Here is a 57,671-nt window from a genome sequence, read left to right as displayed (position 1 = left end):
CCGCTCAAAGGTCTGATCGTCTATGGCAGTATCCATGCTGGTGCGCAGCAGGCCGGCTTTCTGCAACAGTATCAGTTCCATGTCTCTGGCAGTATCGGGTAGTACACCAGTAAGCATGCGCTGGTAACAGGCGGTGGCAGAATCGGCTTCTTTATTATTCAGGTAGCGGTTGCCCAGCAGATAGTTGTATAGCGCGCGTGAGCGGTAATCGCGTACGTGAGGTGCCAGCTGTTGTAGTTGTCTTTTCAGCGAATCGGTGGTGTAGCGGGCCTCTATATCCACCAGGCGGGAAAGTGCGTTTTCTGTTTCGTTCACCACCGGGGTAACGGCGGCAGCGGCAGCGGGTTGCCTTTTTTCCTCCCGGCAGGCCATCCACAAAATAGTGCAGAGCAGAAAGGCTGTTACAGCCCACAGATGTTTTATCATGTAGCGCAGTTAATATATCAGAATGTTTTACGCAACTGGCCGGTCAGCAGCTGCATCACATAGTCTTTACGGCGGGTAGATACGGGTATTTCTGTACCGTTTCTCAAAATAATATAGCCATCCTTATGCAGCCGTTCAATGCCTTGCAGGTTTACCAGATAACTCTGGTGGGTGCGTACAAACAAATGTTCCGGCAGTAACTCTTCATATTCTTTCATAGGGCGCGAAACGGTTACCTTCCGGTTATCGGTTAAATAAAAGGTGGTGTAACTTCCTTCGCCCTGGCAATAGCTGATCTCCTCAAAAGTAACCACCTGCAGGTACTGTTGCGAGCGTAGTACAATGCGGTTGTTTACCGTAGAGGGTTTCAGGTGTTCCCTGGCTACTACGTGCTGCTCCGTCTGCATCTGCGGGTATTGTTTTACGCGGTTGAGCGTGGCGGCAAACTCCTCTTCTTCCAGCGGCTTCAGCAGGTAATCAAACGCACCGTATTTAATGGCTTTGATGGCATAATGATTATAGGCGGTAATGAACACTACACGGAAGTTGCGATCAGGAAAGGCATCGAGCAAATCAAAGCCGGAACCATCGCTTAGTTCAATGTCCAGCAACAGCAGATCGGGCTGTGTATTGGCTATTAACACACCTGCTTCGGCAAGGGTGCCACAGCTGCCGGTGAGGAAGAAACCCTCCCTGTTTTCCATCAGGCGGCCGGTGTCTCTCCGTATAGCAGGTTCATCGTCTATAATCAGTGTACGTATCATGTTCAGGTTATCAGCGTTGAATGTTTCCCAGGCAATTCATTCTCAACAACAAAAATTGCGCCTGTAGAGTTTTTGACGTAGCCGGTTTTTAGGTATCTACAAGCTTGTGATGCAATTTAGGTGCACAAAAATTGCTCTATATGAAACAAAATCAATGCCGTTATGCGGCAACGCTAATGCTATTCAAAAAACCAATGTTGCTGCTGGCGCTGCCTGCGCTAACCCTGTTCAGCTGCCGCAAGAGCGCTGAAGCCAGTGGCCAGTTACCGCTAACCGGTGAAAAATCAGCTACCGATGTAAGCATCGCTGCTATCTATGCCAACCAGACCATTAACTGGGAAAACCTTACCAACATGACCACCTACACCGCTGCCCAGGCGGCGGCCGACTTTGGTAACGTAAGCGGCTGGAACGATTCGCGGGCCTACATCTCTAACGGTAACGGCGGGGGTAAAAGCGCCCGTGCCACCCTGCTGCCCAATGCACTGAGCGGTGCGGGTGGGCTGATTGCCAATGTGGACATTTCTGACGGTTCGGCGTATGAACTGGATTATGATGTGAAGTTTCACAGCCAGTTTAACTGGGGCCGTGGCGGTAAGGTAGGCTTTGGCTTTACAGTGGGCGATGGCAATACCGGCGGCGACCCGGGATGGGATGGTAACGGTGGCAGTCTGCGCCTGATGTGGTACTCCCCCAACAGCAATCCTGGCCGTGTGTACTTTCAGCCCTATCTGTACCACAGAGATCAGGCCGGTAACTATGGCGACAGCTATGGCAAAAGCTTCCCCAGCTCCGGCGCACTGGTTAAAGGCCAGTGGTATCATGTACACCTGTACATTAAAAGCAATACCGGAAGTAACACCGATGGCCATGTGCAGATTGCGATAGACGGTACCATTGTGCTGGACCGTGCTATGCGGTGGACCACCAACGATGCTAAACGTTTAATTAAAACCATGACCTTCCACACCTTCCGTGGTGGCAGTAGCCTTGCAGACTGGGGTGTATCTACACAGGATTATATCTATTACGACAATCTGGTGCTGCATAAAATCAGCTAAGGATCAGGACAGTAAAACATTTGATGGCCTGCCGTGCAGGCGGGCCATCACTACTTTCACATTGGCTTAAACACCCCTATACATTGTCTTTTTTGCACAGTGCTTACCGGGTATGATATGGTTATGTTTGTGTTCTTAAAAAACGTACTATATGACATCGAAAAGAATTACGGTAGCACAATGGATTATCACCACCATATTCGCCCTGTTTATGCTGATGGATGGCATTGGTGGGCTGATGCACGCGCAGGCGGGTGTGGATGCGTTTAAGCAGCTGGGCTATCCGGAGTATGTGCTTACCATTGTAGGCATTGCCAAGGTGCTGGGTGTAATTGCCGTTATACAGCCTAAATACCGCACTATAAAGGAGTGGGCTTACGCCGGCTTCACCTGTAACTTTATTGCGGCTTCTCTGTCGTGGTATTTTACAGACGGCCTGGGTGGGGAAGCCTTTTTTCCGTTGATAGTACTGGCGGTGATGTTGCTTTCTTATTTTCTCTGGAAAAGAAAGGCGGCTTTACAGGTTGCCTGAGTTTTCGCTTTCTGTAAGGTAGGCGTTTATTTCACCTGTAGCTGTATGCACCTCTGCCTGTAGCTGCTCCACCAGCGCAGGTATTTCTACGGCATCCCACGCTGTGATATGCTCCAGCTTTTGAGAAAGATGGCCCAATGCAGGCAATCCGGCGGTAAGGGCGGTTCCGTATAGTTTATGTGCTTCGGCAGTAACCAGGGGCAGGTTTTGCGCTGCGGTGTGGTACTGAACAGCGGCAATGGCACGTTGCAGTTCTACCACTACCATTTCCAGTACAGCTGCTACAAATTCACTGCTATCGCCCAGCAGAGCGGGTACGGCGTTTTTATCAAAATGCAGCAGTTGTTCCGGCGTTGACATAATAAAGGGTTATGATCGTGTCTGGGGCTAAATATACAGGATTATTATAATTTCTTCCCGAAAACAGGCTGCTTTAGGTTACCCTGGTAGCATCTACGCCGATGGGTGGAAGGATGTACGGAGGATGGATGAAGGAGCGCCGGGGTTGACACGGACCTGATATGGACCAGACATGGAGTTGACATGGACTTTTCCACATTTCGAAGGCCGGTTATGGCCCTAAAAAAGAAGGTTGCCTGAAAAGGCAACCCGATATCATCACTTAAAAACTAAACAGCCCCCGGCCGCTCCAGGCAGTGGAGGCTGTTCCTTACATGAGAATAAAAACTAACGGCTATTTATCTTTCGCCTGTATAGGTAAAAGTCTCTTTAATGGTCAGCCTTATTTTACCGCTCTGGATCATGTAATAGCTTACCTCCAGTTTGTCGGGCTTTCCTTCACTGTCAAACGTCATTTTGTTTATGCCGGAGGGGTCTAACGCCGCCGAGCGCAGGTTAGAGTTGGTACCCTGGCCGTAGTAGTTAGTTACGCTGGTAACATTGCCATTATCATCAAAATGAAAAATGGGTGCAAAGTTGCCGTAGTAGCTGGCTCCTCCGTTATTGTAAAAAGTGTAGCGGTACGAAGCGGCGTCTGCATCGTAATATCCCGCTCCCCTTGCGCCATCGGTAATCAGGTTAATGTGTTTGGGGTACTCTGCTGTGGCAACGGTACCCAATGTAGAATCGTAAAAAGTACCGGTAACGGTAAAAGCACCATCGTAGCTGTTACGTGCCGAGAAAGCGTATATGGCCTGCCCGAAAGCACTGCTGATGCCCGCCCCACCGGCGGAGGTTATTTTTACGGGAATGGCATAACTGGCATCGTAGTTAAAAGCAGCGGTTCTTTTTACCGGCACTTTTATTTGTACCTCGTTAGCGCCTTTGTGTATTACGGCCTGTGCAGGCAGCGTATATACATCTGCCGGGGGCATGCTGTAGCTGGTACCTGCTGCTTTGTTAAATGCGGTAAGATCGGCTTCGTTTACCGATAGTGACACCACTACATCATTGGGTGCGCCGGAAGCACTTACATAAGCTATGTTGATATTGAAAGTGGAAGAATCGCCTTCCTTCAAAGCCCCTACATCCGATTTAAACAGCGGAAAAGTATCTATGGTGGGGGTACCAGTATTGGAAAACTCCACCACCGCCGGTGAGTCTGTGGCATCAAAAACAGAATCGCGTTTAAGGCAGGAGCTAATGCTTACCGCCAGCAGCAGGGCTATGCATATATGGTTAACAGGTTTCATGATATATGTTTTAAGCTGTTATGGTATGGCCCAGAAAATACTGGAAGTAAAAGGACTGATATTCTTTGGCACATGCTGCGGATTGTAATTGGTTTCAGACGTGGGATATAAAATGCGGGAAGGCAGTTTATCCGTTCTGCTGCTTACACTCTGTATAGAAGCAAAGGTTGCCGTAGCATCGGTACTACCCGCTGTAATAGTGGGGTAATGCGTTCTGCGGTAATCGTTCCAGGCTTCCTGTGCGTTAATAAAGTTGAGTGCTATGTACTTCTGGGTAATAATGGCTTCCAGCTTCTGTGCATCGGTAGTGGCCAGTGCAAAATTTGCCAGGTAGTTGCCTTCATTCGTTTCCTTGTAATACTGGTAGTCGCCGGAGGGTGATACCCAGTCAGGATCGGCAGAATAAGTACCATTGGGCAACTGGTACAGGTACTCAAAAGAGGCCAGTATACCCGCATCAAACAACGTGGCGGGTGTACCGGTAATAATACCTTTTAACGCCGCTTCTGCCTGTAGAAAATAACTTTCTGCGGCCAGCATTACCGGAAAGCCTGCGTCAGGCCCCTTGAGCACACCAATGCTGTTACCGCCTGAGGTGGAAGTGGAATTGGCATCGCTGTTTACATACGCAAACCAGGCGCTGCCGGAAGGGCTGGAAGCTACATTGCTGTTCTCGTACCCCAGCTGGTTGGTGGGTGTGGAAGGGAAACTGCGGTATACCACATACCCACGGGGATCATCCAGTTTGCTGCCATCGTAAAAGCTGAGCGCCCAGGTGGTGGGCATCCAGGAGCGGGTAGCGGCACCACCGGTATAGGTATAGGCCCAGTTGTTCCACTGCGGGTTTTGCTTACCATTGTCCCTTGTGTAGCCGGGGTTAATTTTAGCATCTGTTTCCAGAAAGCCGGCAGCATCAAACGTCTTGTTATCAAACGTAGCTTTATCCCCTGCTTTTACCAGCAAACGCAGCTTGAGGGTGTTGGCATATTGCTTCCATAATTCACCATCGCCACCAAACAGAATATCCACACTGCCCATGTGTTTAATTTCACCGGAAGCGGTATCGGTACGGTTAATGATGGCAATGGCGGTATCCAGCTGGCGGGCCAGATCTGCATATATATCCTTTGCCGCGGCATAATCGGGTGTAAGGTTTCCCTCGCCTTGCAGGGCATCGGTATAAGGCACATCGTTATACGCATCTACCAGCAACTGAAAATCCATAGCGCGCATAATACGGGCGGCGGCATTGTAATAGCCGTACTCCGGTATCTGACTGTTGGTTTGGTTGATGATGGTCTGGTAGTCTTCCAGATTATCATATGTACCCGACCAGAGGTTGTTATAATCTGCACTGGAAAAATTATAGGTAACGGCAGAACCAAAGCCGCCATACCCGCCGGCATTGGCCATATAGCCCACCAGCTGCGAGCCATAGTTGTTATAGCTGTTTAACACACCTGCTGTAGCGGCCAGCGCCTGCGGTATAATGTTTTCTGCTGAGGCTGAGGTAGCTGCGTTGGGGTTATTGTTAATATCCAGATATTTTTTACAGGCCGTACCTGATAGTAACATACATAAGGATGCTATTTTAAAAGCTGTTCGTTTCATCTCATTTCTGTTTAAAGCAGTGAACTAAAAATTGAAAGACACGGTACCGCCGAAGTAACGGCTGGGAGGCGTTTGGCCCAGACCATTTAAGCCAATACCATTGCTGTCGCTACCGGCATCGCTGTATTCAGGATCGGTGTACAGGTTGTCTTTCGCCAGCCACAGAAACAGGTTTCTTCCCTGTACGCTAATACTGGCACCTTTAATAAACTTAGTTTTACCAAGTATGCTGGCAGGTACGTTATAGGTAATAGACGCCTCTCTCAGCTTCCAGAAGGCACCTGAGGTAACATAGTTAGAAGTGATGCCCATGTTCAGATCATCATCTGTCCAGAAGCCGGAGTTTCCATTACCATCGGGCACCTGTATGTTGGTGTTTTTGATATAGGTGCCCGGCTTGTTAGGATCTTCATACACCGAGTTGGGAAATACAAAGCGTTTGCGGTTGTACGCCACGGTTCTGATGCCGGTGCCTGACCAGTCCAGCGTTGAACCGATGGCGTTGAATACTTTGTAACCACCCCGGTATTCAAACAGCAGCGAGAAACGGAACTGCTTCCAGGTAACAACGGCATCCAGTCCCAACCTGTGTTTAGGTGTGGCATTACCCAGTATTTTGATGTTGTCATCCTTCATGGGGTTACCGGTAGTGCGGTCTATAATTACATGCCCTTCGGGATCACGCTGATAGTCGTAACCCATAATTACCGGAAACGCCTGCCCTTCTACTGCATACGAACCTGCGTTATCGGAATAGTATGCCAGTGGCAGGTTAGGCAGTGAGGCGTTGATACTGTTTACATTGTTTTTAAGATAGGTATAGTTACCCCCTACGGTTACATCCAGATTGCGCGTTTTAACCGGTGTTACATGCACCGTAGCTTCCAGGCCACTGCTGCTGGTTTTACCGGAGTTGAGCAGTAAACGGGAATAACCGGTAGTGTTAGAGATATAGGTGTTTACGGTTTGATCGGTGGTATGGGTGCTGTAGTAGGTAATGGTAGATACTACACGGTCTTTCCACAGGTTCAGATCAAAACCCACTTCGTACCCTTTGGTTATTTCAGGGCGCAGACCGCTTGCTACCAGACTATTGCCAACGGTATACCCCGCCTGGTTACCGTACGGATAGCCGTTAGCCTGTGAGTAAGTGGGCAGCAGATAATACGCACCAAAATCGCCGGAGTTGCCCAGGTTCACCTGCCCTACCTTAGACCAGCCCGCACGCAGCTTTAAGTAGCTGATGGTTTTGCTGGTGCGGATAGCATCAATAGCATCGCTCGCCACAAACGAAAGGTCTACTGCAGGATAGAAGAAAGATCTGTTAGCGGCTTCGAGAATGGAAACCCAGTCGTTACGGCCGGTAGCATGCAGAAACAGATAGCCTTTATAGCCTAACCGGATATCACCATACGCCCCCATCTGACGCGCCAGGAAGTTGGCCTCCGAAGCGCCCGGTGTACCTACACCTGCATTTACGTTGTAGTAATCAGGTATTACCAGACCGGAGGCTGATACGTTTACCTGCTTGGCCTGATCCTGCCGCCACTGCATACCGCCAATAGCATTGAGGTCAAAATCGGTACTTAACTTTTTATGGTATTGTGCAAAGGCATCGCTCAACAACTCTGAGGTGTAACTGCTACCATCACTTACCGATGCTGCAATGTCTGATTTAGAGCCGCCGCTCTGGTCTTCTGCATAGGTGGTATAGTCAAAAGCGCCGGTAGTGTTCTTGTTGCTGTAGTTACGTGTGGCTATGCCTTGCCGGGCTACCAGGTCTAACCCATCAAACGGTGTAAACTTCACTTCCACGTTGGCAGTGAGGTAATCGTTCCGTTGCTTGCTTCTGTTATTATCAATGGTAAAATACGGGTTCTGATACCAGGGGTTATAAAAGCCATTGGGGTTGGCAAACTTATCGGTACGCCAGTTTTTGAAACGGGTAATTGGTATCCACGAAGGCATGTTGAGCAGGTTGTTGTACATAGAGGAAGTCTGTGTAGTAATATCATACCTGTTCTGTGTATATGCAGTGGAGTACGTTACGTTAATGCGGTTGCCTATTTTACGGGTACCGTTTACGCGTACGTTGGCCCTGTTATATTTATCGCCGGGTGTGGTACCGGTGGCAGTGGCATACTGGCCGGATACGTAGAAGGTAGACACCGCATCACCACTGGTTACAGAAAAGTCTGTCTGGTTGGTAACACCGGTGTTCCAGAATTCTTTACGGGAGTTGTTACTGGCATATACCGCATACAGCTGACTGCCATCTTCCAACGGATCGCCCAGTGCTTTGGTGCTGCCATCGTAACGGGGGCCGTAGCTCTGGTTTTCAATACCGGCAAATATGCCATCACCGTTTTCATCATAGCCATAGGCACTGCCGCCGCTGCCAAACTGGCTTTGTAATTTAGGAAAGAAGGCCACCTGTTCCGCGGTAACCGTGTTGGATACTCTTACATTGGTAAACCCGTTCCGCCCCTTGCGGGTAGTAACAATCATAGCCCCGTTAGAAGCCTGCGAACCGTATAACGCAGCCGCACCAGCTCCGTTTAATACCGTTACATTCTCCACATCTTCGGGGTTAAGGTTACCTAATACAGAGGTAGGCACAATCACATTATCCAGTACCACCAGGGCCTGGTTGTTACCGGTTAAAGAGCGCTGTCCGCGCAGTACCAGCCGATAACCCGGGTTTACACCGCCCCCGGTACCGCTGATCTGCAAACCGGCTACCTTACCCTGCAATCCGCCTGCAATGGTTGTAGATTTACCGGTGGTAAGCACATCGCCTTTAATTACGGTAGTAGCGGTACCAACTTCCTTTCGTTTGGTTTTAATACCGCCTGCTGTTACAATCACCTCTTCCATCAGGCTCACGGCATCGTCCAGCGTAACCAGCAAAGGGGTTACTTCGCTACGTACTTTCACTTCTGTGTCTTTAAAGTTTACAGCCGTAACTACCAGTACATCGCCCGGTGCAGCCTGCACCGCAAAGCGGCCGCCTTCATCCGCACCGGCGCCGCCCTGCTTACCTTTTACATGAACAGCAGCCCCCGCCACAGGTGTGCCATTCTTATCCACTACTTTTCCTTTTATTGAAACGTTCTGCGCAAATGCAGTTACAGATACCAAAGCACATATTAGTAACAGAAGGAAATTCCTTCTCTTTTTTACATGTCTCATGTACAGTTTAAGTTTTAGTATATACAATAGGGGCAATAGCATACCCTTCTGCAGGTTGGCTTAGTTAGGGCCATGCAGTTACAATACCCTTTTACAGGGCTATTGCTATCCGTTGGGCAATAAGCTGCCAGGGCTACCCGTGCAGGCAAATGCCAATGGGTAACCTGTTTGCGTAAGGCAACGGTAATGCAAGCTGATTATCAGCCGCTCAATGGCGGTGAATGTGAAGTTTGGTTTTGACTCATGTGCATTATGTTTAAGAACCGGAAAAACGGTAACTGACCATTGTGCGGATGGTACTGACCTGATACATTGTCTAAGTAGTTTTAATGAGATGTAAGCTGGCGGATTAACTTATCTCATCGGGTGTTGGGTAATTTCTCATACCGTGTAGCAAACTTAGCGCCAAAAGCGCAAGTGTTCCTTTGTTAGGTGCATAACTAACACGTTTTAGCTGACACATAACGAAGATAACTAATCTTACAATTCCGTTGCCCTGTTCAACAAAAAAAAACGGCAAATCGGGCATAGTATTGTAACCTGGCAGACGAACAGCCATCTGTTACCGACATTTGATATTTCCCATACCTTTACTGCAAAGTATGTTCTATGGAGTTACCCCAAAAGCTGATGAACCGTAAAGAGGAAATAACTGCTCAGTTTTTTCAGCTGGCAGAGGAGCATATTGATGATTTATTAAAAGGCCAGATAACCCACCGCTATGCAGCAGCAGACTTTGCCAAACTGATGTTTATCCATTCGCGTCACCTTACCAATACCATTAAGCTTACCACCGGCAGATCGCCCTGCGATATTATGGAAGAGCGGCTGATGCAGGAGGCTACGCGTTTGCTTACCACCACAGATATATCTATAGCGGACCTGAGCGTACTGTTTGGCTATAACGATCCTGCTAACTTTATACGCTTTTTCAAAGGCATGTGCGGCATTACACCACTTCAGTACCGCAAACAAAACGCTACCACCGCATAAGAATCTGAAGTCTGCACCATTTTTGAGCCATACCCCCCCTCTACTTTTGTGTAACAAAACACAATTACAAAAAACAAATCAGATATGGCACAAACAGCAATTGCCCTGGTTACCGGCGGCAGCCGCGGACTGGGCAGAGAGATGGCGTTAAGCCTGGCGAAAAAAGGCGTTGGTATTATACTTACTTACCTGAGTAAAAAAGAGGAAGCGGAAACAGTGGTGAAAGAGATAACCCAACTGGGTGTATCCGCAGCAGCTTTGCAGTTAAACGTGGCAGAAAGCAAAACCTTTGATGCCTTTGTAGCAGCGGTGGGCAACACGCTGAAGCAGACGTTTAACACAGAACGCTTTAACTACCTGGTAAATAATGCCGGCATAGGTATACACGCTTCTTTTACAGAAACCACCGAAGAGCAATTTGATACACTGGTGAACATTCACCTGAAAGCCCCTTTCTTTCTTACGCAGAAACTGCTTCCGCTGATGCAGGATGGCGGTGGTATTGTAAACGTAAGTACTGGTCTGGCACGATTTAGCCTGCCTGGTTATGCGGCTTATGCAGCAATGAAAGGTGGTATTGAAACCCTTACCCGTTATCAGGCTAAGGAACTGGGTGCGCGCGGCATACGTTCTAACGTAATAGCCCCAGGCGCTATTGAAACAGATTTTGGTGGTGGTGTAGTACGCGATAATGCACAGCTGAATCAGGTAATTGCCGGGCAAACGGCTTTAGGACGTGTAGGTAAGCCAGATGATATTGGTACGGTGGTAGCCTTCCTGTGTTCTGAAGATGCAAAATGGGTAAATGCACAGCGGTTGGAAGCTTCTGGCGGCATGTTTTTGTAAACGCTGCCTTTGCATGGATACCACACCAGAGAGATTACAATTAAAAAAGCCGTCTTATAAATCAATAAGGCGGCTTTTGGTAACCTGGTCAAAACAGAACACTAAGTGCATCAAAACCGAACAGTTGCCGCAACAACCAATTACCTAATCAGCTGTTTTTGAAACATATAGCATTCTGGCATTTTGTTCGGAGTAAAGTCGGCGAAACCGATCTTTATGTCCAACACTCAACTCAAAACTGTACCCGCATTTACAAAAAACAAACTGGTAAAAGGCCTTGCCTTTACCGGAACGCTATTTCTGCTGTTTCAGTTTCAACCGTTTTCCAGTCAACAGGCTGCACAGGCAACACCCTGTCAGGCTACCTGTATATACGCCAGTACACCTGTAACCTTAACGCCTCAGCCATCCTGCGCCAGCCCGGAGCAATACAAAATATGCCGCCCTACCACCCTGGAAACTGCGCCTGCCACTAAAACCGATGACAGTGCCGATCTGCATCTGTTCAGTTTTCCGGTACTTCATTCCGATATGTTTTCTGCATCTGTGGAAGAGCAGCCTACCGCTGTGCGCGAGCAGTATGCCTTTTTGCCTGCCATTGTAAAGGCTGCCCGTAACCTGTTTGGCGCTAAAACGCGTATTTGTAATTAAAAGGAATTATTTGCCTGTATCCGGTATAATCTGAAATGCCGGGTCCAGCGCCAGCTTTGCTTCTGTTTCACCTTCCATGCCTGGTAGCAGTAAGCCCTTTATCTTGCCTGTTTTGCCCTTGTTTACCAGTTCGGCAACCTGTTTATCGGTCAGCTTTTTACCAAATATTTCAAACGGCACTTTAAAACCGCACTCGCGGAAGTTGGCACAGCCGTAGGCCGTGTTACCCTTCTTCAACGGGTTATTTTTACATTTGGGGCAATTCAGCTCTTCTACCGCTACCGCCTTCTTAGGCTCTTTGGGTTTAGCTTCCTTCGGCTTCGCTTCTTTGGGTTTGCTTTCTTTTTTGGCTTTTTCTTCCTTCTCCGGTAAGGCTTCTGCTACAGATATCACCTTATGCACGCTGTATTTTACTTCGCGGGTAAGGTCTACCACCATCTGAATCAGCTCCTGCTTAAAGGTTTGCAGGGTGTACTCCCCTTTCTCAATCAGGCGCAGCTTACGCTCCCACTGGCCCGTTAGTTCGGGGCTTTTCAGCAGTTCTGTTTGTATGGTATCTATCAGGTCCATACCTGTTTGGGTGGCAAACAGATTTTTCTTGCGTTTTTCAATGTATTTGCGGCGAAACAGGGTTTCAATAATGTTGGCGCGGGTGGAGGGGCGGCCAATACCGTTATCCTTCAGTAATTCGCGCATTTCATCGTCATCCACCTGTTTTCCGGCTGTTTCCATAGCCCTTAATAAAGAGGCTTCTGTATAGGGCTTGGGGGGACTGGTTTTGCCGTGGTGTATACGCGGTGTGTGCGGGCCACTTTCGCCCACCACAAACACGGGCAGCAGTTTTTCCTCTTCTTCACCTTCCTTTTTAGGTGGGGTATCGTTGGCGTACACTTCTTTCCAGCCCGGTTCTAATATCTGCTTACCGGTGGCTTTAAACTCCACCTGGCCTACCTTACCCAGTACGGTGGTATTGGCAATTTTACATTCGGGGTAAAACACGGCTATAAAACGGCGGGCTATTAAATCGTACACACGTTTCTCTTCCGTGCCCAATCCGTTGGGGTATACGCCGGTGGGTATAATAGCATGGTGATCGGTTACTTTGCTATCATCAAACACCGCTTTCAGCTTAGGTATGGGGTTAGCCAGCAGCGGTTGTATCAAGGCTGCATATGGCTTCATATCCTGCAATATGCCCGGTATTTTTGGGTACATATCATCCGGCAGGTAGGTGGTATCTACCCTTGGGTAGGTTACCAGCTTTTTCTCGTACAGGCTTTGAATATACTTGAGTGTATCATCTGCGGTGTAACCGAACTTTTTGTTGGCTTCTACCTGCAGGCCGGTAAGATCAAACAGTTTTGGGTTGCCCTCCTTGCCTTCTTTTCTTTCAAAAGAGGTGATAACAAAAGGATGCTCTTTCAGATACGCCAGGCCCTTCTCTGCCTTTTCAATATTACGCAGGCGTTCTATAGTGGCGGTAAATTCTGTTTCGCGGTAAAGGGTTTTTAATTCCCAGTATTCTTCCGATACAAAGGCGTTTATCTCCTTTTGCCTTTGTACAATCATAGCCAGCGTGGGCGTTTGTACGCGGCCTATAGACAGTACTATCTTCTTGCCGGCAGCAAACTTGCGGGTAAACAGGCGGGTGGCATTCATACCCAGCAACCAATCGCCAATGGCACGGCCGCTGGCAGCGGCGTACAGGTTATTGTACTGGTCGGCATCTTTCAGTTTCTGAAAGCCATCTTTAATAGCCTGTTCGGTAAGGGAAGATATCCATAAACGTTTTACCGGTTTGGCGCACCGGGCCTTTTGTAACACCCAGCGCTGAATCAGTTCTCCCTCCTGGCCGGCATCCCCGCAGTTGATTACTTCGTCGCATTGCTGTACCAGTTGCTCTATTACCTTAAACTGCTTTTGTACACCATCGTTTTCTATCAGTTTAATCCCAAAGGTATTGGGTATCATGGGCAGGTCTTCCAGGCGCCAGAACTTCCATTGGTCGTGGTAATCGTGTGGTTCTTTCAGGGTGCAGAAATGCCCGAAAGTCCAGGTAACCTGGTAGTCATTGCCTTCATAGTATCCATCCCTGCGCTGTTTAGCGCCGAGTACTTCAGCAATATCCCTTGCCACACTGGGTTTTTCAGCAATGCACACCTTCATATTTTACGAATATAGGGCGGCAAATGTAAAAGAGTTAATCATAAATCCAAAGCAATACCGGCTTTGCAGATTTATCCAGCTTGCGGGCCAGTTTGGTAAGGAACACGGGAGATACTGTTGGGCAGCCATCGCTCTGGCAAATTTCGTTGGGGGCTACTTCATTTACGGGCACACATTCATGCGAGTGCAGCACTACAAAACGGTTATAGGCGTTGTTGTTAGAGGTATCCAGCCCATAGAGCTTATAGGCCAGGCCAAACCTGCCGGAATAAGGGTTGCCTATTTTATACCTGCCCAGCGAGGTGCATCCACAGCCCACTACATTGCCGTACTTCCGGCCTTCCAGCCAGTTTTCATTGCACCGGCCATGCGCTACCAGTCCGTCTGTTTCCAAAGAGTCTTTCTGCAGGTTGTATACAAAAAAGCGGTTGGCACCCGAAGGGCGGCTCATATCAATAAGAAAACAAAAGGTGGTATTGAACTGATGCTGCCGGGCGTATACTGCAGCCGCCGCCGCGTAACTATGCAACTTTGCACGCTCTTTATCTGTAAGGTTATTACTGGTAGCTTCCTTATATACTTTATGGTGGTTAACCTCTGCTTTGGAGTCGCAGCCGGTAAAGCCTGGCATTAATAAGGCACCTGAAAAGGCAGCAAAAAGTACAGCGCGCATACCTGTGTTTTATAACAGGATGCAGGGCGGCTGATTTTCCATACGCCTGTGCCGGAATATTTTCTATGGGGTTAATCCCACCACATCAGTATCCTGCCCTTATCTTCTTTTAGCGCATAAGCATAGGCAGCCACATCTTCCGGCTCTTCTTCCAAAGGGCATATTTTCAGCGTTTCCAGTGCATAATCTTCCCAGTTGGCAATTTCTACCCTGGGCCTTACTATTACCCAGTCCGCGCCTGCGGCTATTAAGTCAAAAGCATACTTCTGGTCCAGCTGGCGCAGGCGTGCAATCAGGCTGTCAGTAGCTATTACACTGGTACCGCTGGCCGTTTCCTGCATGCGTATAATATCATATTTGTCGGTGGCGTGAATAACAGAAACCACACGTTTGCGGTCTTCCCGGTAAGCATCATCTGAAATAAAAGCCATACACTCCTTTTGGGCCAGTATATGGTTTAAGCTATCTACCATACGTTCACAGCTATCGCCATTTACCAGAAAGGAAATGCCCGGCAGTTCTACCGTTTTACCCTTCACCTGATGTTGTGGTAACTGCTGTACGCTATCGCCGGCAATACATACGTTGCGGTACCAGCGTTTAAAGCGCATAGCATTGGTGTGTGTTAATTGCTCGGCTTTGTGTATTACCGCTAACTCAATACCTGTTTTTTCAGATAGCTCCTGTTTCTTATTCAGTAGTTTGTTTTCAGGTTTATTGCAGGCTGTCAGGAGCAGGCAGCTTGCGAAGAACCATTTCAGAGCAGTCAATGGGTTGAAGTTTTTGTACCCTGAAATTACCTCATTTGCAGGTTCGCCGTTTGCCTTTACAGGAAATTAATACCTACAATTATTTCATGCTCCCATCTTTTAGCGTATTACTCCAGATAACCAAACAGGTGTTAGCAAAGAAAAGACTTATTATTTTTTTTCAAACAGCATACGTATTCTTTGCAACCGCCGTCTCTAAGCAGAAAGACGGACTTTGACCAACCCCTTAAAGAGTACACAGATTCACTGTAGGAGAAATTACCCCTTATAAAAAGGGCATCCCCCCGGATACAACGGGTAATTTCGCCTTCTTTTGCTACCACACACACAATATTGCCTGCCTTATTCCAGGCATATCTCTTTAAACAAAAACGTTATTAATACACCTGCCCGCTACGCCAGCAGATCTGTTTTTAATTGTTTCTTCTTTAACCAGGCCAGCAGCTTTGTGCGTACGGTTTCTTTTTCTTTACCGGTAAAAGGTTGCTCAAATGGCTTTATCCAGTACTTGATTTCTTCAAACACCAGCAGCATATTGCATTGCCCGCTTTCGTCTTTTTTAAAATCAATCTCCAGCACTTTGCCATTTTCAATGTAGTAGATGGTGCCACCATCACCAAAGGGTTTGAGATGAAAACCGTTTTCACCCAGCAGGTCGTACAGGTTATCCCGGTCGTGCTGTACTTTCTTCCAGCGCTCTTTAATAACGCGTGCTATCTGAAACGTATGTATGTTATCGGCTACTTTAATAATGGTCCAGCCTTTGGGTGCATATAAACCGGTTTCTGATTTAATGCGTTCTATCTGGCGGCGGCAATGATCTGTACGTGCAGGCTGGTTAATTTTATTAGCACACAGCGCCAGGTTTAACCAGAAGTCTTCTGAAAAGTAATGCCCACTTTCCTCTGCCAGTTGTACCAGGCTGTTCAAAGCCAGCTCCCAGTTCTGATTGATTAAAAAGCTGCTGGCAGCGCTGAAATGCGTGCTTGTTTTGTACAGCTCAGGAGTATATTCCAATACCTCTGATAAAATTACATCCGGACCAGATTCTTCCCGTGATCTTCTGTTACCTGCTCTGAATAAAGTACTCATGCTTCCGTGAACCGCAGTGGGTTGTCTGCTTTTTTAAGGGATATATAACTAGGCTACAAACAGGTGCAAAATAAATAAACAATAAAAAAGGGTAGTTTACCTTTTTATCAACAATTTATTACACCTCCCTTAAACCAGGCATTTGGACATTGTTTACGTAGGGCGTACATGGCTAGTGGCCAAAGAACTTTTCAAACAACAGGTTCAGTACCTCTACCAGAATCAATAGCAGAATAGCCCACTCCAGCTGGGTACTGTTGCGGTATTGCAACAAGTCTTTAAACAAATCCAGATTCTCCTTAACAATCTCTATTCCTTCTGATATCGTACGGAAACGATCCTGTAAATCGAAGGTGCGCTTTAATCCCAGATCCAGCTTATTCAGGTTTTCATCTTCCCAGGTTTCATCGGGGGAGTCAAATATGTATAGGTTGCCTGAAATACGACTTTTGATATTAAGGGTGCGGCCGATATACTTTTTGAGGTTAATGCCAGAGAGTCCCATACGTCCTTTCTGTTCCAGAATACGGGTATGGTAATTGGTTTCTTCCAGCAGAATATTGGTAAGCTGCGAGTAGTAATCCAACGCAACAGACTGAGATACGTTCAGCATAATCAGGCGTAGCACATTAGAGTCAGCCCCCGGCACTTCTATTTTGTTATAGCCAAACTTAATACGCGGTGCATCGGTTTCTATTTCTATTTCCTCACTCAAACGGTTATCCAGCTTGTTTTTGCAGTAGCTACTGATTACTTCAATAAAAGCAGCTATCTGTAATTCGTTGTAGTTATAAAAGCTTACAATACCGAATTTGAAGATGTAGATATAGGCTTCGGAGTTGGTTTTATAGAAGAGTTCGTCAGAATCGCTATACAGCAGCTCGGCCGTAAAAACAGATCTGAACGATTTTATATCAATACTGTCTGCAATCTGAAACGATACAACTTTTAGCATATAGGGGGCGCTGTGGTCCGCCTGTAATTTAGCAATAAAAGGGCAATTCCCGTATCACCTTCCCTGTAAAGCCCGGGAACGCTTTGCAGGGAAGGTGATACGGTTTTATTTTACCCTCTGCTTACAGAACCACCGATTTGCGTAACCATGCTGGTGGTAGTAAATGAACCGCCCACTGTTCCCCTGGTATAGGTGCCGCTGGTGTATAAGCCGTTAAAGCTGGATCCGCCTGCTACTACGCCGCCTTTGTATAAGGTATAAGCTGTGCCTGCTTTCAGTTTTGAACCGGCAAACAGCAGGGTGCTATAGGCAACCGGTGCCTCAAACGTAAGTGCTTCGGTACCATCGGCAGCTTCTATATGTACAATCTGCCCGGCCGTTCCGCTACCCGCAATAACCGAACGAATGGTGGAAGCGGTAGCGCCGGGTGCACTGGTTGCACCGCCTATACCCACCAGCATACCGCCTGTTATTTTAAGGGTTCTTGCATCGCAGTCAATACCCGCTTCAGGCGCACCTGCCCCTATGGCAATCACCTGCCCCCCGGTAATGGTAAATATGCCGTTTGAATCCATAGCGTCGTTGCCCGTACTGCGGGAATAAAGATAACCACCATTGATGTAAATAGCTGTTCCGGCATTTAATCCATCATCTGCCGTTACAGTAGAGATATTGCCTGCATTAATGGTCAACACGCTTTTGCTTTCAATGCCCTCTCCGGCAGATGATTTTACCGTAATAGTACCACCATTAATAGTAACATAAGGAGTAATAGATGTATCTGTATCTTCATAGGAGGCGGCAATGCCATCATCTACTGTATTCAACGTAAACACGCCGTCGTTAATAATTACATATCCTTCTTCGCAATCAATGCCATCGCTTGCTGCAGTTACCGTAAGGTTGCCACCATCTGCAATAAACGCATCGTTGGTATGAATGCCATCTTTTACCGCACCAGCTATAGTAATGTTGCCCGATCGTATGCGTACATAATCATCACTGGCTATACCGTGTTTGTAATTGCCTTTTATGGTAAGCGCGCCACTGCCACTGAACACCAGCTGTCCTTCACTAAAAAATGTACCTTTCATATCCTCATCGCCTGCTGCTGTATAATTGGCTGCATCGGTTAAAGTATTGGTAGTACCATCCGCCAGTACTACAAACGCCCGCTTAGACGACTGAATATTGATAGCCGGGCCATCGTTATTGGTAATGGAAACGCCATTCAGGGTAAGTTTACACTTATTATCACTGTATATTTTAACAGAGCCGCTGGTAGTAGCACCTGCCAGTACATATTCCACCGCTTTTGCTGTAGAAGTAACTATTACATCACCGCCGCTTTCTGCTACCGTTACTCCGGCGGCTGACAATGGGTTGCTGATAGTTATGGTACTTCCGAATGTAATGGTTACGGTGCTGGAAAAGGTAGAGTTTTCTATCAGGTCGTCAGCATCATATCCCCTCTCAGCAGCACCTTCGGCAGTGCCGGTAGTATAAGTACTGTCAATTACACTCATGCCACCGGTGGCGCTATCAGCAATTAAATCACTTTTAGAGCAGGACTGTAAACCGGCAACAATGCCTAGCGCAAGAATTATCTTATGGGTTGCAACGAAGGGAATACGCTTCATATCTCTGGATTTTCGTGAACAGAATTATACGAGGTATGATACGGTACTGAAACCGTGTGCTGCCCCGGAAGTACCAGGTATAGATGAAACGCGTATATGTGCCGATGAAAAAAGCCTCCCGTTAGGAAGGCCTGTCTTTCGTATTTCTTATAAGGCCAATACCGGAGAAGAAAAAGATGGCTCCGAGTATGCCGTACATGACGATGGATTTGATGTTTTTCATCCCTCCGGCTGACGGGCTCATAAAGTGAACGGCAGCCAGGATTAGCCCTACTACCCCCAACAGGGAGAGTACTATGCCTAATACGCGTTTTTCCATGGTTATCTTTTACAACAGAAAATACAAATAGTGTGCCTGCAAAAATTGTGGATAACGTGCTGATTACCCGTAAATAGAGGGTAGGTATATTTTGTTTTTTGTGTAATCTTGCCACAGAAACAACCCTTGTTACCCAAACAACCTGTTTATGGATGAATTGTATGGTATTGACATAGAAACTGCTCATGAGCGGGCAAAAACGCTGATACCTGAAGATTTTTTCTGGAGCTGTGCAGATGAGTTGTCGCCCTTTGGTTCTGATGAGGGCGATTGTGCCCTGGCCGAGTGGCGCGACTGGCGGAAAAGCAACCCCACCACTCCTTCCATCGAATGTCTGAAATGGACCATTGAAAGCGTGGGCGAAATGCTCTGGAACCAATACAACACCGCTCTGCTGGATAAAGAGTTGCTGTTTAACCAGATAGCAGATGGCAATTTTGATGATAACCAATACATCTACACTCTTGATATTTCTGTAATTGCTACGGGCTTTGGGCAACTGGTAGATGAGGGTATGATTGATCCGGCCAACAAACCGTTGATTCAGCTGGCTATTGACCGGCAGATACTCTGGAGTCAGCTACAGCCGGGGTGGCAACATGCGGGCGATTATATTAACCATATGAACATATTGACAAGAGCGCTGGCAGAGGCATAGTCATTATACCAAATAATATAAAAGCTACACCATAAATAGAAAATGCCGCTGATCGTATTACACTTTCAGCGGCATTATTATGTACATGATCCGGGAAGAAGTAGAGTATCAGCAATCAAGGACCTTTACATAACACAACCCGATTCCAATTCCTATCTCACCTCCTCCAAAGGCGGTCTGCTATCCGCTGCTACACCCCATTTTTTATTCGGCTTCTCTCCCATGGTAAATACCAGCGTGCCACCATTTACAATATCGCTATGGGTAATATAGGTTTTGTTATAAGGTTTGCCATTTAAGGTTACGCGTTGTATGTAACAGTTCTTACCTCCGGCCCCTTCAGCTACTACGGTAAAGTTTTTACCATTCAGCCCCTTTATTACCGCTTTGGATAATTGCGGCGAGCCCAGCGCGTAAATGCCATTGGCCGGGTTAACCGGATAAAAGCCCATGGCGCTGAAAATATACCAGGCACTCATCTGGCCACAATCTTCATTACCGGAGTAACCGGATGATTTACCGTTGTATTGCTGCTGCATTACCTGCGCTGCATACTGCTGGGCTTTCCAGGGTTCGCCGGCGTAGTTGTACAGATAGATAACGTGGTGGCTGGGCTCGTTGCCATGTGCATACTGGCCTATAAAGCCGGAGGCATTACCGTTTACATCTTCCGGTTTGGCGTTGTGGGTAAAAAAGGTATCCAGTTTGTTTACAAAGGCTTTATCGCCACCTACCAGTTTAATCAGGTCAGGCACATCCTGTGGTACATACCAGAAGTATTGCCAGCCGTTGCCTTCTGTAAAAGGTGAGCCACCGTTACCACCATAGGTAAGCGGGTTAAAAGGCAGCCATTCGCCCTGGCTGTTTTTGCCTCTGAAAAAGCCGGTCTGCTGGTCGTACAGGTTGCGGTAATATGTACTGCGGTTGAGGAAGAACTGGTAGTCTTCTTTTTTACCCATCTGCAGGGCCATCTGTGCCACACACCAGTCGTCATACGCAATTTCCAGTGTCAGCGATACAGATTGCGATTGCTTGTCTTCCGGAAAGTATTTATACTGTTCTAACAAGTGGAAAGGCGATCCGGGATGGTTGCGTAAAGAAGAGGCTTTTGCCGCTTCATACGCTTTGGCGTAATCTATTCCTGCAATGCCTTTCCGGAAAGCATCTGCTATTACGGGTATGGCGTGGTTGCCAATCATACAATACGTTTCATCGCCCCACAGCTGCCATACCGGTAAGTAGCCATAGGTTTCGTACTGGCGAATCATGGAGTTAATAAAACCTGCGGTGCGGCCTTGCTGTACCAGGGTGTACAAAGGGTGCGCGGCGCGGTAGGTATCCCATAAACTAAAGGTGCTGTAGTGTGCGCCATCCACCGCTTTGCGCACGGTGTAGTCAGTACCCGCATAAGAACTGTCTGCATCTGCCAGGTTATTGGGCTGGGTAAATAAATGGTATAAACCGGTATACAATATGGTTTTCTGCTCATCAGTTCCTTCTGCATCCATTACACCCAGCTCTTTTGACCAGCTGTTGGCCGCAGCCTGTGCGGTGGCATCAAAATCAAAGTCCTTTACCTCAGCAGCCAGGTTGCTGCGCGCGCCTTCGGCACTTACAGCAGATATACCCACTTTTACCAGCAGCGGAGCGTTGGAGGGCGCAAAGCTGAATACAGCTTTTACCGAGCGGCCGTTGGCTACTTCACCATTGTTTATCACCTGTCCGCCTTCACGCAGCTGGCGGGCAGCAAACGGTTTGGAAAATACGGCTCTGAAATATACTTTACGCAAACGGCTCCAGCCGGTAATTACCCGGTAGCCTTCTATGGTATGGTCGTTTACCACTTCCAGATGGGCGCTGATGACCTTACACTCCCAGTACGGGCGCTTTTTATCCAGCGAGTGGTCCAGATCTACCATTACACGGCCCTGCTCCTGTTGCGGAAAGGTATAGCGGTGTACCCCGCAATGGGCGGTAGCCGTTAATTCTGCCAGTGTTTTATGCGCCAGTAACTGCACACTATAATAACCGGGTACAGCCTTTTCCTGTTCGTGTGTAAAAGCAGAACGGAAACCTTTGTGGCCATTTTCCGGTGTGGCATTCCAGGTAATATCACCGGTGTAGGGCATAAACAGAAAATCGAACAGGTCTGCTACGCCGGTACCGCTTAAATGGGTATGGCTAAAGCCAACAATAGTAGTATCGTTATAATCGTATCCGCTGGCGGGGTCGTTGGGGTTATCGCGGGTATCCGGCCCCAGCTGCACCAGGCCAAAGGGCGTACAGGCACCGGGAAAGTTACTGCCCGACAGGCTGTTTTTATCTACTGCGCCGGTACCTATAAAAGGATTTACATAACGGTTATATCCGGTGGTTTGTGGCGGGCGTTGCGCCATGCCTGTGGTGCAGGCAGCCATAAACGCCATTACAGCTAAACGTCTTCGCATCATATATCTTTTACAATTCCGAATGTAAACGTTTAGCCAACGGGCACCTGTTAATACAATTCAAACGGGGCTATTCCTCCTCTTCCTGCTCCGCTTCTGCTTCAGGCTCCTCGTCCGGCTGCGGCAGTTTATTCAGCACTTCGTCTTCTGTAATGGAATCTTTGTCGTGCACTTTAAAGGAAACTGTACTGCCACTGCGACCTACCAGAAATCCAATCAGTGCAGTAATCAAAGCACTCGCCCCGGCAATAGCAGGTTTTAACCATACCGCATTGGCAACGTCACCGGGTAACGTCATAGATTTCAGGCCAAACAGGGCGCCTACAAATAATCCGGCCGCTACTACTGCACAAACAGCCACAATAATACCCAGTTTCAGGTTCTTTTGTGCTTTGGTTTGTTGCTGCAGCCAGTGGTAAGGCTTGCCGCTGGTAGCCTTTTGCATTACGCGGCAATACAGCGGAATATGCGCTTCGGGCTCTTCATCTTTCTCCCGCAACCACGCTTCAAAAGAGTACAACCATACACTCTTTTCATTATAAAACATGCCCTCTTCCTTATGGGCCTGCATGTGTTTAATAAACTGTTTGGCTATTTCCGGAAAACGGCTCAGATCTGCTTTGGGCCCACCTGCTTTAGCTGGTTTGGCTTTCGGGGCCTCTTCTTCAGCTGCAGTGGAAGCAGCAGCTGCCGGTTTGGGCGCCGGAGCCTGTTGTGGCTGCTGTGTTTGCTGCGGCACATTTACCCGTTCTACCGAAAAGCGCCAGGCACGGGTATCGTTGCCGGCACTTATAATATCCAGGCCGGTAAACTCCCGGCTCATGGGTGCAAATATTTCGCGCACTACATCGGTATCCGCTTTAATGGGCAGGTAATCACCCGTACGCTGTATCGGATCTTCAAACACCACACTATCGCTCCAGACCGATCTTTTATCGGCATGCTTTTCAAAAGTATACGCCATAGCTGCTTCGCTCAGCCCGAAAGTAATTACTTCCCTGCCGGCAGAAACTTCCTTATTAATATCCCGGTTATTGAATATGGCATCTATGTGAAAAATGGCAATTCCCTGGCCGGAAGCGTAAAAATGCAGGTAGTCTTCATCGCGGTATCCCTCCATAGCATCGGAAAGGGTAACTTCCCTTCTGTTACTGAGAATATAGCCTGCTGCACGCGAAAAATCGTGCAGAATATGATCTGGATTGCCTTTTATAAGATAGCCGGATAGGTTGTAGCCCATAGATTTCGTTTTTAAGGGTCTACAATTTTACAAAATTTAACTACACATTAGTGAAAAAAGATATAGGCAATGAAAATTGCGGCTATTACACCTATCAATTCTGCCAGTAATCCCATGGAAATGGCATAGCGTACTTTCTTAATGCCTACGCTGCCAAAATACACGGCTACAATGTAAAAAGTACTATCTGCCGAGCCATGAAACACGCAGGCCAGCTGCCCTACAAACGAATCTGCTCCATGCACTTTCATGGTATCCAGCATCAGCCCTCTGGCTCCGCCACCGCTAAAAGGTTTCATAATGGCGGTGGGCAGCGCCGGTACAAAATCTGTATTTACACCGGTATAACCTATTACTACGCTTAGTACGTTGGTAATATAATCCAGCGCCCCGCATTCTCTGAATACGCGTATGGCCACCAGCATGGCTACCAGGTAAGGAATAATTTTCAGCACCACTTCAAAGCCGCCTTTGGCGCCTTCAATAAAAGCGTCAAACACATTTACCTTTTTCCACACACCACCAGCAATAATTATCACTATCAGCACCAGCAATATCAGGTTACCGGCTACTTTACTAAAAACGCTTTTGTTTTCACCGCTCATCAGGCCCACGGTGGTAGCCAGTATAGCCACCATACCGGCAATACCCAGCATCCAGGCAAACAGTACCCAATCCCACTTCAGCCGCTGGCGCAGGCTTATTACCAGTATGGCTGCCAGGGTGGTACATACCGTACCCAGTACGCAGGGTATAAATACGCTGGCCGGGTTGGCAGAACCTGCCGCCAGGCGGTAGGATATAATAGAAAGGGGTATCAACACCAGACCGCTGGTATGCAGTATCACAAACATAATCTGCGCATTACTGGCGGTATCTTTTTCTTTATTCAGCTCCTGCAGGCTTTCCATGGCTTTCAGGCCAAAGGGCGTAGCCGCATTGTCCAGCCCCAGCATATTGGCGCTGAAATTCAATATCATCTGTCCCATGGCCGGGTGGTTATCAGGCACTTCGGGAAAAAGGCGGGTCATAAACGGGTTCAGCAAACGGGCCAGCCAGTTTACGGCGCCGGCTTTTTCGGCAATATTCATCAGGCCCAGAAAAAACACCATGGTACCTACCAGTGGCAGCGCTACATCCATTACCGATATTCTGGCGCTGTCAAACACGCCATCCACCAGCTTTTTAAACACTTCCACATCCTGTAAAAAAAGGTATTTGTATAAGCCGATAGCCAGTGCTATGAAGAAAAACGACATCCACACCACCCCCAGCGCGCCGTTTTTGTTGCGAACCGCTGTTCTTACCAATGCTATGCCGCCCAGAATGGCCAGTACACTAAAAAGAATTTTACTAAAGTCTAACCAGCCCATGCGCCAATTTTGGTTTAAAAGAACTAAAAATAATTGATTATCTCCTGTTAACAATCAAACCGTACTTTTGCAGCCGAAATTTTGAATCATCATGGCTTTACAAGTAGGCATAGTAGGTTTACCCAACGTAGGAAAATCCACCCTGTTCAACGCTGTCAGCATCAGCGCCAAGGCACAGGCCAGTAATTACCGCTTTTGTACTATTGATCCTAACGTAGGATTGGTAGATGTACCGGACGAGCGTATGAAAAAGCTGTCTGAGCTGGTAAACCCCAACCGCGTGGTTCCTACCCAGCTGGAGATAGTAGATATTGCCGGTCTGGTAAAAGGCGCCAGCAAAGGTGAAGGCCTGGGTAACAAGTTTTTGGGCAATATACGCGAGGTAGATGCCATTATACACGTAATACGTTGTTTTGAAGATGAGAACGTACTGCGTGAAGAGGGCGCTATTAACCCCGTTAGCGATAAAGAAATTATTGATACCGAACTGCAGCTGAAAGATCTGGAGAGTGTGGAAAAGAAAATGCAGAAGGTGGAAAAGCAGGCGCGCGTAGGTACCGATGCCAAAGCAAAAGCGGAGTTTGAAGTACTCAGCCGCTGTAAAGCGCACCTGGAACAAGGCAAAAGCATCCGTGGCCTGGGCCTGGATAAAGAAGAGCGGGTAGCTATTGCAGACCTGTTTTTGCTTACTGAAAAGCCTGTACTGTACGTTGCCAACGTAGATGAGGCTTCTATGCATACCGGCAATAAATACTCCGAAGCACTGAAAGCAGGTGTTAAGGATGAGGGTGCAGAGGTAATTGTGATGAACAATACCATTGAAGCCCAGATTGCAGAAATGGAGAATGAAGAAGACAAGGCGATGTTTATGGATGAGTATAAAATGACTGAACCTGCCTTACACCGTTTGATCCGCTCTGCTTACGCTTTACTGAACCTGGATACCTACTTCACCGCTGGTGTACAGGAAGTACGTGCCTGGACCATTCACAAAGGCTGGAAAGCCCCTCAGGCTGCCGGTGTTATCCATACCGACTTTGAGAAAGGCTTTATTAAAGCTGAGGTGATTGCTTATGCTGATTTTGTGCAGTATGGTAGCGAAGCTGCCTGCCGCGACAATGGTAAGCTGCGCATTGAAGGCAAAGAATATATTGTAAAGGATGGTGATGTAATGCACTTCCGTTTTAACGTATAATAAGCGCTTTTTGCAATAGAAAAGGCTGTGCCCGGTGGGTTACAGCCTTTTTTATTTACAAAGCCTTCCTGCAATTACACAGCGCGGTAAATCAGGTGGCTCTATAACCCTATAAAAACCGGGGCGATTCCAGATCTAAATTCCCCGTAGCCGGCCACTCCCCTTCGGGCACCGCCAGTTTCCGGTGTGGCCACTCTTTCCATTCCGGTTTTAAACAGGCAGCTATTATCAGGTTCTCCAGCACCACTTCCATATCCTCCATCCTCCATACATCGTCATTTTCATCCTCTTCCTTGCCTGCCGAGGCAGCAATGGCTTCCTGCGCCACGCGCGATACCAGCAGGCTGCTGCAAGGCGGGCTCCAGCACCCCAGGCCGGAAAATACATTCAGTAACCGTGCCACCAGCTCTGCACCACCTACAGAGTCCATAGAGGCACCACAGGCAACAGGTTTGCCGGAAAAAGCAGGCGAATGCTCAAAAGCCGTTACTACCTCAATAAACCGCTGCAAGGGCGATCCCCAGCTGTGCCAATACACGCCGGTAAGTACAAGAAAAGCATCCTGTTCCGTTAACAGCCGGTATACTTCTTCCACCGCCGGTAAGGGCTCTGAAAGGGTAAGCACTGTGGAAGTAACGCCCGGCCGGTTTTGCAGGCTGTTATAAGCCCACTGTGCCATTTTAGCGGTGTTGCCCATGCTGCCGCGCACAGAGCCGTTAATAATAAGAATGTTGCATTTGCCTGTTTTCATACCCCCATGTATTACGTACAACGCAATAATATTGAACTTGCTGCATAGCCGCTTTGTGTAAAGCTTTTATTTTACCCCTGTTACAGAGTATTTTTGCATTTCGTTTTCCCGTTACGCATGCTACAAACGCAACATACCAGGTTAATTAAAGAATGGACACAGCAGCTGGGCTTCAGTTACTGCGGTATAGCGCGTGCGCGTATGCTGGATGAGGATGCGCGAAGACTGGAAAGCTGGCTTAACAAGGGTATGCATGGCAACATGCATTACATGGAAAAGAACTTTGACCTGCGGGTAGACCCTACCAAACTGGTACCCGGCGCCAAATCAGTTATTACCCTGCTCATGAATTATTACCCCGGCCAGCAACAGCAGGAAGAAACACCCCGCATTTCCAAATACGCCTGGGGCGAGGATTATCATGAAGTAATACGCCCCAAACTAAACGAATTGCTTTTACGCATACGCGAACAGATAGGCGCAGTAGAAGGCCGTGGATTTGTAGATAGCGCTCCGGTACTGGAACGCAGCTGGGCTACCTTGTCCGGTGCGGGCTGGATAGGCAAAAACGGCAACCTCATTTCCAAACAAAGCGGTTCGTTCTTCTTTATTGCCACGCTGATTGTTGATCTGGAACTAGACTATGATGATCCTTTTGCAAAAGATTTCTGTGGCACCTGCACCAAATGTATTGATGCCTGTCCTACCGATGCCATATTGCCCGATAAAACCATTAATGGCAGTAAGTGTATCAGCTATTTTACCATTGAGCTGAAGGATATGCTGATACCCGATGAAATGAAAGGAAAGTTTGCAGATTGGATGTTTGGTTGCGATACCTGCCAGGATGTATGCCCCTGGAACCGGTTCAGCAAAGCAGGTAACGAGCCTGCATTCTCGCCCCTGCCTGAAATACTGAACCTTAAAACACACGAATGGGAAGCCCTCACAGAGGAGGGCTTCCGTAAAATATTCAAAAAATCACCACTCAAACGTAGTAAGTTCGGTGGTATACAGCGCAACATCCGGTTTTTACAGTATCCATCAGAAACGATAACTAACACCGATATCTAAGCGGCGGAAAACATAATCCAGCTTTCTGCTTTCGGTAACCGTACGTGTTCCGTTCCAGATGGTTTCATCATACAACTCTGTTACGCCTTTGGCGCTATAGCCCAGTGTTAGTGCCACACCTGTATCATCCTTGCGGTACACATAACATCCCAAACCAGCCGCAGCATATTTGCCGTTGTTAAATACAGAGTTAGTGCCCCAGAAAACATAAGGTTTGGTATGCTGGTGTTCCAGTGCCCAGGCTACATTATAGCCAGCCCTGGCATATACAAAAGGAGCTGCTTTTAACTTGCTTTCAAAACGTAACTCGGCCAGCAACGGAATAGATCTTACTTTATAATAATCAATACCTGCACCTACACCTAAATACCATTGTTTGTAATGCACACCGGTAACAGCCGTAATAGCCGCACTGGTGTATTTATCGCCATTTAACAGGGTAACACCAGGCTGTGTAAACCAGGCAACCGTGTCTTTCTGTGCATATAACACCTTACGGGTAGCCATTGAAAATATACATAACAGCAGCAATGCTCTCATACAACTTATTTGGTAATAGATAACTGAGAAAGAATAACGGGGTTAGCAGCGTTTGTATAATCCACAAAATAAAACGCATCCTTTGCACTCAGCAATGCCACGCCGTTCAGCGGAATAATATCATACGCAAATATGTCTTTTAAAGTACCCAGCGGCTTAATGTCTTCCGGCTTAGCGGCGTCATAAATTTTAAGGCCCGCTGCCCCATCGCAAATAAACAGCAGTCCACCTTCTTTGGCCAGTCCATGCGGGTTGCTCATTAAATAGGTCTTTATCAGTGAAGGGCTGGTTACAGAAGTAACGTCCAGCACATCCAGCTGATTGGTATTACCGGCACAAACAGTTCCGCTGCGCAGGGTTACATAAGCGTGTGTATCATCGGCTACTACCGGGTCGCAGCTTCTGGCATGGGTAAAGGTTCCTTTCAGCGCAGGGTTGTCTTTACTGTCAATATTGTAAATAAACATACCGGTTTGCGAACCTATAAACAGGTTGTTTTTGAAAGGGAATATGGTTTCTATACCTGTACCAACCTGTGCTGTTTTTACATAAAAAGGCGCAGCAGGGTCTACGGTATTAAACACTTTCAGGTCACTCAAACCTACTGCATACATTCTGTCATCTACCAGCGCAAAGCGGGCCATAGAACCGCCTTTACTATTGGTTACCCCACCGCCCGATCCGGCGGAATTGGAGGAATAAGCAACCATATCATTGTACACTATTACCCGGCCATCCTGTGTTTTATCAAACGATTCTGAAAACCTGCGGGATATGGTAGTATCCACCTTTTCCCATTTAATAATCACTTTGCCGGTATCAGAAGCCAGGCCCGAAAAACGATCAGGAAAAACACGGTTTACAAAATTCTGCAGCTTAACGCTTTCAGGCGTTGTAATATCTATCACGGCTAAAGCGGTATAACAATCAGCATATAAATAATTGCCTCTTACTGCAACGTCCGCATTGCCAGGTACCGCCACAAAAGCAATGTTTTTGGGCGTGCGCGGGTTACTATAGTCTATAATGTGTACACCCTTACCTAATTCAGTTAAATACAAATAATGCCCTTTAATAGCCAGCTTTCCCGGGTTAGTAACGGGTTGGGGTGCTGCGCTTTTAATGCCGTTTCTGGCTGCGTCTGAGGTTTCAAATACCGGCCTGTAAAAGGTATATGTTTCGGTAACGGTGTCTTTGGTGCAACTGAAAAAGGCAGCTGCGGCCAGGGCTAAACCGCAGGCAATGGCAGTGATCGGTTTCATACTTGTTTTTATTATATGATGTACGGTGGCAACAAAACGTTGCACTAATCATTAGGTATTTGCCACACTGCCTGCACGCCCGCCTGTAGCATACGTTTATCCTGCAAAGCACCGGTAATATTGCTTTTCAGGCCGTATTGCACATAGGGGCTCAGCTTCCATACCTGCTCTTTTCTTCCGGGTAATAATATATCCAGCGAAAGTAACGCCGATGGTACCCATGTACGCATAGCATTGTTAATACTTTCGTTACCCTGCCTGCCAGAAAGTTTAATATTATTCATTATCCCTGCCGATGTAGCCAGCTTGTTGGAGAAACGGTATTGCACCTGTAAAGGAATAGCCATATACTGCAACCGGTAAGCAAAATCGTAGATAACCTTATTAGTGCCCGATACATTAGAGTTGAAACTGGTAAGCGTTTGGGTAGTAATTACAGATTTATATGAAATATACTGGTACTGCAGGCCTGTAAGAATACGCCAGTGACTGGCAGCAGCATATTCCACCTCCATACCCAGCCTGAATGCAAGCCTGGCATAGGTATTACGCATATTAAGATAAGAGGTAAGGGAACCTGACCCGCCGCCAGGGTATTGCCCAACTCCCGTTCCGGGGTAATAGCTCTGATAATCAGTTCTGTCAGCTGGTACTACCATATCGGCTAAACCATACGAAAGGCTGCCACCATAACCATGCGTGGTATTTACCCCTCCTATATTGGCTGCTGCACCTATTGCCACCAATGGGTAAGCATTCCAGCGGCTTTTTTGTTTCTGAGGTACTATCACCAGCGTGGTAACAGCTGCTGCGGGGGTAAAAGCATTTTTGTCTGTAGCAAGGGTAGCTTCCTGCTCATATACAACAACATTCATGTCCATGGCTGGCAACAACGTACCTGAAGCGCTATTAACTGTTACAGTTGCTGCAGATAGTGCAGGCGTGGGGGCTGCCACCGGTATCTGCGCTGCTGTAACAACAGGTAAGGCAGCACCCGCTGCCTGTAACTGCGCTGGCATATCAGTTCCGGTTACTGCCTGGTCCATAACTGGTTGTAGCTTCCCGGCAATACTTTGTTGGCGATGTGAATCCGTTTTTTTTGCATGCCCGGAAGTTGTTGCTCCATTCGCATTAACGCTATCAGCTGCCCCGGCAGCCACAACAGTTGCGTCTGATGCGTGTGCCTGTGAAACAGCCACATCCGCCCTTGCCGATGCCTGTGCCTCCGCAAATGTTTGTGCAGATGCAGCCCCCTGCGCTGCTGCCGGCGCCTGCCCGTGCTGTGGCAGTGCCGCTGCCGGTACCTGAGCCTGTTGCGGCAACGCCGCAGCCGGTTGTGTTGTATGGTGCTGTGTAGCCACCGGTTGAGCTGACTTGCGGGTATTGTAACCATGCCATAATATCCCCCCGGACAGGCAAAGCAATAATATGCCCCCAGTCAGCCACCACCAGGCCGCTATTCTTTTTTTCTTTTTAGGATTAATTTCTTCCTCTATATTCTTCCACACTGCAGCATCCGGCTCAAATTCAAGCCCGCTCATTAGTTGCTGCAACTGTTTTTCTAATGAACTATCCTGCATAATTTATTTTTTTTAAGGCCGGCTTCTTCAGCCATTCTATCAGTATTTTACGCGCCCGCATATACTGTGTGCGTGATGTGCTTTCGGTAATGCCCAGCATCTGCGCTATTTCTACATGCGGGTAACCTTCTACCGCATGCAGGTTAAAAATGGTCTGGTAGCCTGCCGGTAATTGCCTTATCAGTTGTGCCACTTCTTTAGCCCCCAACTGAATAACCGGGTCATCGTCTGTTACCAGGTGTAAATGTTCTTCGGTAAGCAACGTGTCAAACTGGTATCTTTTCTTTTTCTTCAGGTAGTTCAGCGCGGCGTTTACCATTATTCTTCTTATCCAGGCTCCCAGTTCGCCCTCCATTTTGTACTGCTTCAGGTTGCGGAATACGTTAATAAACCCTTCCTGCAGCACGTCCTGCGCATCATCCATCGACTTGGTGTAACGGTAACAAACACCCAGCATCGGCCCGGCATACTGCTGGTACAATCGTTGCTGGGCAGTTCCATCGCCTGCCAGACAGGCCTTTATTAACTGCCGGGATTCTGTCATATTCTTCCCACCTGACAATGCCCGTTCCGGCAACGTTGCATCCGGAAGGCACTTTTTAGGGTATTTATCAAAAAAAAGCAGCCTGCTAAGGCTGCTCCATTTTCTTTTTCAGGTTTTCCAGGCTCTTCTCCATTACCGGGCCCAGAATTTTGTCGTTCATAAACGAGCCCAGCCGCTCCCACGGGTACCAGCCAATATGCTGGGTAAAAGCCCACTGCACGGTAGTAACCGTATTGGCACTGTCTGTAAACAGGTTAAATTCCGCATCCTGGTTAAAACCATTGCCCCCCTCCCATAACGAGGTTACTTTGCGGGGCTCAATACCTTTAAGGGTAATAATGTTGCCGTTTACTTTGGCTTTGGCACCTACGCCTTTGCTCTGCGGGGTGGTTACCGCAAAACCATTATCCTTTACGCCTTCTATCCATTCGGGCCAGCGTTGTAAATCTGTCAGCAGTGGTAACACACTATCCGCGCTTCTGCTAATATCCGTTGCTCTGGATACCACTACTGTAGAAGGTAGCAGCAAACCAATAATAGTGGCCACCATAAACAATACCACCGCGCTAATCAGGCCCAGCTTTATAATTTTCATATTATGCTATTATTCCCATTTAAAAACCTTAATCGCAATTCCATACGCTACCACACCCCATATCAGCATTACGCCAATGTTTTGCCAGCAACTTGCCAGGCTGGCGCCTTCAAAAGCTATGTTACGCATGGCTTCGTTAAAATGTGTCAGTGGCAGTATACGACACAGTGGCTGCAACCAGGTGGGAAAAGCGTCTATAGAAAAAAAGGTACCTGCCAGCAAAAACTGCGGCAGGGTAAATATGTTAGCCACCATAGGTATTACACTTTCTGTTTTGGCTATACCACTTACTATAAAGCCATAGCCCATAAACACTACCAGTGCCAGAAAGCTCAGCAGCATTATTTCCAGAAAGGTTTCTACGCCTTTAACCAGTGTAAATTTAAAAACAAAGGTTCCCAGCAGTACAATAATCACTGCGGTAAGCATCTGAAATATTACCCTTGCCAGCGCTTCGCCCATAATAATATAAGGGCGGGTAATGGGTGTGGCAAAAAAACGCTTTAACACCAGTTGCTGGCGCAGGCTAAAAAACAAAAAGGCCACACCAAATACCGAGGCACTCATTAACGAAAAGCCTAACTGACCAGGTAATATAAAATCAATAGTGCGGTAAATACGGCCGGGTATTTTCTGTATCTGTGGGTTTACAGCGGCAACAGATGGCGCATCGGGGTATTTGCCCTTGTTCATCTGGTTAATAATACCGGCCAGAAAAATATCTTTAAAAGAAGCCAGATTTTGCGGGTTAACCGCCTCCGAGCTTTTCAGGTGTATAATGTAATCGGGCGAGCTGCCGGTAGTGTTCTTCTGAATGTTCAGCACTGCCAGTATACGGCCCTTTTCCAGGTCTTCCTGTAACTCCTGTCCTTGTTTGGCAGAAACCTTAATGGCAGAAATGCTGGTTAATGCCCGGTACACATCACTGGTAGTATCCGTAGCAGGGTCAAACGCTATTTTGAACGATACATTGCTGCCACCGCCCATAAAGCCGAATACCATAATAAATACCAACGGAAAACCAATACTAAACATTACCGTTGAAGGACTGCGCATAATGCTTCGCAATCCGGCTCTGGTAATGGCCATCATAGCCCTTATCTGACTGTACTTACCCGGCATAGCTCTTTTTTATTGAGAGCGCAAAACTAGGGATTAATTTGTTGTGTATTGGAAAGGAAGCCGGGCCTGTGGCGCATCTGCCCAGGTTTTTACTTTTTTCATCTGCTGCAGCAGTTTATACTGGTCTAACCCAATTTCTTCCGTCATCATACGGCTCTTCAGCGTTTTCTCGGCAGAGCCGCCCATAAACTGTTGCAAAAAGCCTTTACGCTCCGGATACTCTTTAATATAATATTCCTTTGCTTTTGCTGCTCTGGCAGCACAGGCAATAGCATCACGCAGGTTACCAATTTTATCTACCAGGCCTAATTGTAAAGCCCTTTCGCCCGTCCACACACGGCCCTGGGCAATGCTGTCAATATATTCCACAGGCTTTTTACGGCCCTCTGCCACGCGCGATGTAAAGGTGTAGTATACTGAGTCCACATCTTCCTGCATCATTCTTTTCTCCGGTTCGGTTAAAGGTCTTACCCCAAAACCCATATCTGCCGAAGGGGCCGTTTTAACACCGTCAAATGTAATACCCAGCTTGTTTTTAAAGAAAGCAGAACCATTAAACGAAAGTGAGAACACGCCTATTGAACCGGTAATGGTAGTAGCATCTGCAAATATAGAATCGCCATTGCAAGCTATATAATAACCGCCCGAAGCAGCCATATCACCCATACTAACAATTACCGGCTTGCTTTTACGCGCCATGCTTACCTCGCGCCAGATAACATCACTGGCCAGGGCGCTACCACCCGGGGAGTTTACGCGCAGTACAATGGCTTTAATGCTTTTATCGTAACGGGCTTTGCGTATCAGGTTTTTATAGGTAATGCTTCCAATCTGCCCATCTTCCTCCCCTCTTCCATCTACAATTTCGCCTTCCGCATAAATCACCGCTATTTTATCGCCTTCGGCATCGTTTAAACCGGCCGATTTATAGTATTTGCTCAGCGGCACAAAGTTTACCTTCTCGGTTTCTTTTATACCCATGCGGGCAAACAGTTCGCTTTTTACTTCATCATCATATTTCAGCGCATCTACCAAATGGTATTTAACGGCATCTTCGGCAGTTCTTACGCTGTTATGAATGGCCAGCTGGTGCAGCGTGGCGGTATCTACCTTACGGCTGTCTGCTACGTTCTGTAAAAAATGGCTGTATAAATCATTCATCCAAACAGAGGTTTGCAATCTGTTGGCATCGCTCATTTCTGTATAACGGAAAGGTTCTGTAGCGCTTTTAAACTTACCGGCGTAAAACACTTCCGGCTGCACTTCCAGCCTGTCCAGCAGGCCTTTCATAAACAGTAAGCTGGTGGCGTACCCCTTCCATTCCAGGCCGCCTTTGGGGTGGCAATACACTTTATCGGCAACAGAAGCCACTTTATAAGCGCCCTGCGTAATAACGTCGCCATAAGCAACTACAAACTTACCGCTGCGTTTAAAGTCAGTAAGTGCCTGCCTAAGCTCTTCCGTAGCAGCAAAACTGTTGTTGTTGTAATCGCTTTTTACGTAAACACCTTTTATACTGGAGTCTTTTTGTGCATAGCGCAGCATGTTTACCACATCGTTAAGGCCGGGTAAAACAGAGGGGCCATCGCCCAGAAGGGAGTTAACGGTATTGTCTTTAGATTTATCGTTATATACCACAGATAAATCTACCACCAGCACTCCATTACTGCCTATTGCAGGCTTTTCATCGCTGGATTTGCTGGCTATTACCCCTACTATAATGAAGAATAGCACCAGCACAAACACGGCCAGCGCCAAAAAGGCGGCGAAAAATATCTTGATAAATCCTTTCATAACTTAAATTCTCCTGTGCAATGTTGTAAAAATAAAGATATTTGACCCGCTCCATCTCATCTATTTATGAACAAAGCATACCTGTTGATAGGCGGTAATTTAGGTAATCGTACGGCTTATCTGCGCCATGCACGGCAATTGATACAGGAAAAATGCGGTAAGCTTACCCAGTTATCCACTATTTACGAAACGGCCGCGTGGGGTATGGAAAACCAGCCCTCCTTTTACAATCAGGCCCTTTTACTGGAAACAATGCTGGATGCCGCCCCGCTGATGGAAGCTTTACTGGCCATAGAACTGGTGCTGGGCAGGGAAAGAACCGTAGCAATGGGGCCACGCACGGTAGATATTGATATGCTGCTGTACAACAACGCCATAATTACCACGCCACTGATTACCGTACCCCACCCCCGCCTGCCACTGCGCCGTTTTGCCCTGCTGCCGCTGGCAGAAATAGCGGCAGATGTAGAGCACCCGGTACTGCACCAGACCATTGCACAACTGCTGCAAAACTGCCCGGATACACTGGATGTGCATAAAATTTCCGACGCTCTGTAGCGGCTGTCTTAATTTTGGGCGGACATTACCATCTGATGAAGTACCACTTTATTACCATTGAGGGCAACATTGGAGCCGGAAAAACCACGCTGGCCCATCTATTATCTAAAAAACTGAATGCCCGGTTAATACTGGAAGAGTTTGCAGATAACCCTTTTCTGCCCCGCTTTTATGAAAACCCCAAACAATACGCTTTTCCGCTGGAGTTGTTTTTTATGGCAGAACGCTTTAAACAGCTGAAGGAGATGCTGCATACCAACGATTTGTTTCAAACCGTAACGGTTTCAGATTATCTGTTTACCAAGTGTCTGCTGTTTGCCAAGGTAAACCTGCCGGAAGAAGAATTCAGGCTGTACCAGAAACTGTTTGATATTATTCACCAGCAACTGATATTTCCCGATATATTGATTTACCTGCACTCGCCGGTAAACAAGCTACAGGCTAACATTAAAAAGCGCAACCGCGGGTACGAGCAGCATATACCCGATGAATACCTGATTAACATACAGGAAACCTATACCAGCTACATTAAACAAAAAAATATCAAAACCATTATTGTAGACGCTTCCAACGCCGATTTCCTGAGCAATGACCTACATGTACAGGTAATACTGGATGCACTGGAAAAAGACTACGACGAGGGGCAGCACCTGATAACGCTACCCTGATTTTTAAAAGGAGAAGTGAACTATGGCAAGTGATCACCTGCAGAAACAGGAACCAACCGAACAACCGATAGACAAATTTGCTGCACTACGTATTACGGAATTCAGAAACCTGCTGGCCAGCCGCTTTTTGTTTACCATGTCTATGCGTATGCTTACCACCATGCTGGGCTGGTGGGTATACAACCTTACTAACGATCCCCTGGCCATTGGCCTTATAGGCCTTTCAGAAATTATACCGGCCATTTCACTGGCGCTGTATGCCGGGCATGTGATTGACCTGAGTGAAAAGCGGGGCATGTTACAGAAAGGTATCGCCCTGTATATTCTGGCGGTGCTGATACTGCTGTTTTTATCCACCAACTATATCCGCATCAGCCTCAGCCATCATATTATAGCGGTGCTTATTTACATTACCATATTCGGTACCGGTATTGTACGTGCTTTTACCGGGCCGGTGTTTAACGTAATGCTGGCCTCTACGGTACCCAGAGAAACACTGCCCAATGCTATGACGTGGAATCAGAGTTCCTACCTGCTGGGCTCGGTAAGCGGCCACGCCGCGGGTGGCTTTTTGATTGCGCTGGTAGGTAATACCGGCACCCTGGGGGTAATAAGCGCTATGCTGCTGATATCACTCATCTGCATATCCCGCGTAAGCGCCAAGCCACCGGTAAATGTAAAGGGCGAAAAACGCACCTGGGATAGTGTTAAGGAAGGCCTCAACTTTGTATTTAAAACCAAAGAACTGCTGGGCGCCGTATCGCTGGATATGTTTGCCGTATTGTTTGGCGGTGCGGTAGCTATGGTGCCGGTATACGCCCGCGATATATTAAAGGCCGGGCCGGAAGGTTTTGGTATGCTCAACGCCGCTTCTGATATAGGCGCTATATGCAGTGTGCTATTGTTAACCGCCTTTCCTATGCGTAAGCAACAGGGCCGCAAATTGCTGATAGCCGTTGCCGGCTTTGGTATTTGTATTATCATCTTCGGTATATCTAAACTGTACTGGATTTCGTTTGCGGTGCTGCTGCTGAGTGGTATGCTGGATGGCATCAGCGTAGTTATACGTGGTACCATTACACAGTTAAAAACGCCTGATAACATGCGTGGCCGGGTAATGAGTGTAAACTCTATGTTTATTAACTCCAGTAACGAGTTGGGCCAGTTTGAAAGCGGCCTTTCTGCCCGTTTAATGGGTGTGGTGCCATCTGTAATATTCGGTGGGTGTATGACGTTGCTGGTAGTGCTGATTACCTGGGCCAAAGCGCCGGCACTACGCAAAATGGAATACTAAGCTACCCTACACTGCTACAATAAAAAGCGCCCGGCAAACATATATTGCCGGGCGCTTTTTATATAAATAATACGGTTAATCGTGCTTAATGTACAATTGCTGAATCTTTCTTCTATCCCCCACTACCCAAACCACATCATCCCACTCAAACTTCGTATCGGAAGCGGGGTTGAGTATACGTTGCCCTTTGCGCTCAATACCCACTACCAGGCCATTGGTTTTTTCGCGTATGCCACTCAGGCGTATGGTTTGGCCTTTCAGTTTGGTATGCTCATCTACAATTACTTTCTGTAACACAATGTTCTCGCGCTTATCGCCTTCTGCATAGGTAACTTCATTGGCATTGTCTTCCAGCAGCGGACGTAGCGATATTAACTGCTCATCCGTACCAATTACCCCAATATGGTCATAAGGGAATAATTTCTCATCCCGGCTGGGCGCGTAAATTACTTTGCCACCCCGTTCTATATACGCCAGGTTAACCCCAAAACGTTCGCGCCAGGCCAGGTGTTGCAGCGATACGCCTACGTAGGCTGCGTACGGGCTAATTTCAAAACTGGCAAGGTGCGCATCCCAGGGGGATAGTGATGCCCTGGCTGTGTCTTCTTCAATCTCCCTGCTTTCCCGCGCATTCAGGTTACGCAAAAAGCGTTTTTCAATACGGCCGTAGTATAGCTGCATTCTGCGGGAGAAGATGTATAATACAATTATCATTACCGGAATAGCCACCAGAATGGCTATGGTGCCGGAGAACAACCTGTCTACCAGAAAGCCTACCAGAAATACCGCCAGCAGGTTACGTATCACCTCAATAATTACCAGCGGGCCGCGGTTATACTTTTTATCCAGCCACAGGTTAGTATACGCCATGGTATCTGGCTTTTTAGCCATCATAGCCCAGGTAAACGGCGCACAGGCCACAAACGTAATCAGCAGTACAATAATATCGCCTGTAAGGCTGTAGTTCATTTTACCCTGTACCCATGGGGTTAAAAAGGTGGAAGACAGCAGTATAATAGCTACCGAAATAATCATATTGGTTAATACAATAGCGGTATACGCACGCAATACAATTTTCCAGTCGCTCTCTGCCTGTATGTCCTGCGTACCGGAAGAGTATTTGTTTAAGGTGTTTACAAATTTGCGCGGCAGGTTTCTATCCAGAAAATGATAAAAAGGCTCTGACCATTTAATCAGGTAGGGCGTGGTAAACGTGGTAATGGCACTTACTGCCACGGCTATGGGGTACAGAAAATCGCTGGTTACTTTTAAGGTAAGCCCCAGTGTGGCAATGATAAAGGAAAACTCCCCTATCTGCGCCAGGCTCATACCCGCCTGTATAGATTGTTTCAGCGGCTGGCCCGATAATACGGCACCTATACTGCTTGATAAAAATTTGCCCACAATAGTCAGCACGGTAATCAGTAATACCGGCCCGCCATGTTTTACTATCACCGCCGGATCTATCAATATACCTACCGATACAAAAAACACCGCAGCAAACAGGTTCTTCACCGGTTTTACCAGGTGTTCAATCTTTTCAGCTTTGGTAGTTTCGGCCAGTATAGAACCCATTACAAAAGCACCCAGCGCCGGCGAAAAGCCCACGTGTGTAGCCAGTACCACCATACCCAGGCAAAGGCCCAGCGATAGTATCAGCAAGGTTTCTTCACTCAGCAGCTTCCGCGCCTTTTTTAAAAAAGTAGGAATCAGAAATATACCCGCTATAAACCAGAGGGAGAGAAAGAATACCAGTTTTAACACCGAAAAAGCCATTTCGGGCCCGGCAAACTGCCGGCTTACCGCCAGGGTAGAAAGTAATACCAGCAGCAAAATGGCCACCAGGTCTTCTACAATCAGCACCCCGAAAACAATACCCGCAAACTGCTGGCTTTTTACGCCCAGCTCTTCAAAAGCCCGTATAATAATGGTGGTGGAAGAAATAGAAAGTATACCACCCAGAAAAATACTGTCCATCTGGCTCCAGCCCAGTATCTGCCCGCTGGCATAACCTATGCCCAGCATACCTATTACTTCTACAATAGCAGTAATAGAGGCGGCGCCCCCTACCCTTACCAGCTTTTTAAAGCTAAACTCCAAACCCAGACTAAACAACAGGAAAATAACGCCTAACTCGGCCAGTACATTTATATTTTCTGTATCAATTACAGTAGGCAGTATAGCAATGTGCGGCCCTACCAGCAGGCCCGCAATAATATACCCCAACACCAGCGGCTGCTTCAGGCGGCGAAACAACAAAGTGGTTACGGCGCCAGCCATCAGTATTAAAGCCAGGTCTTCTATCAATTTTGGCAAATGCGTCATAATAAACAATACTTTTAAACATAAACCATGCTCTTAATCATGTCCTTAGGGTACCAACCGCGTAAATATAGCTATTTTGCCTGTATCAGCTTCTCCAGCACAAAGTACACTGCCGGGCAAAAACTGGCATTTTTTAAGGTAATCTGCGGGCGCTTTAATAATACATCTTCATCTGTATAAGGGAAACGGTAGCAGTCTGAGGGGCGTACTTCATAAATACTACAGTAATTATCGGCCCCCAAAAAGGCGCAGGGACTGCTTTTTACCACGTAATCGCCATCGGTGTCCAGGTTCAGGTATTTATCAATAAACTCGCTCTCCCGTAAACGCAGGTGTTTGCTTATGCGCTTAATATCCGGGGTTTTAAAGCGGGGCGAATAGTTTTTGCAGCAGGCAGCACATTCCAGGCAGTCTACTTTTTCAAAAGCTTCCTCATGCAGGTCCGGCAACTGTTTCAGCACTTTATTTTTATCGGCACGCGCTATCCACTGTTTATACAGCTTGGCGCGATCTGCCGATTTCTTTTGCCAGTTGTCCATATTTACCTCACTCATACCAGAATAATGTTGCCTTTACGGCCTGCAAAGGTACTTTAAATTGCGCAACCGGGCGTTTCAGCAGCATGCAGGCCCCTTCCGGCATCCTAATTCCTGTTTACTTATCAAATTATTTTTTATTATAATCATACCTTTGCGCCAACGACTTATTGTTTACCCGGAGAGAGTAGTGATATGCAGCCAACAAATTCCCACCAGCCAGGTGTGTTTAGCAACGAAAAGCAATTGGTAGAGGCCATTTTTACCCATGCTTCTATAGGCATTCTGGTAGCCAACGACCAGGGCGAAATACTGCTGGTAAACCCCTTTATGCTGGGGCAGTTTGGGTACGAAGCGGATGACCAGCTGGTAGGCAAAAAGGTAGAGGTTATTATCCCCAGCCGCTTTCACCACAAACATGTACCCCACCGCGAAAGGTTCAGCTCGCACATGCAAAACCGGCCTATGGGCCTGGGTATGGATTTGTTTGGCGTGCGTAAAGATGGTACGGAGTTTCCGGTAGAAGTGAGTTTGTGCCACTATCGCAAGGAGGAAAGCAACCTGGTAATTGCCTTTATTAACAACATTGCCATACGCAAAAAAGCAGAGGAAGAAATACGCCGGCTGAATGATGAGCTGGAAGATAAGGTAGAGCAGCGCACGTTTCAGTTAAAGGAAACGATGAACAAGCTGGAAGAATCGAAAGAAGAACTGGCCAAATCGTTAAACAAAGAAAAAGAACTGAACGAGCTGAAAAGCCGCTTTGTATCGCTGGCCTCGCACGAGTTCAGAACACCGCTCAGCACCATTCTCTCCTCTACCATACTGCTGCAAAAGTATACTACTACCGAGGAGCAGCCGAAGCGGCAAAAGCATACGGAGCGTATAGTTGCATCGGTAAACGGGTTAACCGAAATACTGAACGACTTTTTATCGGTTGGTAAAATAGAAGAAGGCAAAATACTACAGAAGCCTGGCAGGTTTAACCTGCACCTGTTGGTACAGGGCATTATTGAAGAACTGAAAACCATATTAAAGCCCGGCCAGCAGGTACTGTATACCCATACCGGCGAAGAGGTAATTACGCTGGATGCCTCTCTGCTTAAACATATTGTTATTAACCTGCTGAGCAATGCCATAAAGTTTTCGCCGGAGCAGGCTACTATTACCATAGCCAGTGCGGTGGCCAACGGGCAAATGACCTTAACCGTGCAGGACCAGGGTATTGGTATTTCCGCAGAAGACCAGGCGCATTTGTTCGAGCGGTTTTTCCGCGCCTCTAACGCCTCTAATATAGATGGTACGGGGCTGGGGCTGCACATTGTATCTAAATATGCCGAGTTAATGAATGGCTCCATTACCTGCCACAGCGTACTGGACCAGGGCACCGAAATGAAACTGGTATTTACATTATAAAGCGAGTACACAATGAAGAAGATTTTACTGATTGAGGACAACCACAGCATACGGGAGAATACAGCTGAAATTCTGGAACTGGCCAACTATAAAGTGTACACGGCTGAAAACGGCAAAGTGGGTGTGGAAGCAGCACTGGAACACAAGCCGGATTTAATTATATGCGATATTATGATGCCTGTGCTGGATGGCTATGGTGTACTGCATCTGATACATAAAAACCCCAGCCTGCAAAACACGCCTTTTATATTTTTAACCGCTAAAACAGAGCGGGCCGATATACGCCGGGGTATGGAACTGGGTGCAGACGATTACCTTACCAAACCTTTTATGGAAACCGAACTGCTTACGGCTATTGAAAGCCGCCTGCGTAAGGTTGACCTGATGAAGCAGGAGTTTTCGGCCGATTTGCAGGGGCTGGATCAGCTGATGCGTATTAACACCGGCAACCAATCGCTGGAATCTTTTACGGCCGATAGAAATGTAAATACCTATCGTAAAAAACAACTCATTTATTCCGAAGGCAACCGCCCCTCGCGCCTTTACTATGTGCGCAAAGGCAAGGTTATTACCTGCAAAAGCAATGAAGATGGTAAAGAACTGGTAGTAGGCCTGTACAACGAGGGCGATTTTCTGGGCCATATAGCTTTGCTGGAAGGTACTGTGTATAAAGAAACCGCCAAAGCCATTGAAGATGCAGAACTGGCACTGATACCGAAAGAAGATTTTGAAGAGCTGATGAACAGCAACCTGAGTATTGCCAGAAAGTTTATAACCATGCTGGCCAAAAACGTAACGGAACAGGAAGAACGTTTGCTGAAACTGGCGTATAACAGCCTGCGCAAAAAAGTGGCAGATGCTTTAATTACGCTGCATAAGAAATACCAGACTACTATAGATATTGGAAGGGAAAACCTGGCCAGTATTGCAGGCACCGCCACCGAAAGTATGATTAGAACGCTGGGCGATTTTAAGAACGAAAAACTGATTGATATTAAAGATGGCAGTATTGTAATACTGAACGAGAAAAAGCTGGAGAGTATGTTAAACTAAAGCATATCGCGGAACTGCACTTTCAGTAAACTGAAAGTGCTTTCCAGCAGCATCAGTTCTTTACGCAGCGTCTGCTGCCTTTGCCGTATGCTTTTCAGCATCTCTTTATTCTCCGGCCCGCAGGCAGCCAGCAGCCTGTCAAACTCATGTATATCCTGGCGCATCAGGTTTATCACCTCATCCTTTTGCATAAACCGGTTCTGGTAATCTTCCGCTTTTTCCAGAAACAATAAGGTGGTACTACTCACATTTACAATTTCGGCAAGCCTGTTTTTAAGGTACGCATTCTCCAGCAGCAGCAATTCCAATGTACGTTTCCATTCATCGCTTTCTAACCTAAACTGCTTCACGTCTATCATGGCACCAGAAGAATACATACGTAAAAACTTGCTTTAAATATCCAAAGTTACCCGAACCCGCAGGGCTAACGGCTGACGGCCGTCAGCCTGCATATGATTCTGCTCACTCCTGCTTATGCAGTGCCATTACCGGCACACTGCTGTGCAATACAAGCTCGCGTGTGTGGCTTTTTTGCAGCAGCAGCTTGTCTGCCAGCTGGCGCTGACGCGGCAACACCAGCAGCAGATGTATATGATAAGTTTTTACAAAATCAATCAGCGCCTCCGTGGTATCATCGTGCGCAATAAAATGGTACTGCGGGCTTACCTCTGCCAGCAGTTGATTTAATACATCCGACTCAAATACCGTATCCGGCGCCAGTTCACTGTCTTTACCCACATTTAAAATATGCAGCGAGGCATTAAAATCCTTCACCAGGTTTTTGATAGATGCTATAGGTGTTTGATTAGCCACCTCGTTCAGGTCGCAGGCCAGGCCTATGCGGCGTATATAGTTAAAGCCCGCCCCCAGCGGCACCGTTATTAAAGGCCAGTGCAATAAATGCTGCATGGCATGCACGGTATGCCCGCCAAAAAAGAAACGCTCTGTGGCGGAGGTGCCCTGGCTGCCCATTACCACTATATAGGGCTTTACCTGCCCGCAGGCTGCTTTCAGTTCCTGAAAAAACGTACCTGTTCTTATTGCTGTATCAATCTGTAACTCCGTAACATCCCGCAGCAGCAGCTGCTCCTTCAGCCGGTTCAGTTCTGTTTGGGCATCATCCGTCATATTAGTGTTATCGGTAGCCAGTGCCAGCTGGCCCCAGTTAACCGGTAACGTGTAAATATGCAGTAACAGCAGTTTTTTGCCGGTCATCCGCGCCATATCTGCCGCATACCCGGCCGCGTTTACCGCCGCAGGAGAAAAATCAGTAGCTACCAGAATTGTGTCCATTGTTTTTAAGTTGTTGAGGTGGAGAATAACCTACGCTTTAACAAAAGTAGCCGCGCCCCTGCCCCAGGTGGCTGACAACCATCAGCCCCGGAACTGATTGTTACCGGAAGGTTTTGTTAATGTTACACCCGCCGCCGTATACCAGAGTATACCACTATAATAGTGAACTATAGAAAACGCAATAAAACCGCTTTTTTACATAATAAAACGCTGCTGAACAGCCTTTTGGTTATAAAAAAATGAAGGCGAATGGCAAAAGCCACCCATTTTTTTAGTTTTTTCTATAATGTGTAAAAGTGCTGTAATGCTCGTACCTTTGCGCATTCTTAAAAAATGGTCAACCTCTTATTTTAGTTATGAACTTATTTACTGCACAGTCGTCAGAATTCCAGGGCAGACATATTGGTGTAAATGAAGCTGATACGCAAGCAATGCTTAAAGTTATCGGTGTTAGCTCTGTGGAGGAATTAATAACGAAAACCGTACCCGCTGCCATTCGTTTGCAGCAACCGCTGGATCTGCCGGAAGGCATAAGTGAGTTTGAATACCTGCAGGAGCTGAAGCAGATTGCAGCAAAAAACCAACTTTTCAAAACCTATATAGGCCAGGGTTATTACAACACCATTACCCCCAGTGTAATACTGCGTAATGTGTTTGAAAACCCAGGATGGTATACCCAGTATACCCCCTACCAGGCCGAGATTAGCCAGGGCCGCCTGGAAAGCCTGCTCAACTACCAAACCATGGTTACAGACCTTACCGGTCTGGAAATTGCCAACGCCTCTCTGCTGGATGAAGCTACTTCTGCCGCAGAAGCTATGGCCATGCTGTTTCATCATGTAAACAAAGGTGACAACATTACTAAACCTAAGTTTTTTGTAGATAACGCAGTACTTACCCAAACCAAAGACGTACTGGTTACCCGTGCTACCCCCATAAATATTGAACTGGTGTTTGGCAACTACCGCGAGGTACTGCTGGACGATACCTATTTCGGTGCCATTTTACAATACCCCAACGCCAACGGCAGCATTGAAGATTACCGCGGTTTTATTGCCAACGTACACAATGTAGGTGGTTATGTAGCCATGGCAACCGATCTGCTGGCGCTTACCCTGTTAACCAGCCCTGGCGAACTGGGTGCTGATGTGGCGGTAGGTAGTGCACAGCGCTTTGGCGTTCCTTTAGGTTATGGTGGCCCGCACGCTGCCTTCTTTGCTACTAAAGATGAGTTTAAGCGTAACCTGCCCGGCCGTATTATAGGGGTGAGTATTGATGCCAAAGGCAACCGTGCTTTACGCATGGCGCTGCAAACACGCGAGCAGCATATTAAACGCGAAAAAGCAACTTCTAATATCTGTACCGCACAGGCATTACTGGCCAACATGGCTGCTATGTATGCCGTTTACCACGGTGCAGAAGGGCTGAAAAACATTGCCAGCCGCGTGGCTTTACTGGCGCAGACTTTAAGCGAAGCACTGGCCGAGCTGGGTTTTGTCAACGTAAACAGCCAATACTTTGATACGGTTAAAATTGATGCCGATGCAGCGGTAATACGCCCTATTGCAGAAAAGCATCAGGTTAACTTCCACTACTTTGCCGATAACACCATTGGTATTGCACTGGACGAAACCACTACGCAGAAAGATGTACTGGATATCGTATACATTTTTGCAGAAGCCAAAGGCCTGGACGAGGCTACTATTGGTTTTGATGCAGAAGGTTACGAACTGAACAATATACCTGCCTTTGCCAAACGTACTTCCAGCTACCTTACGCACCCGGTGTTTAACACACACCACAGCGAAAGCCAGATGATGCGTTACCTGAAGCAGCTGGAAAACAAAGACCTGAGCTTAAACACCAGCATGATTAGCCTGGGTAGCTGTACCATGAAGCTGAACGCCGCTACTGAAATGATACCGGTAAGCTGGCCTGAGTTTGGGCAGATTCACCCCTTTGTACCTGCCAACCAGGTAAAAGGTTACGGACAAATTATAGAAGAGCTGGGTAAATACCTTAGCGTAATTACCGGTTTTGATGCTACCAGCCTGCAACCTAACAGTGGTGCACAGGGCGAATATGCGGGCCTGTTAACTATTATGGACTATCATAAAGCCAACGGCAACGCACACCGTAACGTGGTATTAATTCCTATTTCTGCACACGGTACCAACCCTGCCAGCGCTGTAATGGCCGGTATGAAAGTGGTGGTGGTGAAGAGCGATGAAGATGGTCATATTGACGTAGCTGATCTGAAAGCCAAAGCAGAACAATATAAAGACACACTGGGTGGCCTGATGGTTACTTACCCATCTACCCACGGTGTGTTTGAAGAAAGCATTATAGATATCTGTGCTACTATACATCAATATGGTGGACAGGTATACATGGATGGCGCCAACATGAACGCCCAGGTAGGCTTAACTTCTCCCGGTAACATCGGCGCAGACGTTTGTCACCTTAACCTGCACAAAACCTTCGCTATACCACACGGTGGCGGCGGTCCTGGCATGGGCCCCATCTGCGTAAAAGCACACCTGGCACCTTACCTGCCTTCACACGCTACCCTGTTACAGGGCGAGTGGAGCGCTACCAATAAGGGTAACGCCGTAAGTGCCGCCGCATTTGGCAGCGCGTCTATTCTGTTAATCAGCTATGCGTATATTAAAATGCTGGGTGTTACCGGTGTTAGAAGAGCTACTGAAAACGCAATTCTTAACGCCAATTACATGAAGGCCCGTCTGGAGCAGTATTACAAAATACTGTACAGCGGCAGCAACGGCACCTGTGCGCATGAGTTTATTGTAGACCTGAGGCCGTTTAAAACCACCAGCGGTGTAGAAGCCGAAGACGTGGCAAAACGCCTGATGGACTATGGTTTCCACGCCCCTACCCTCAGCTTTCCTGTACCCGGCACTATTATGATAGAGCCTACAGAAAGCGAAGACAAAGGCGAGCTGGACCGCTTCTGCGATGCACTGATTACGATTTACGAAGAAATTAAAGCGATAGAAAACGGTACTGTTGATAAAGCCAATAACGCCCTGAAAAATGCACCGCATACCCAGGCTGTTATTTGTGCGGATGAATGGAATTACACCTACACCCGCCAGCAGGCAGCGTTTCCGCTGTACTATGTAACCCAGAACAAGTTCTGGCCAAGTGTATCGCGGATTAACAACACACATGGCGACAGAAACCTGATCTGTACCTGTGAACCGATAGAATCGTATATGTCATAGTTTTTAAAAAACAATACAATACCCGTCATGCTTAAAGTAGGCGTTTTTGGAGTAGGCCATTTGGGTAAATACCACCTGAACAGCTGGAAAGAACTGGAAAATGTAACATTGGTTGGATTTTTTGATCCCAATGACGCTACGGCTGCTGAGGTAGAAGCAAAATATCAGCTGAAACGCTACGCCAGTGCAGAAGAACTGATGGATGCAGTGGATGCAGCTGATATTATTGCCCCCACCAACCACCACTTTAAACTGTGCGAAATGGCTATTCGCAGGGGCAAGCACGTGTTTGTAGAAAAACCACTGGCCTACACCGTAGAGGAAGCCCGCCAGCTGGTTGATATGACCCGCGAAGCCAACATTAAAATGCAGGTAGGCCACGTTGAAAGGTTTAACCCGGCTTTTACGGCTATTAAGGACATGCAGCTGAACCCCATGTTTATTGAGGTACACCGCCTGGCCCAGTTTAACCCACGTGGTACCGAGGTAAGTGTAATACTGGACCTGATGATACATGACATTGACATTATCCTCAGCCTGGTAAAAAGCGACGTTAAAAACATAAGCGCCAGCGGCGTAGCGGTAATGACGGACACCCCCGATATTGCCAACGTACGTATTGAGTTTAACAACGGCTGCGTAGCCAACCTTACCAGCAGCCGCATCAGCATGAAGAAAATGCGTAAAATCCGCCTTTTCCAAAAAGATGCCTACATAGGTATCGACTTTCTGGAAAAGAACACGGAAATCATTCGCCTGAAACAGGAAACGGATGATGACAGCGTATTCACTTTTGATCTGGACACCAACAACGGAATTAAGACCATTGCAGTGGCTAATCCGGTAGTTACACAGAGTAATGCTATTAAAGACGAATTAGAGGCTTTTACGCAGTCTATTTTGCAGAATAAGCCTACTGTGGTGAGCGAGCTGGATGGGTATCTGGCGATGGAAGTGGCGCATAAGATATTGGATAAGATTGGGAGCAGTAATAATAGCGGGCATTAAGCCAGTTGTTTTGATGTGAATGGAAGGCCGTCTCTTGTTTTGCAGGAGGCGGCTTTTTAAAAAGAGAATTATTAAATTTTAGTCTTCATCATATCTAGTCGCCTTTAAGCTTATTAAGTTCTTTTAAAATAAGAAGTCCGATCGTAGTAGGCTTTTCTTCGTGGGCAGGATATCTCCTTCTATCATAAGGAAGCATTTCTTCAAAATCCCTTTTTAAATTCCACCATAATAGAACAGTTGCCAACAAACAGATCACATACCAATACTCAAAAGAGCACTATTAATTTGCTCCCAGATTGCCAGGTAGAACGCATAGCGCCTCTCTAATTCTTTAAGATAATAGCAGTTGCCTGCAACCTTCCTTTCCCCCTGCATAGACGTTGTTCCATAAGACCAGAATACCAATTCCGCCGATGAAGAGATAGCAGACTTATAACCAACCTTTTCCTTCTTCAATAATTCCAGAAAAGGAGCCACACGCCCGGAGTTATAGTTTGATTTCTCCAAAGCAGATAACATTGTTGTAAGCAGGGAATCAATCCGCCCTTCAAGGCGTCCCGCCTTTTCTTCAGCATCCCCCTCATTACATTCTATAGCGGCATACAAACTATCAAAAACTCTTTTGGATGACAAATGCTTAATTGCTGTGTCCTTATTCCCCTCGACCTTCTTCACAGAAGAGTTTCCAAGAATATCATTCTTACCGCCATTATTAGCGCAACCCAAACAACATACTATCAACAATGTCAATGCTATGTTTATAGCTCCCATATTGTTTCATTTTCTCTGCTTTCTGAAAATCGCTTATTGCAAACACCCAGGATGCCATATGGGTTACTACTGATAACCTAATGGAAACCAGACACCCCGATGCACCGGCGCGATCATATTAGGTATCACATGTCCCTGATCGAGGGTTCGGATATCTACATTCTCCACTACTCTTTTGAATACAGGACGCTTCACATCAACAAATACCTTTTCGTCCATAATCTTAAGTGCATCAAAATAATCAAATGCAGTAACACCACACCCTGTCCCAACTCCCGCAGGAACTGCAAGAGCATCCTCTATGTCAAATTCCAACCAAAATCGGGTAAACATGGTATCTGTCATGTAATAAACTCTTTGGCTAAAATATTATTCCTCTGCCAAAGACGACTGAACTTCTTTATACACGCTTGTAAATCGCCCTCTTTTTCAACAAAGCCTGTCTGCATTTCTTTACCATTTTGTAGCCATCTGACGCCTATACCGTTACTCAGGACGATGTTATCAACAGTATTACTGGCTGTTTTTGCCGTTCTGGAAACATCCCCTTACTACAATCTACTACACTGCACCAGATGAGTAAAACATACCCAAACAAAAAATTTAGCTACCGTAGTACCTATTGAAAATTGTGTCAGTAAGATATTTCGCTTCTGCACTATCAAACCGGATGAAATCATCCAGCTGATAATTTAAAGAATCTTTTCCCAACCAATTAGCAAACGACTTTTTATAATAAACTACCCGCACAATATCAGCTCTCTGCGGCACGTTAAATACCACAGTCTGTATATGTATAGATCCGGGATATAAAGGAACAAACGGTCTCATGCGAAATTGATTAAAGAAATAGGCCTGATAATTTATCTTTATAACTGTATCCGGTACCTGACCAGGTATTATTCTGGCGGTATACACCTCGAAAGGGAATACTTTTGAATACTTATAAAAGACACTTTTATAGTATTCAGGTTTAGGAACAGCTTCTAAAAAAAGGCTGTCCCCATCTACATAGAATGCACCTTCGTATGAGGAAGGTACAAATATGGTATCTTTTGAATTATTCGCAATTCTTACATAAACAGTATCAGAACCTCTCATACAGGTATCGAAACTTCTCAAACAAATCAAAGAAATGCATTTTGCCTTTTTCTCCTCTTTGCAGGAATGCAACAATAAAAAAATAAAAACAATTAAATATTTCATACCTCATTAAATATTTCATACATCAATTACCAAAATTACTTTCCAGGTGACGGGGATCTGCTTGTCTTAAGGGCACATTCACCTCCCGTCTAACTTTATTTTCATTTACAACCGCATTGCCTTCCATCTTACCTAATATGATTGGAATAGCGTGCCCCACAAGTTCGTGCATTAGAATAAATTCAGGAGAGCCCGGCACAGCTGTTACCCCATCTGTCCCCTTTATATTCCAGTTGGAGTTTCCAGAAATTAAAACTATCGGATTCCCTGCCGCCTTAGGACGTTGATCCAAAAAAGGACTACCAGCCCTACTTTGCGCCGGCGTTTGCGTTACTCCACCACCTGCATCACCATCCACTGATTTCATTTATCCATTCCCCTGCTTAAATGTTTGACTAATTCCTATAGTTATAACTTTACTACTTTTTATTGCCTCATTCAGTCTGTCTGAATAATAGGCAGACCCTTTTTCATTTATAGTACCCTTTTTAATAGTCAATTGCCCCTTATCGTTATACTCATATTGAGTTTTGGAAAGCTTGTTAATTAAGATAAGCGGTATCCCTCGTTCACCTGGATTCTTTGCAGCAGCCTCCCGGATCTCCATCCCATCCGGATCAATAAACCTTATTGGATTACCAGCACAATAGTTATAAGGAGACAATCTCCTGAATTTTTCAGAAAGCGGATCACCTGTTCCCCATAACCCTATTTGAACATCATACATTCTTGCCCCATAGTCATATAACTCTAAACCACTCCCGTCACTAAACTCTCCGCTCTGTAACTCCTTGCTGTTATACTTAAACCTGTTTTGCAACTTCCCTGCAGCCTTAGAACTTACCCCTTGCCGGCGGAAGATTGGCGATTGAATAAAAAAGTCCGTTTTCTTGTTTCAGGTAGGGAAACGGCTTTTTTGTTTCTAATTTATAGTAACTTATCGCGAAATCCTTAACCGTATTTTTATGTTTTACGGAATAGCCCTTATAATAGGAATCGTTATTCTCTTAATGTCTGTGTTTTCGATTAAAGAGCGCCTGATTTTTTTGAAAAAAAGCGAAAGAGCAACAGGAATAGTGATAGACATAGAAGTAAACGACAACGAAGACAGTATTACCTATAAACCCGTTTTTCAGTACACTGCCGGCAACCACCAGAAATACATATACAAACACTCTGGTTCCTCCAACTCTATCCGGTGGAGTATTGGCGAAGAAGCTACTATTGCCTACAATCCCAATAATCCATCTAACGGTATGCTTTTAACCTATTGGGGCGTATTTAATTATTCAGTTATTCTGATGGCTATAGCAGTGGCTTTGATAGTGATTGGAGGTGGCTATTACCTGGCGGGTTGGGTTTTCAATAAAAAAATCTGAATGATAGCGCCTTTTGTATTTTTTTATTTTGGTATCTTATCGCATAACCCCTTAACCGTATTTATATGAACTACGGACTAACCCTTTTAATAGGAATCGTTCTTATTGTGATATCCTCATTCCTGATTAAAGAACAACTAGACTTTTTGAAAACAACTGAACGAGCCATAGGAAAAGTGATTGAACTGCAAGAAGTTCCCAAAGCCGATGACGATGGTATCGCATATCGCCCTATCTTCCGTTACACCGCAAAAGATAAACAGGAATACATATACAGACATAACGCTTCCTATAGCCCTTCTGCGTGGGATATAGGCGAAAAAGCTATCATAGCCTACCAATCTGATAAGCCATACAAGGGCACGCTGGTAACCTATTTCGAAACATTTAGCTGGTCAATTATTATGATGATTATCGGGTCAGTATTGATAGTAATCGGTGGTGGCTATTTTCTTTCAAAATTGGTTATCCGATAAACCCTGTCTGATTAAAAAAATAGCAGCTGCAAAAGCACAGCAAATATTACTCTATACGCCTTTGATGTTATTGTCATGCATCAATTGCATCAACTCTGAATTGCCAGCCCACCCTCCGCTTTCATACATAGCAATCAACAGATACCTCTTAGCCTCCTCAATATTCTTAGCTTCTCCACGAACATAAGCGTGCGGCCAGGGCTGCTTTTCCAAAGGCATCAGATATTCAAAGTAATATTCCTTTGTTCCGATACTGACTACTATAACATACCACGGCGACTTATAATCGTCTGCACTCTGCAACACCAGTCTATAATGAGATGTTAAACCCCAGATAAGCGTTTGTTTAAATATCTGGTTGATGAGCTGAATAAAATCAAGCATTCCTTTGCCAGGGTCTACATCATAATGTGGACGTCCTTCCGAGACTTCCTGATAAAATTCTTCTAATGTTTGCCTCCGCTGGTCGGAGCTTCGGGTTATTGGCATAAATATATTTAGTTAAGCCTGCCTGCTCTTAATAATTGACAGTTCCTGCTTTTTGTCAGTCTTCCACAAATGAATTTCGTAAAAATCATCTCCGTCAAGTTCGTCCTCGCTTAATGTATCAAGATTGACGTAATAAATTCTGGCCCGGTATATACCGTTTTCCAATTCAATTCTTTCGGCATCGGGCAAATAGGTCGGTACAGCCTGCTATTACAATTTTCCCTGAACTAACTTCTATATCACACTCGTTTATTTGTGCTATTACATCCTCCCCGTCAGCCAGCAATGGCGGCTCTGTAGTGAAGATTTTAATAATTACCGGAACATCCATATTCCGTACTGTACCTACGCCAATAGTGCCGTCTGTTATGGCTAAAAGCCTTTCAATGGCTTCTTGTGTCCACATTTTGCTCAAATCGCCTTCTGCATTTTCATCCTTTAGGTAAAGCTGAAAGTAGTCAGCAAAAATGTCCAGTTTAATTTCATTGATTACTGTGTTAGACATACTTATTTAGCCGGGGTTAGATGTTAGCTGCTGTTATGCTTGTAAAGTCATTGACCAGGCTCCCTTTATCGGCATAATGGGTATGGGAATTATGCCCAGCCAAACAAAGCAAAACTTAAACCTCCAGGTGCCATTTACCGTTTGTCCATCGTTTGTAAATTCGCCAGTATAAAATATGGGAGGGTGTTTTTTATTAAAGGTTTTCCTTGTTCCTTTTTCATCCACAATAAAAGTCAAAACCGGCATGCGCTTAACAAAATCAATTCCGTTTCCCTTAATTTGCCCGGTAATATCTCCTACCCCTTCGGTTCCGCCTGTGCCCAGATCATCCTGAACCTTTCCGGTAAAAAAATTTCCGTTAACAGTTAAAATTTCAATATCAAACAAGGTGTTCTCAAACTGCCGGAATTTGTTAACCTTTTCGCCGGAGTAACTATAGTATCCTTTCCATTGTCCAATTTGAATCATTTGGTGTGGTTTGCAGGTATTCAGGGTGTATAATGTCTATCAAATATACATAAATCAAAGCCGGATAACAGTATACTTTTGCTAATATTCAGCCTGTATGCCCTGGCTTTCCAGAAGTGGTTTACTCCCCTGAGATAATGAGAAATCAGACAATTTACCAGCACACCATTTTGCTAAAAACACACTTTATTTTTTCTCCGGCGAGCTCGTCCGGCAAATTATTGAGCTCACCGGGCATTCCGGAGAGCTGTCGCATCATTCCGGCGAGCCCTCCCAAACGACGGCAGAGCTGGCTGAGCATTCCGGCGAGCCCTCCCGAACAACGGCAGAGCTGGCTCAGCATTCCGGCGAGCCCTCCCAAACGACGGCAGAGCTGGCTCAGCATTCCGGCGAGCCCTCCCGAACGACGGCAGAGCTCCACATTTCGTCGGACGAGCTGGCCCGGCAAAATGTGGAGCTCGCCGGAATGGCTGGATAACTTGCAGAAATGTCCGGAGAGTTGTCCCGGCATATCTGCAAGCTGTCTGAAAGGCCCGAAAAGTTGCCGCATTATTCCGTAAAGTTGGCTGAAATGCCTGTGGAGTTGGCTGACCATTTCGGGAAGCTTCCCGAAACGGCCGTAGAACTGGGAGAAATGCCCGCCAGGCTGGGCCGGCAAATTCCTGAGCGGGCAAAACAGTGCAAAACGTTTACCCGGCTGCCAATCTTTGTTTCTTGTAATCTATTGTGCCATAACTGCCGTTATAAAAATCTCTATAAGCAGCTGCTATATCCAGTTTTGAATTCATTACAAATGGCCCTTCAGCTATAATGGCCTCTTTATAGTGTTCGCCACCAAATAATAAAATATCGCACGCTTCCTTGTTTTCATTCCGCAGTTGTATACTCCCCTCCTGTCTGCTAAACTCAATAAAATCACCCGCATTAAAAGGCTCGTCGTTTAACAGGGCTGGTAAGGTGGGCAAACATGCTGCCACCTCTACCTCCCCGGTAAAGTCAACTGTAAAATCAGCACCTGGTGCCAGATGAATATGATATAAAAATTGCTGCGAATAGTTGGGTATGGGCGAGCTTAATTCCTGAAACGAGCCTGCAACCACCTTTATCCATCCTTTATTATCTGGCAGAACCTTATAGGGCACCTCATGGGCTTGTATGGCTAAATACGCAGGTGGCTGGGCTTTGATTGCTGCGGGCAGATTAATCCAGAACTGAAAAGCATGTACCAGTCTGGAATCTGTTTCCGCATCATAATTCAGCGTTTCATCGTGTATTATACCGTTACCGGCTTTCATCCATTGCACGCCTCCGGAATGCACCATGGCATAGTTTCCGGCACTGTCAAAATGTTCATCTTCCCCATTCAGAATATAGGTTAACGTAGCTATGCCCCGGTGTGGATGTGCGCCGGTGCCTTCTTTGTTTACTTTGGTTTGAATGGTGGGAATAATATGATCTAAAAAAACAAACGGGCCTACTGCATTTGCATATCTGTTGGGCAGCAGGCGTTGTATAGAAAGCTCGCCTATATCGGCCCGGTGGCCCTGTGTACTAAAACTGCTTTTCTTTTTCATAGTATAAGTAACAACACCCTGTTTTAGCCAGGATGTTGCTTTTTAGTTATTAAAGTTATGCGGGTACTGGGGTAGCCAGCAATTGCATTTCCCAGGCAAATGACACACCGCTTGCACCGCCATGCTCTAAAATAATATTGGCAAAGGCACTGCCTGTTTCGGTACGGGCATGGTCGCGTTGCCATTCAGAAGCTACAGCCAGCCAGTTAATAGGTGTAATGCCATGCTGCACCATACGGCGTATTGCCATATCATGCGCCTCTTTTGAGGTAGCGCCGCAGGCATCTGTAACCACAAATACATCATAGCCTTCAGCAGCTGCCTGTATAGCGGGCATGGCCACACAAATCTCTGTCCACAAGCCTGCAATAATTAACTGCTTGCGACCGCTTTTTGCTACCACGCTGGTAACATTGGGGTCTTGCCAGGTGTTAATAAAAGTGCGGTCTATGGGTTTCTGCTCAGGAAACACTTCCTGAATCTGCTTAATAAGCAAACCTCCACGCTCTTCTATTACAGTGGTTAAAATGGTGGGCACCTTAAACACCTTTGCTGCTTTGGCCAATCCTGTTACCGCATTAATAATCATGGTAGGCTCGTGGCTGTGCAGGTTAGCAAACTGAAAAGGCTGATGATCAATAAGTACTACAATACTGTCTTCCGGGCGCAGCAGAGCATCAAGGCCTGCATTTACATTTTTTGACATGCTTTTGTGATATGATTGGTTAAAGAATAAGCCGCGTATGGCGATGCAGGTTAACAGGGGCAAATTTCATAATACGTGTACAACAGAACGATGACATTTGTCGTAAAAACACGTAGACATTTGTCTATGGTTTTGAATGTTCTTTTACTTTTATATTTGCCCCTAACCATTCTACTGTACCTGATATTTGAGTTTACTATGCACCAGGCTTTTTTTGACTATCTGATAAAATTCGGTTCTGAGCCACTTTCAGAAGACCAAAAGGCATTGCTGAGGCAGGTGTTTCTACCTTCCAGATTAAGAAAAAAGCAATTTCTGCTACAGGAAGGCGAGCAACAGAAATATTTTGCCTTTATAGTAAAAGGTGCCATGCGCATGTATATGGTTGACGATAAAGGCATTGAACACATTGTACGCCTGGGCGTAGAAGGCTGGTGGATGGGCGACCGTGAAAGCTGGGCCATGCTTACGCCAAGCCTGTACCATATAGATGCCTGGGAAAACTGCGATCTGCTGCTGATTACCAGAGAAGATGCCCTTAACATGATGAAGCAGGTTCCTGCATTTGGTGAAATGGCACGGCAGCTGGATGAACGCAATAATATTGCGAACAACCGCCGACTAACCTCTGCCATAAGCGGCAATGCGGATAAACGGTATATTGATTTTTGCGAATGCTACCCCGAACTGCTGCAACGCTTTCCGCAGCATATTATAGCCTCTTACCTGGGGGTAAATAAGGATACGCTAAGCCGTGTAAAACGCCAGCACTATAGAAAGTAAGCTGTGTTGTGCGCCCGGCAGGTAGACAATAGGATTACCATTCAACACCAGCCAGTTATAAGAGAATAAACCAGTACTGCCCACACAGATGTTGTAGTTATATATTGGTGTGCCAAAAGTGTGTAGCTATATATTTCTAATGAATATCAGGGCCCTGAAGCTGCTGCACCAGATAGCATTAAAACATTGTTGTATACAAAAGTGGCTCAGATACATGTTGGACCCGTGCCAGCATACGCAAAAATTGCTCAGGCGGATGCAGGAGGAATAACCCCATATACAGCAGTTGCTCAGGCGGGTGCCGAAAGCCAACCTGCGGGTCTGTTTAATAAACTGTGTCACAGGTTTTCTATATGAAATACCTTTAAACACAGTAAGATGGAACAGGAAAACTCAGAAA

The 57,671-nt window shown here is 46.5% G+C and carries 56 protein-coding genes (1 of these 56 running past the window's edge); 18 read left to right on the top strand and 38 right to left on the bottom strand.

Features of this window, described 5'->3' with window-relative positions:
- Positions 1-426: the 5' end (the start) of a histidine kinase gene (locus IEY13_RS29620; protein WP_188959392.1), read on the bottom strand. Its footprint begins 1,476 nt before the window's first position; 426 of the gene's 1,902 nt are visible here — the first part of the coding sequence; the start codon lies at positions 424-426; the stop codon falls past the left edge of the window.
- Between the two features lie 17 nt (positions 427-443).
- The gene (locus tag IEY13_RS29615) at positions 444-1,190 is read right to left on the bottom strand and encodes a LytR/AlgR family response regulator transcription factor (RefSeq protein WP_188959391.1); all 747 of its coding nucleotides are present in this window, start codon (positions 1,188-1,190) and stop codon (positions 444-446) included.
- A 140-nt stretch (positions 1,191-1,330) separates the two neighbouring features.
- On the opposite strand from IEY13_RS29615, the gene IEY13_RS29610 reads away from it, so the two are divergent.
- Both IEY13_RS29610 and IEY13_RS29605 read left to right on the top strand, forming a co-directional pair.
- Positions 1,331-2,251, top strand: a complete 921-nt coding sequence (locus IEY13_RS29610; RefSeq protein ID WP_188959390.1) for a polysaccharide lyase — start codon at positions 1,331-1,333, stop codon at positions 2,249-2,251.
- Between the two features lie 151 nt (positions 2,252-2,402).
- Positions 2,403-2,783 carry a DoxX family protein gene (locus IEY13_RS29605; RefSeq protein WP_188959389.1) on the top strand — a complete coding sequence of 127 codons (381 nt, stop codon included), beginning with the start codon at positions 2,403-2,405 and terminating at the stop codon, positions 2,781-2,783.
- Here IEY13_RS29605 and IEY13_RS29600 read toward each other — a convergent pair.
- The 4 genes from IEY13_RS29600 to IEY13_RS29585 all read right to left on the bottom strand — a co-directional run bounded on the left by IEY13_RS29600 (position 2,769) and on the right by IEY13_RS29585 (position 9,238).
- Positions 2,769-3,143 (bottom strand): Hpt domain-containing protein, encoded by a 375-nt coding sequence (locus IEY13_RS29600; RefSeq protein WP_188959388.1) that lies wholly within the window; start codon positions 3,141-3,143, stop codon positions 2,769-2,771. The genes IEY13_RS29605 and IEY13_RS29600 overlap by 15 nt on opposite strands.
- Positions 3,144-3,481: 338 nt before the next feature.
- Positions 3,482-4,435 carry a DUF1735 domain-containing protein gene (locus IEY13_RS29595; RefSeq protein ID WP_188959387.1) on the bottom strand — a complete coding sequence of 318 codons (954 nt, stop codon included), beginning with the start codon at positions 4,433-4,435 and terminating at the stop codon, positions 3,482-3,484.
- Between the two features lie 18 nt (positions 4,436-4,453).
- The gene (locus IEY13_RS29590; RefSeq protein WP_188959386.1) at positions 4,454-6,046 is read right to left on the bottom strand and encodes a SusD/RagB family nutrient-binding outer membrane lipoprotein; all 1,593 of its coding nucleotides are present in this window, start codon (positions 6,044-6,046) and stop codon (positions 4,454-4,456) included.
- Between the two features lie 24 nt (positions 6,047-6,070).
- Positions 6,071-9,238, bottom strand: coding sequence for a SusC/RagA family TonB-linked outer membrane protein (locus tag IEY13_RS29585; RefSeq protein WP_188959385.1), 3,168 nt, complete (start codon positions 9,236-9,238; stop codon positions 6,071-6,073).
- A gap of 609 nt (positions 9,239-9,847) precedes the next feature.
- On the opposite strand from IEY13_RS29585, the gene IEY13_RS29580 reads away from it, so the two are divergent.
- The 3 genes from IEY13_RS29580 to IEY13_RS29570 all read left to right on the top strand — a co-directional run bounded on the left by IEY13_RS29580 (position 9,848) and on the right by IEY13_RS29570 (position 11,728).
- Positions 9,848-10,231 (top strand): helix-turn-helix domain-containing protein, encoded by a 384-nt coding sequence (locus tag IEY13_RS29580; protein WP_188959384.1) that lies wholly within the window; start codon positions 9,848-9,850, stop codon positions 10,229-10,231.
- A gap of 84 nt (positions 10,232-10,315) precedes the next feature.
- Positions 10,316-11,077 carry an SDR family NAD(P)-dependent oxidoreductase gene (locus IEY13_RS29575; protein WP_188959383.1) on the top strand — a complete coding sequence of 254 codons (762 nt, stop codon included), beginning with the start codon at positions 10,316-10,318 and terminating at the stop codon, positions 11,075-11,077.
- A 216-nt stretch (positions 11,078-11,293) separates the two neighbouring features.
- Complete coding sequence (locus tag IEY13_RS29570; protein WP_188959382.1) at positions 11,294-11,728, top strand: hypothetical protein; 435 nt, start codon at positions 11,294-11,296, stop codon at positions 11,726-11,728.
- A 6-nt stretch (positions 11,729-11,734) separates the two neighbouring features.
- Here the strand turns inward: IEY13_RS29570 and IEY13_RS29565 are convergent, their stop codons facing one another.
- The 7 genes from IEY13_RS29565 to IEY13_RS29535 all read right to left on the bottom strand — a co-directional run bounded on the left by IEY13_RS29565 (position 11,735) and on the right by IEY13_RS29535 (position 19,343).
- Complete coding sequence (locus tag IEY13_RS29565) at positions 11,735-13,894, bottom strand: type IA DNA topoisomerase (RefSeq protein ID WP_188959381.1); 2,160 nt, start codon at positions 13,892-13,894, stop codon at positions 11,735-11,737.
- A 34-nt stretch (positions 13,895-13,928) separates the two neighbouring features.
- Positions 13,929-14,567: a murein L,D-transpeptidase catalytic domain-containing protein gene (locus IEY13_RS29560; protein ID WP_188959380.1), complete on the bottom strand. Its 639-nt coding sequence runs from the start codon at positions 14,565-14,567 to the stop codon at positions 13,929-13,931.
- Positions 14,568-14,638: 71 nt separating this feature from the next.
- Complete coding sequence (locus tag IEY13_RS29555; RefSeq protein ID WP_188959379.1) at positions 14,639-15,337, bottom strand: DUF4253 domain-containing protein; 699 nt, start codon at positions 15,335-15,337, stop codon at positions 14,639-14,641.
- 393 nt (positions 15,338-15,730) lie between these two features.
- Positions 15,731-16,429 (bottom strand): hypothetical protein, encoded by a 699-nt coding sequence (locus IEY13_RS29550; RefSeq protein WP_188959378.1) that lies wholly within the window; start codon positions 16,427-16,429, stop codon positions 15,731-15,733.
- Between the two features lie 172 nt (positions 16,430-16,601).
- Complete coding sequence (locus IEY13_RS29545; RefSeq protein ID WP_188959377.1) at positions 16,602-17,384, bottom strand: RMD1 family protein; 783 nt, start codon at positions 17,382-17,384, stop codon at positions 16,602-16,604.
- Between the two features lie 110 nt (positions 17,385-17,494).
- Positions 17,495-19,024: a carbohydrate-binding domain-containing protein gene (locus IEY13_RS29540; RefSeq protein WP_188959376.1), complete on the bottom strand. Its 1,530-nt coding sequence runs from the start codon at positions 19,022-19,024 to the stop codon at positions 17,495-17,497.
- 121 nt (positions 19,025-19,145) lie between these two features.
- Positions 19,146-19,343 carry a hypothetical protein gene (locus tag IEY13_RS29535; protein ID WP_188959375.1) on the bottom strand — a complete coding sequence of 66 codons (198 nt, stop codon included), beginning with the start codon at positions 19,341-19,343 and terminating at the stop codon, positions 19,146-19,148.
- Positions 19,344-19,491: 148 nt separating this feature from the next.
- On the opposite strand from IEY13_RS29535, the gene IEY13_RS29530 reads away from it, so the two are divergent.
- Complete coding sequence (locus IEY13_RS29530) at positions 19,492-20,001, top strand: hypothetical protein (RefSeq protein WP_188959374.1); 510 nt, start codon at positions 19,492-19,494, stop codon at positions 19,999-20,001.
- A 152-nt stretch (positions 20,002-20,153) separates the two neighbouring features.
- Here IEY13_RS29530 and IEY13_RS29525 read toward each other — a convergent pair whose 3' ends face one another.
- The 3 genes from IEY13_RS29525 to IEY13_RS29515 form a co-directional block, all read right to left on the bottom strand.
- Positions 20,154-22,451, bottom strand: coding sequence for a GH92 family glycosyl hydrolase (locus IEY13_RS29525; RefSeq protein ID WP_188959373.1), 2,298 nt, complete (start codon positions 22,449-22,451; stop codon positions 20,154-20,156).
- A 67-nt stretch (positions 22,452-22,518) separates the two neighbouring features.
- Positions 22,519-23,688: a hypothetical protein gene (locus tag IEY13_RS29520; protein WP_188959372.1), complete on the bottom strand. Its 1,170-nt coding sequence runs from the start codon at positions 23,686-23,688 to the stop codon at positions 22,519-22,521.
- 47 nt (positions 23,689-23,735) lie between these two features.
- Positions 23,736-25,061 carry a spore maturation protein gene (locus IEY13_RS29515; protein ID WP_229688072.1) on the bottom strand — a complete coding sequence of 442 codons (1,326 nt, stop codon included), beginning with the start codon at positions 25,059-25,061 and terminating at the stop codon, positions 23,736-23,738.
- Between the two features lie 91 nt (positions 25,062-25,152).
- Here IEY13_RS29515 and ychF point away from each other — a divergent pair, with 91 nt between their 5' ends.
- Positions 25,153-26,256: a redox-regulated ATPase YchF gene (ychF, locus tag IEY13_RS29510; protein ID WP_188959371.1), complete on the top strand. Its 1,104-nt coding sequence runs from the start codon at positions 25,153-25,155 to the stop codon at positions 26,254-26,256.
- 109 nt (positions 26,257-26,365) lie between these two features.
- Here ychF and IEY13_RS29505 read toward each other — a convergent pair whose 3' ends face one another.
- Positions 26,366-27,007: an NAD(P)H-dependent oxidoreductase gene (locus tag IEY13_RS29505; protein ID WP_188959369.1), complete on the bottom strand. Its 642-nt coding sequence runs from the start codon at positions 27,005-27,007 to the stop codon at positions 26,366-26,368.
- 117 nt (positions 27,008-27,124) lie between these two features.
- On the opposite strand from IEY13_RS29505, the gene queG reads away from it, so the two are divergent.
- Entirely contained in the window at positions 27,125-28,081 is a 957-nt protein-coding gene (queG, locus tag IEY13_RS29500) for a tRNA epoxyqueuosine(34) reductase QueG (RefSeq protein ID WP_188959367.1), read from the top strand.
- Here the strand turns inward: queG and IEY13_RS29495 are convergent.
- The 7 genes from IEY13_RS29495 to sppA form a co-directional block, all read right to left on the bottom strand.
- Positions 28,052-28,621, bottom strand: a complete 570-nt coding sequence (locus tag IEY13_RS29495) for a hypothetical protein (RefSeq protein ID WP_188959365.1) — start codon at positions 28,619-28,621, stop codon at positions 28,052-28,054. The genes queG and IEY13_RS29495 overlap by 30 nt on opposite strands.
- A gap of 5 nt (positions 28,622-28,626) precedes the next feature.
- Entirely contained in the window at positions 28,627-29,883 is a 1,257-nt protein-coding gene (locus tag IEY13_RS29490) for an LVIVD repeat-containing protein (RefSeq protein WP_188959363.1), read from the bottom strand.
- A 44-nt stretch (positions 29,884-29,927) separates the two neighbouring features.
- Positions 29,928-31,463: a hypothetical protein gene (locus IEY13_RS29485; protein ID WP_188959361.1), complete on the bottom strand. Its 1,536-nt coding sequence runs from the start codon at positions 31,461-31,463 to the stop codon at positions 29,928-29,930.
- Entirely contained in the window at positions 31,453-32,007 is a 555-nt protein-coding gene (locus IEY13_RS29480) for an RNA polymerase sigma factor (protein ID WP_188959359.1), read from the bottom strand. Before IEY13_RS29480 ends, IEY13_RS29485 begins: the two co-directional genes overlap by 11 nt.
- An 85-nt stretch (positions 32,008-32,092) precedes the next feature.
- Positions 32,093-32,602 (bottom strand): SRPBCC family protein, encoded by a 510-nt coding sequence (locus IEY13_RS29475; protein ID WP_188959357.1) that lies wholly within the window; start codon positions 32,600-32,602, stop codon positions 32,093-32,095.
- 9 nt (positions 32,603-32,611) lie between these two features.
- On the bottom strand, positions 32,612-33,724 hold the full coding sequence (locus IEY13_RS29470; protein WP_188959355.1) for an ABC transporter permease: 1,113 nt from the start codon (positions 33,722-33,724) through the stop codon (positions 32,612-32,614).
- Between the two features lie 33 nt (positions 33,725-33,757).
- On the bottom strand, positions 33,758-35,518 hold the full coding sequence (gene sppA / locus IEY13_RS29465; protein ID WP_188959353.1) for a signal peptide peptidase SppA: 1,761 nt from the start codon (positions 35,516-35,518) through the stop codon (positions 33,758-33,760).
- Between the two features lie 66 nt (positions 35,519-35,584).
- Between sppA and folK the strand changes: the two genes are divergently transcribed.
- From folK to IEY13_RS29450, 3 genes are read left to right on the top strand one after another with little or no spacing between them, the layout of a single operon-like run.
- Positions 35,585-36,076, top strand: coding sequence for a 2-amino-4-hydroxy-6-hydroxymethyldihydropteridine diphosphokinase (gene folK / locus IEY13_RS29460; RefSeq protein WP_188959351.1), 492 nt, complete (start codon positions 35,585-35,587; stop codon positions 36,074-36,076).
- Positions 36,077-36,111: 35 nt separating this feature from the next.
- A complete protein-coding gene (locus tag IEY13_RS29455; protein WP_188959349.1) occupies positions 36,112-36,744 on the top strand; it encodes a deoxynucleoside kinase in 633 nt (210 codons plus the stop codon).
- A 22-nt stretch (positions 36,745-36,766) separates the two neighbouring features.
- A complete protein-coding gene (locus tag IEY13_RS29450) occupies positions 36,767-38,038 on the top strand; it encodes an MFS transporter (protein WP_188959347.1) in 1,272 nt (423 codons plus the stop codon).
- A gap of 75 nt (positions 38,039-38,113) precedes the next feature.
- Here the strand turns inward: IEY13_RS29450 and IEY13_RS29445 are convergent, their stop codons facing one another.
- Both IEY13_RS29445 and IEY13_RS29440 read right to left on the bottom strand, forming a co-directional pair.
- Positions 38,114-40,363 (bottom strand): cation:proton antiporter domain-containing protein, encoded by a 2,250-nt coding sequence (locus IEY13_RS29445; RefSeq protein WP_188959345.1) that lies wholly within the window; start codon positions 40,361-40,363, stop codon positions 38,114-38,116.
- Between the two features lie 71 nt (positions 40,364-40,434).
- Positions 40,435-40,917, bottom strand: coding sequence for a YkgJ family cysteine cluster protein (locus tag IEY13_RS29440; protein ID WP_188959343.1), 483 nt, complete (start codon positions 40,915-40,917; stop codon positions 40,435-40,437).
- 177 nt (positions 40,918-41,094) lie between these two features.
- Here IEY13_RS29440 and IEY13_RS29435 point away from each other — a divergent pair, with 177 nt between their 5' ends.
- Both IEY13_RS29435 and IEY13_RS29430 read left to right on the top strand, forming a co-directional pair.
- On the top strand, positions 41,095-42,315 hold the full coding sequence (locus IEY13_RS29435; protein WP_188959342.1) for a PAS domain-containing sensor histidine kinase: 1,221 nt from the start codon (positions 41,095-41,097) through the stop codon (positions 42,313-42,315).
- Positions 42,316-42,327: 12 nt separating this feature from the next.
- Positions 42,328-43,368: a response regulator gene (locus IEY13_RS29430; RefSeq protein ID WP_188959340.1), complete on the top strand. Its 1,041-nt coding sequence runs from the start codon at positions 42,328-42,330 to the stop codon at positions 43,366-43,368.
- Here IEY13_RS29430 and IEY13_RS29425 read toward each other — a convergent pair.
- Complete coding sequence (locus IEY13_RS29425; protein ID WP_188959338.1) at positions 43,365-43,745, bottom strand: hypothetical protein; 381 nt, start codon at positions 43,743-43,745, stop codon at positions 43,365-43,367. The two genes, IEY13_RS29430 and IEY13_RS29425, sit on opposite strands and share 4 nt — an antisense overlap.
- 85 nt (positions 43,746-43,830) lie before the next feature.
- Entirely contained in the window at positions 43,831-44,661 is an 831-nt protein-coding gene (locus tag IEY13_RS29420) for a universal stress protein (protein ID WP_188959336.1), read from the bottom strand.
- A gap of 356 nt (positions 44,662-45,017) precedes the next feature.
- Between IEY13_RS29420 and gcvP the strand changes: the two genes are divergently transcribed.
- The gene (gcvP, locus tag IEY13_RS29415) at positions 45,018-47,906 is read left to right on the top strand and encodes an aminomethyl-transferring glycine dehydrogenase (RefSeq protein WP_188959334.1); all 2,889 of its coding nucleotides are present in this window, start codon (positions 45,018-45,020) and stop codon (positions 47,904-47,906) included.
- 27 nt (positions 47,907-47,933) lie between these two features.
- Positions 47,934-48,914, top strand: coding sequence for a Gfo/Idh/MocA family oxidoreductase (locus IEY13_RS29410; protein WP_188959332.1), 981 nt, complete (start codon positions 47,934-47,936; stop codon positions 48,912-48,914).
- Positions 48,915-49,166: 252 nt separating this feature from the next.
- On the opposite strand, the gene IEY13_RS29405 is transcribed toward IEY13_RS29410, so the two are convergent.
- The 5 genes from IEY13_RS29405 to IEY13_RS29385 all read right to left on the bottom strand — a co-directional run bounded on the left by IEY13_RS29405 (position 49,167) and on the right by IEY13_RS29385 (position 51,711).
- Entirely contained in the window at positions 49,167-49,685 is a 519-nt protein-coding gene (locus IEY13_RS29405; protein ID WP_188959330.1) for a hypothetical protein, read from the bottom strand.
- 66 nt (positions 49,686-49,751) lie between these two features.
- The gene (locus tag IEY13_RS29400) at positions 49,752-50,030 is read right to left on the bottom strand and encodes a hypothetical protein (protein ID WP_188959328.1); all 279 of its coding nucleotides are present in this window, start codon (positions 50,028-50,030) and stop codon (positions 49,752-49,754) included.
- Between the two features lie 258 nt (positions 50,031-50,288).
- The gene (locus IEY13_RS29395) at positions 50,289-50,891 is read right to left on the bottom strand and encodes a hypothetical protein (RefSeq protein ID WP_188959326.1); all 603 of its coding nucleotides are present in this window, start codon (positions 50,889-50,891) and stop codon (positions 50,289-50,291) included.
- A 22-nt stretch (positions 50,892-50,913) separates the two neighbouring features.
- The gene (locus tag IEY13_RS29390; RefSeq protein WP_188959324.1) at positions 50,914-51,258 is read right to left on the bottom strand and encodes a hypothetical protein; all 345 of its coding nucleotides are present in this window, start codon (positions 51,256-51,258) and stop codon (positions 50,914-50,916) included.
- A complete protein-coding gene (locus tag IEY13_RS29385; protein ID WP_229688071.1) occupies positions 51,259-51,711 on the bottom strand; it encodes an RHS repeat domain-containing protein in 453 nt (150 codons plus the stop codon).
- A 145-nt stretch (positions 51,712-51,856) separates the two neighbouring features.
- Between IEY13_RS29385 and IEY13_RS29380 the strand changes: the two genes are divergently transcribed.
- Both IEY13_RS29380 and IEY13_RS29375 read left to right on the top strand, forming a co-directional pair.
- Positions 51,857-52,270, top strand: a complete 414-nt coding sequence (locus IEY13_RS29380) for a DUF3592 domain-containing protein (RefSeq protein ID WP_188959322.1) — start codon at positions 51,857-51,859, stop codon at positions 52,268-52,270.
- A gap of 65 nt (positions 52,271-52,335) precedes the next feature.
- Positions 52,336-52,746 carry a DUF3592 domain-containing protein gene (locus tag IEY13_RS29375; protein ID WP_188959320.1) on the top strand — a complete coding sequence of 137 codons (411 nt, stop codon included), beginning with the start codon at positions 52,336-52,338 and terminating at the stop codon, positions 52,744-52,746.
- 51 nt (positions 52,747-52,797) lie between these two features.
- Here IEY13_RS29375 and IEY13_RS29370 read toward each other — a convergent pair whose 3' ends face one another.
- The 5 genes from IEY13_RS29370 to IEY13_RS29350 all read right to left on the bottom strand — a co-directional run bounded on the left by IEY13_RS29370 (position 52,798) and on the right by IEY13_RS29350 (position 56,488).
- On the bottom strand, positions 52,798-53,235 hold the full coding sequence (locus IEY13_RS29370) for a hypothetical protein (protein WP_188959318.1): 438 nt from the start codon (positions 53,233-53,235) through the stop codon (positions 52,798-52,800).
- Positions 53,236-53,401: 166 nt separating this feature from the next.
- On the bottom strand, positions 53,402-53,740 hold the full coding sequence (locus tag IEY13_RS29365) for a hypothetical protein (protein ID WP_188959316.1): 339 nt from the start codon (positions 53,738-53,740) through the stop codon (positions 53,402-53,404).
- Positions 53,741-53,773: 33 nt separating this feature from the next.
- Positions 53,774-54,127, bottom strand: coding sequence for a hypothetical protein (locus tag IEY13_RS29360; RefSeq protein WP_188959314.1), 354 nt, complete (start codon positions 54,125-54,127; stop codon positions 53,774-53,776).
- A gap of 770 nt (positions 54,128-54,897) precedes the next feature.
- Positions 54,898-55,782: a pirin family protein gene (locus IEY13_RS29355; protein WP_188959312.1), complete on the bottom strand. Its 885-nt coding sequence runs from the start codon at positions 55,780-55,782 to the stop codon at positions 54,898-54,900.
- A 55-nt stretch (positions 55,783-55,837) separates the two neighbouring features.
- Entirely contained in the window at positions 55,838-56,488 is a 651-nt protein-coding gene (locus IEY13_RS29350) for a hydrolase (protein ID WP_188959310.1), read from the bottom strand.
- A 156-nt stretch (positions 56,489-56,644) separates the two neighbouring features.
- On the opposite strand from IEY13_RS29350, the gene IEY13_RS29345 reads away from it, so the two are divergent.
- Complete coding sequence (locus tag IEY13_RS29345) at positions 56,645-57,271, top strand: Crp/Fnr family transcriptional regulator (protein ID WP_229688070.1); 627 nt, start codon at positions 56,645-56,647, stop codon at positions 57,269-57,271.
- Positions 57,272-57,671: the final 400 nt, after the last annotated feature.

The organism is Filimonas zeae (genome assembly GCF_014641615.1).
In the GTDB taxonomy this organism is placed as follows: Bacteria; Bacteroidota; Bacteroidia; order Chitinophagales; family Chitinophagaceae; genus Filimonas; species Filimonas zeae.
The sequence above is the reverse complement of the archived record's forward strand: the minus strand, read 5'-3'. Positions and strand labels throughout refer to the sequence as shown.

Coding starts and splice junctions, on each gene's coding strand:
- IEY13_RS29615 (WP_188959391.1), bottom strand. CDS start 1,190: ATGATACGTACACTGATTATAGACGATGAACCTGCTATACGGAGAGAC.
- IEY13_RS29610 (WP_188959390.1), top strand. CDS start 1,331: ATGAAACAAAATCAATGCCGTTATGCGGCAACGCTAATGCTATTCAAA.
- IEY13_RS29605 (WP_188959389.1), top strand. CDS start 2,403: ATGACATCGAAAAGAATTACGGTAGCACAATGGATTATCACCACCATA.
- IEY13_RS29600 (WP_188959388.1), bottom strand. CDS start 3,143: ATGTCAACGCCGGAACAACTGCTGCATTTTGATAAAAACGCCGTACCC.
- IEY13_RS29595 (WP_188959387.1), bottom strand. CDS start 4,435: ATGAAACCTGTTAACCATATATGCATAGCCCTGCTGCTGGCGGTAAGC.
- IEY13_RS29590 (WP_188959386.1), bottom strand. CDS start 6,046: ATGAAACGAACAGCTTTTAAAATAGCATCCTTATGTATGTTACTATCA.
- IEY13_RS29585 (WP_188959385.1), bottom strand. CDS start 9,238: ATGAGACATGTAAAAAAGAGAAGGAATTTCCTTCTGTTACTAATATGT.
- IEY13_RS29580 (WP_188959384.1), top strand. CDS start 9,848: ATGGAGTTACCCCAAAAGCTGATGAACCGTAAAGAGGAAATAACTGCT.
- IEY13_RS29575 (WP_188959383.1), top strand. CDS start 10,316: ATGGCACAAACAGCAATTGCCCTGGTTACCGGCGGCAGCCGCGGACTG.
- IEY13_RS29570 (WP_188959382.1), top strand. CDS start 11,294: ATGTCCAACACTCAACTCAAAACTGTACCCGCATTTACAAAAAACAAA.
- IEY13_RS29565 (WP_188959381.1), bottom strand. CDS start 13,894: ATGAAGGTGTGCATTGCTGAAAAACCCAGTGTGGCAAGGGATATTGCT.
- IEY13_RS29560 (WP_188959380.1), bottom strand. CDS start 14,567: ATGCGCGCTGTACTTTTTGCTGCCTTTTCAGGTGCCTTATTAATGCCA.
- IEY13_RS29550 (WP_188959378.1), bottom strand. CDS start 16,429: ATGAGTACTTTATTCAGAGCAGGTAACAGAAGATCACGGGAAGAATCT.
- IEY13_RS29545 (WP_188959377.1), bottom strand. CDS start 17,384: ATGCTAAAAGTTGTATCGTTTCAGATTGCAGACAGTATTGATATAAAA.
- IEY13_RS29540 (WP_188959376.1), bottom strand. CDS start 19,024: ATGAAGCGTATTCCCTTCGTTGCAACCCATAAGATAATTCTTGCGCTA.
- IEY13_RS29535 (WP_188959375.1), bottom strand. CDS start 19,343: ATGGAAAAACGCGTATTAGGCATAGTACTCTCCCTGTTGGGGGTAGTA.
- IEY13_RS29530 (WP_188959374.1), top strand. CDS start 19,492: ATGGATGAATTGTATGGTATTGACATAGAAACTGCTCATGAGCGGGCA.
- IEY13_RS29525 (WP_188959373.1), bottom strand. CDS start 22,451: ATGATGCGAAGACGTTTAGCTGTAATGGCGTTTATGGCTGCCTGCACC.
- IEY13_RS29520 (WP_188959372.1), bottom strand. CDS start 23,688: ATGGGCTACAACCTATCCGGCTATCTTATAAAAGGCAATCCAGATCAT.
- IEY13_RS29515 (WP_229688072.1), bottom strand. CDS start 25,061: ATGGGCTGGTTAGACTTTAGTAAAATTCTTTTTAGTGTACTGGCCATT.
- ychF (WP_188959371.1), top strand. CDS start 25,153: ATGGCTTTACAAGTAGGCATAGTAGGTTTACCCAACGTAGGAAAATCC.
- IEY13_RS29505 (WP_188959369.1), bottom strand. CDS start 27,007: ATGAAAACAGGCAAATGCAACATTCTTATTATTAACGGCTCTGTGCGC.
- queG (WP_188959367.1), top strand. CDS start 27,125: ATGCTACAAACGCAACATACCAGGTTAATTAAAGAATGGACACAGCAG.
- IEY13_RS29495 (WP_188959365.1), bottom strand. CDS start 28,621: ATGAGAGCATTGCTGCTGTTATGTATATTTTCAATGGCTACCCGTAAG.
- IEY13_RS29490 (WP_188959363.1), bottom strand. CDS start 29,883: ATGAAACCGATCACTGCCATTGCCTGCGGTTTAGCCCTGGCCGCAGCT.
- IEY13_RS29485 (WP_188959361.1), bottom strand. CDS start 31,463: ATGCAGGATAGTTCATTAGAAAAACAGTTGCAGCAACTAATGAGCGGG.
- IEY13_RS29480 (WP_188959359.1), bottom strand. CDS start 32,007: ATGACAGAATCCCGGCAGTTAATAAAGGCCTGTCTGGCAGGCGATGGA.
- IEY13_RS29475 (WP_188959357.1), bottom strand. CDS start 32,602: ATGAAAATTATAAAGCTGGGCCTGATTAGCGCGGTGGTATTGTTTATG.
- IEY13_RS29470 (WP_188959355.1), bottom strand. CDS start 33,724: ATGCCGGGTAAGTACAGTCAGATAAGGGCTATGATGGCCATTACCAGA.
- sppA (WP_188959353.1), bottom strand. CDS start 35,518: ATGAAAGGATTTATCAAGATATTTTTCGCCGCCTTTTTGGCGCTGGCC.
- folK (WP_188959351.1), top strand. CDS start 35,585: ATGAACAAAGCATACCTGTTGATAGGCGGTAATTTAGGTAATCGTACG.
- IEY13_RS29455 (WP_188959349.1), top strand. CDS start 36,112: ATGAAGTACCACTTTATTACCATTGAGGGCAACATTGGAGCCGGAAAA.
- IEY13_RS29450 (WP_188959347.1), top strand. CDS start 36,767: ATGGCAAGTGATCACCTGCAGAAACAGGAACCAACCGAACAACCGATA.
- IEY13_RS29445 (WP_188959345.1), bottom strand. CDS start 40,363: ATGACGCATTTGCCAAAATTGATAGAAGACCTGGCTTTAATACTGATG.
- IEY13_RS29440 (WP_188959343.1), bottom strand. CDS start 40,917: ATGAGTGAGGTAAATATGGACAACTGGCAAAAGAAATCGGCAGATCGC.
- IEY13_RS29435 (WP_188959342.1), top strand. CDS start 41,095: ATGCAGCCAACAAATTCCCACCAGCCAGGTGTGTTTAGCAACGAAAAG.
- IEY13_RS29430 (WP_188959340.1), top strand. CDS start 42,328: ATGAAGAAGATTTTACTGATTGAGGACAACCACAGCATACGGGAGAAT.
- IEY13_RS29425 (WP_188959338.1), bottom strand. CDS start 43,745: ATGTATTCTTCTGGTGCCATGATAGACGTGAAGCAGTTTAGGTTAGAA.
- IEY13_RS29420 (WP_188959336.1), bottom strand. CDS start 44,661: ATGGACACAATTCTGGTAGCTACTGATTTTTCTCCTGCGGCGGTAAAC.
- gcvP (WP_188959334.1), top strand. CDS start 45,018: ATGAACTTATTTACTGCACAGTCGTCAGAATTCCAGGGCAGACATATT.
- IEY13_RS29410 (WP_188959332.1), top strand. CDS start 47,934: ATGCTTAAAGTAGGCGTTTTTGGAGTAGGCCATTTGGGTAAATACCAC.
- IEY13_RS29405 (WP_188959330.1), bottom strand. CDS start 49,685: ATGGGAGCTATAAACATAGCATTGACATTGTTGATAGTATGTTGTTTG.
- IEY13_RS29400 (WP_188959328.1), bottom strand. CDS start 50,030: ATGACAGATACCATGTTTACCCGATTTTGGTTGGAATTTGACATAGAG.
- IEY13_RS29395 (WP_188959326.1), bottom strand. CDS start 50,891: ATGAAATATTTAATTGTTTTTATTTTTTTATTGTTGCATTCCTGCAAA.
- IEY13_RS29390 (WP_188959324.1), bottom strand. CDS start 51,258: ATGAAATCAGTGGATGGTGATGCAGGTGGTGGAGTAACGCAAACGCCG.
- IEY13_RS29380 (WP_188959322.1), top strand. CDS start 51,857: ATGTTTTACGGAATAGCCCTTATAATAGGAATCGTTATTCTCTTAATG.
- IEY13_RS29375 (WP_188959320.1), top strand. CDS start 52,336: ATGAACTACGGACTAACCCTTTTAATAGGAATCGTTCTTATTGTGATA.
- IEY13_RS29370 (WP_188959318.1), bottom strand. CDS start 53,235: ATGCCAATAACCCGAAGCTCCGACCAGCGGAGGCAAACATTAGAAGAA.
- IEY13_RS29365 (WP_188959316.1), bottom strand. CDS start 53,740: ATGTCTAACACAGTAATCAATGAAATTAAACTGGACATTTTTGCTGAC.
- IEY13_RS29355 (WP_188959312.1), bottom strand. CDS start 55,782: ATGAAAAAGAAAAGCAGTTTTAGTACACAGGGCCACCGGGCCGATATA.
- IEY13_RS29350 (WP_188959310.1), bottom strand. CDS start 56,488: ATGTCAAAAAATGTAAATGCAGGCCTTGATGCTCTGCTGCGCCCGGAA.